The organism is Pseudomonas sp. X10, from assembly GCF_054889225.1.
The window spans coordinates 1,257,549-1,315,219 of record NZ_CM142677.1 but is presented as its reverse complement, the minus strand read 5'-3'; the positions used below and the strand labels follow the sequence as shown (position 1 = coordinate 1,315,219).

Annotated in this window: 49 protein-coding genes (2 of these 49 cut by a window edge); 28 read left to right on the top strand and 21 right to left on the bottom strand. The window is 63.3% G+C overall.

Features of this window, described 5'->3' with window-relative positions:
- A protein-coding gene (locus ACYU03_RS06115; RefSeq protein WP_461888887.1) for an ABC transporter ATP-binding protein crosses the window boundary here: on the top strand, positions 1-69 show its final stretch. Its footprint begins 1,041 nt before the window's first position; 69 of the gene's 1,110 nt are visible here — the last part of the coding sequence; the start codon falls outside the window, past its left edge; it ends in the stop codon at positions 67-69.
- Between the two features lie 153 nt (positions 70-222).
- On the opposite strand, the gene ybaK is transcribed toward ACYU03_RS06115, so the two are convergent.
- Complete coding sequence (ybaK, locus tag ACYU03_RS06110; RefSeq protein WP_461888885.1) at positions 223-693, bottom strand: Cys-tRNA(Pro) deacylase; 471 nt, start codon at positions 691-693, stop codon at positions 223-225.
- Positions 694-991: 298 nt separating this feature from the next.
- Between ybaK and ACYU03_RS06105 the strand changes: the two genes are divergently transcribed.
- The 11 genes from ACYU03_RS06105 to ACYU03_RS06055 all read left to right on the top strand — a co-directional run bounded on the left by ACYU03_RS06105 (position 992) and on the right by ACYU03_RS06055 (position 13,396).
- On the top strand, positions 992-1,843 hold the full coding sequence (locus ACYU03_RS06105) for an MIP/aquaporin family protein (RefSeq protein WP_461888883.1): 852 nt from the start codon (positions 992-994) through the stop codon (positions 1,841-1,843).
- Between the two features lie 68 nt (positions 1,844-1,911).
- Entirely contained in the window at positions 1,912-3,411 is a 1,500-nt protein-coding gene (glpK, locus tag ACYU03_RS06100; RefSeq protein ID WP_461888881.1) for a glycerol kinase GlpK, read from the top strand.
- A gap of 169 nt (positions 3,412-3,580) precedes the next feature.
- Positions 3,581-4,336, top strand: coding sequence for a DeoR/GlpR family transcriptional regulator (locus tag ACYU03_RS06095; RefSeq protein ID WP_461888879.1), 756 nt, complete (start codon positions 3,581-3,583; stop codon positions 4,334-4,336).
- Positions 4,337-4,520: 184 nt separating this feature from the next.
- Positions 4,521-6,059 carry a glycerol-3-phosphate dehydrogenase gene (gene glpD, locus ACYU03_RS06090; RefSeq protein WP_461888877.1) on the top strand — a complete coding sequence of 513 codons (1,539 nt, stop codon included), beginning with the start codon at positions 4,521-4,523 and terminating at the stop codon, positions 6,057-6,059.
- A gap of 466 nt (positions 6,060-6,525) precedes the next feature.
- Positions 6,526-7,440 (top strand): glutamate/aspartate ABC transporter substrate-binding protein, encoded by a 915-nt coding sequence (locus ACYU03_RS06085; protein ID WP_461888875.1) that lies wholly within the window; start codon positions 6,526-6,528, stop codon positions 7,438-7,440.
- 99 nt (positions 7,441-7,539) lie between these two features.
- On the top strand, positions 7,540-8,286 hold the full coding sequence (locus tag ACYU03_RS06080; protein WP_461888873.1) for an amino acid ABC transporter permease: 747 nt from the start codon (positions 7,540-7,542) through the stop codon (positions 8,284-8,286).
- Positions 8,286-8,957: an amino acid ABC transporter permease gene (locus ACYU03_RS06075; RefSeq protein WP_461888871.1), complete on the top strand. Its 672-nt coding sequence runs from the start codon at positions 8,286-8,288 to the stop codon at positions 8,955-8,957. Before ACYU03_RS06080 ends, ACYU03_RS06075 begins: the two co-directional genes overlap by 1 nt.
- Complete coding sequence (locus ACYU03_RS06070; protein ID WP_461888869.1) at positions 8,954-9,688, top strand: amino acid ABC transporter ATP-binding protein; 735 nt, start codon at positions 8,954-8,956, stop codon at positions 9,686-9,688. The genes ACYU03_RS06075 and ACYU03_RS06070 overlap by 4 nt, the downstream gene beginning before the upstream one ends.
- Positions 9,689-9,755: 67 nt before the next feature.
- The gene (aauS, locus tag ACYU03_RS06065; RefSeq protein ID WP_461888868.1) at positions 9,756-11,666 is read left to right on the top strand and encodes a two-component sensor histidine kinase AauS; all 1,911 of its coding nucleotides are present in this window, start codon (positions 9,756-9,758) and stop codon (positions 11,664-11,666) included.
- A 13-nt stretch (positions 11,667-11,679) separates the two neighbouring features.
- Positions 11,680-13,005: a two-component response regulator AauR gene (gene aauR / locus ACYU03_RS06060; RefSeq protein WP_461888867.1), complete on the top strand. Its 1,326-nt coding sequence runs from the start codon at positions 11,680-11,682 to the stop codon at positions 13,003-13,005.
- Between the two features lie 64 nt (positions 13,006-13,069).
- On the top strand, positions 13,070-13,396 hold the full coding sequence (locus ACYU03_RS06055; RefSeq protein WP_461891408.1) for a GlpM family protein: 327 nt from the start codon (positions 13,070-13,072) through the stop codon (positions 13,394-13,396).
- Here the strand turns inward: ACYU03_RS06055 and ACYU03_RS06050 are convergent.
- The gene (locus tag ACYU03_RS06050; protein WP_461888865.1) at positions 13,393-14,388 is read right to left on the bottom strand and encodes an alpha/beta fold hydrolase; all 996 of its coding nucleotides are present in this window, start codon (positions 14,386-14,388) and stop codon (positions 13,393-13,395) included. The genes ACYU03_RS06055 and ACYU03_RS06050 overlap by 4 nt on opposite strands.
- Positions 14,389-14,583: 195 nt before the next feature.
- Between ACYU03_RS06050 and metR the strand changes: the two genes are divergently transcribed.
- Complete coding sequence (gene metR / locus ACYU03_RS06045) at positions 14,584-15,501, top strand: transcriptional regulator MetR (protein ID WP_461891407.1); 918 nt, start codon at positions 14,584-14,586, stop codon at positions 15,499-15,501.
- Here metR and ACYU03_RS06040 read toward each other — a convergent pair.
- Positions 15,485-15,898 carry an NUDIX hydrolase gene (locus ACYU03_RS06040; protein WP_461888863.1) on the bottom strand — a complete coding sequence of 138 codons (414 nt, stop codon included), beginning with the start codon at positions 15,896-15,898 and terminating at the stop codon, positions 15,485-15,487. The two genes, metR and ACYU03_RS06040, sit on opposite strands and share 17 nt — an antisense overlap.
- Positions 15,899-16,035: 137 nt before the next feature.
- On the opposite strand from ACYU03_RS06040, the gene ACYU03_RS06035 reads away from it, so the two are divergent.
- Positions 16,036-20,331 carry a DNA glycosylase AlkZ-like family protein gene (locus ACYU03_RS06035; RefSeq protein WP_461888861.1) on the top strand — a complete coding sequence of 1,432 codons (4,296 nt, stop codon included), beginning with the start codon at positions 16,036-16,038 and terminating at the stop codon, positions 20,329-20,331.
- Here the strand turns inward: ACYU03_RS06035 and ACYU03_RS06030 are convergent.
- A complete protein-coding gene (locus ACYU03_RS06030) occupies positions 20,324-20,587 on the bottom strand; it encodes a type B 50S ribosomal protein L31 (protein ID WP_461888859.1) in 264 nt (87 codons plus the stop codon). The two genes, ACYU03_RS06035 and ACYU03_RS06030, sit on opposite strands and share 8 nt — an antisense overlap.
- A gap of 178 nt (positions 20,588-20,765) precedes the next feature.
- Here ACYU03_RS06030 and ACYU03_RS06025 point away from each other — a divergent pair, with 178 nt between their 5' ends.
- Positions 20,766-22,385 (top strand): FMN-binding glutamate synthase family protein, encoded by a 1,620-nt coding sequence (locus ACYU03_RS06025; protein ID WP_461888857.1) that lies wholly within the window; start codon positions 20,766-20,768, stop codon positions 22,383-22,385.
- 294 nt (positions 22,386-22,679) lie between these two features.
- Here ACYU03_RS06025 and ACYU03_RS06020 read toward each other — a convergent pair whose 3' ends face one another.
- Complete coding sequence (locus tag ACYU03_RS06020) at positions 22,680-24,098, bottom strand: amino acid permease (RefSeq protein WP_461888855.1); 1,419 nt, start codon at positions 24,096-24,098, stop codon at positions 22,680-22,682.
- Positions 24,099-24,524: 426 nt separating this feature from the next.
- Between ACYU03_RS06020 and ACYU03_RS06015 the strand changes: the two genes are divergently transcribed.
- From ACYU03_RS06015 to ACYU03_RS06005, 3 genes are all read left to right on the top strand, one after another.
- The gene (locus ACYU03_RS06015) at positions 24,525-27,638 is read left to right on the top strand and encodes a transglycosylase domain-containing protein (RefSeq protein WP_461888853.1); all 3,114 of its coding nucleotides are present in this window, start codon (positions 24,525-24,527) and stop codon (positions 27,636-27,638) included.
- 212 nt (positions 27,639-27,850) lie between these two features.
- Entirely contained in the window at positions 27,851-28,414 is a 564-nt protein-coding gene (locus tag ACYU03_RS06010) for a PadR family transcriptional regulator (RefSeq protein WP_461888851.1), read from the top strand.
- The gene (locus ACYU03_RS06005) at positions 28,411-29,184 is read left to right on the top strand and encodes a siderophore-interacting protein (protein ID WP_461888850.1); all 774 of its coding nucleotides are present in this window, start codon (positions 28,411-28,413) and stop codon (positions 29,182-29,184) included. Before ACYU03_RS06010 ends, ACYU03_RS06005 begins: the two co-directional genes overlap by 4 nt.
- 5 nt (positions 29,185-29,189) lie before the next feature.
- On the opposite strand, the gene ACYU03_RS06000 is transcribed toward ACYU03_RS06005, so the two are convergent.
- Both ACYU03_RS06000 and ACYU03_RS05995 read right to left on the bottom strand, forming a co-directional pair.
- Positions 29,190-29,840: a Pr6Pr family membrane protein gene (locus ACYU03_RS06000; protein ID WP_461888848.1), complete on the bottom strand. Its 651-nt coding sequence runs from the start codon at positions 29,838-29,840 to the stop codon at positions 29,190-29,192.
- Complete coding sequence (locus ACYU03_RS05995) at positions 29,841-30,062, bottom strand: VF530 family protein (RefSeq protein WP_461888846.1); 222 nt, start codon at positions 30,060-30,062, stop codon at positions 29,841-29,843. It lies immediately after the preceding gene.
- 307 nt (positions 30,063-30,369) lie between these two features.
- On the opposite strand from ACYU03_RS05995, the gene ACYU03_RS05990 reads away from it, so the two are divergent.
- The 7 genes from ACYU03_RS05990 to cmoB all read left to right on the top strand — a co-directional run bounded on the left by ACYU03_RS05990 (position 30,370) and on the right by cmoB (position 41,440).
- Positions 30,370-32,415, top strand: a complete 2,046-nt coding sequence (locus ACYU03_RS05990; protein WP_461888844.1) for a TonB-dependent receptor — start codon at positions 30,370-30,372, stop codon at positions 32,413-32,415.
- 337 nt (positions 32,416-32,752) lie between these two features.
- The gene (locus ACYU03_RS05985; protein WP_461888842.1) at positions 32,753-34,099 is read left to right on the top strand and encodes a carbohydrate porin; all 1,347 of its coding nucleotides are present in this window, start codon (positions 32,753-32,755) and stop codon (positions 34,097-34,099) included.
- Between the two features lie 31 nt (positions 34,100-34,130).
- The gene (locus tag ACYU03_RS05980; protein ID WP_461888840.1) at positions 34,131-36,539 is read left to right on the top strand and encodes a glucose/quinate/shikimate family membrane-bound PQQ-dependent dehydrogenase; all 2,409 of its coding nucleotides are present in this window, start codon (positions 34,131-34,133) and stop codon (positions 36,537-36,539) included.
- A gap of 174 nt (positions 36,540-36,713) precedes the next feature.
- Complete coding sequence (lon, locus tag ACYU03_RS05975) at positions 36,714-39,134, top strand: endopeptidase La (RefSeq protein WP_461888838.1); 2,421 nt, start codon at positions 36,714-36,716, stop codon at positions 39,132-39,134.
- Between the two features lie 127 nt (positions 39,135-39,261).
- Positions 39,262-39,654 carry a protease inhibitor I42 family protein gene (locus tag ACYU03_RS05970; RefSeq protein ID WP_461888837.1) on the top strand — a complete coding sequence of 131 codons (393 nt, stop codon included), beginning with the start codon at positions 39,262-39,264 and terminating at the stop codon, positions 39,652-39,654.
- 83 nt (positions 39,655-39,737) lie between these two features.
- The gene (gene cmoA / locus ACYU03_RS05965; RefSeq protein WP_461888835.1) at positions 39,738-40,487 is read left to right on the top strand and encodes a carboxy-S-adenosyl-L-methionine synthase CmoA; all 750 of its coding nucleotides are present in this window, start codon (positions 39,738-39,740) and stop codon (positions 40,485-40,487) included.
- Positions 40,484-41,440, top strand: a complete 957-nt coding sequence (cmoB, locus tag ACYU03_RS05960; protein WP_461888833.1) for a tRNA 5-methoxyuridine(34)/uridine 5-oxyacetic acid(34) synthase CmoB — start codon at positions 40,484-40,486, stop codon at positions 41,438-41,440. The genes cmoA and cmoB overlap by 4 nt, the downstream gene beginning before the upstream one ends.
- A gap of 89 nt (positions 41,441-41,529) precedes the next feature.
- Here the strand turns inward: cmoB and pdxJ are convergent, their stop codons facing one another.
- The 10 genes from pdxJ to rpoE form a co-directional block, all read right to left on the bottom strand.
- Positions 41,530-42,255, bottom strand: a complete 726-nt coding sequence (pdxJ, locus tag ACYU03_RS05955) for a pyridoxine 5'-phosphate synthase (RefSeq protein WP_461891406.1) — start codon at positions 42,253-42,255, stop codon at positions 41,530-41,532.
- A 62-nt stretch (positions 42,256-42,317) separates the two neighbouring features.
- Complete coding sequence (gene recO, locus ACYU03_RS05950) at positions 42,318-43,001, bottom strand: DNA repair protein RecO (protein ID WP_461888831.1); 684 nt, start codon at positions 42,999-43,001, stop codon at positions 42,318-42,320.
- A 51-nt stretch (positions 43,002-43,052) separates the two neighbouring features.
- On the bottom strand, positions 43,053-43,955 hold the full coding sequence (era, locus tag ACYU03_RS05945; protein ID WP_461888829.1) for a GTPase Era: 903 nt from the start codon (positions 43,953-43,955) through the stop codon (positions 43,053-43,055).
- Positions 43,948-44,637 (bottom strand): ribonuclease III, encoded by a 690-nt coding sequence (gene rnc, locus ACYU03_RS05940; protein ID WP_461888827.1) that lies wholly within the window; start codon positions 44,635-44,637, stop codon positions 43,948-43,950. The genes era and rnc overlap by 8 nt, the downstream gene beginning before the upstream one ends.
- 216 nt (positions 44,638-44,853) lie before the next feature.
- Positions 44,854-45,708, bottom strand: coding sequence for a signal peptidase I (lepB, locus tag ACYU03_RS05935; protein WP_461888825.1), 855 nt, complete (start codon positions 45,706-45,708; stop codon positions 44,854-44,856).
- Between the two features lie 5 nt (positions 45,709-45,713).
- Positions 45,714-47,513: a translation elongation factor 4 gene (gene lepA, locus ACYU03_RS05930; RefSeq protein ID WP_461888823.1), complete on the bottom strand. Its 1,800-nt coding sequence runs from the start codon at positions 47,511-47,513 to the stop codon at positions 45,714-45,716.
- A gap of 257 nt (positions 47,514-47,770) precedes the next feature.
- Positions 47,771-49,153: a DegQ family serine endoprotease gene (locus tag ACYU03_RS05925; RefSeq protein ID WP_461891405.1), complete on the bottom strand. Its 1,383-nt coding sequence runs from the start codon at positions 49,151-49,153 to the stop codon at positions 47,771-47,773.
- 219 nt (positions 49,154-49,372) lie between these two features.
- Positions 49,373-50,338, bottom strand: a complete 966-nt coding sequence (locus ACYU03_RS05920) for a MucB/RseB C-terminal domain-containing protein (protein ID WP_461888821.1) — start codon at positions 50,336-50,338, stop codon at positions 49,373-49,375.
- Positions 50,339-50,350: 12 nt separating this feature from the next.
- Positions 50,351-50,941 (bottom strand): sigma-E factor negative regulatory protein, encoded by a 591-nt coding sequence (locus tag ACYU03_RS05915; RefSeq protein ID WP_461888819.1) that lies wholly within the window; start codon positions 50,939-50,941, stop codon positions 50,351-50,353.
- A 31-nt stretch (positions 50,942-50,972) separates the two neighbouring features.
- Positions 50,973-51,554 carry an RNA polymerase sigma factor RpoE gene (gene rpoE / locus ACYU03_RS05910; RefSeq protein WP_003252049.1) on the bottom strand — a complete coding sequence of 194 codons (582 nt, stop codon included), beginning with the start codon at positions 51,552-51,554 and terminating at the stop codon, positions 50,973-50,975.
- A 433-nt stretch (positions 51,555-51,987) separates the two neighbouring features.
- Here rpoE and nadB point away from each other — a divergent pair, with 433 nt between their 5' ends.
- Positions 51,988-53,604, top strand: a complete 1,617-nt coding sequence (gene nadB / locus ACYU03_RS05905) for an L-aspartate oxidase (protein ID WP_461888816.1) — start codon at positions 51,988-51,990, stop codon at positions 53,602-53,604.
- Here nadB and ACYU03_RS05900 read toward each other — a convergent pair.
- Positions 53,573-54,025, bottom strand: coding sequence for a protein YgfX (locus ACYU03_RS05900; RefSeq protein WP_461888815.1), 453 nt, complete (start codon positions 54,023-54,025; stop codon positions 53,573-53,575). The two genes, nadB and ACYU03_RS05900, sit on opposite strands and share 32 nt — an antisense overlap.
- Complete coding sequence (locus tag ACYU03_RS05895; RefSeq protein WP_461888813.1) at positions 54,009-54,263, bottom strand: FAD assembly factor SdhE; 255 nt, start codon at positions 54,261-54,263, stop codon at positions 54,009-54,011. Before ACYU03_RS05895 ends, ACYU03_RS05900 begins: the two co-directional genes overlap by 17 nt.
- A gap of 185 nt (positions 54,264-54,448) precedes the next feature.
- On the opposite strand from ACYU03_RS05895, the gene ygfZ reads away from it, so the two are divergent.
- Positions 54,449-55,390 carry a CAF17-like 4Fe-4S cluster assembly/insertion protein YgfZ gene (gene ygfZ, locus ACYU03_RS05890; RefSeq protein WP_461888811.1) on the top strand — a complete coding sequence of 314 codons (942 nt, stop codon included), beginning with the start codon at positions 54,449-54,451 and terminating at the stop codon, positions 55,388-55,390.
- Positions 55,391-55,447: 57 nt separating this feature from the next.
- Positions 55,448-56,254, top strand: a complete 807-nt coding sequence (locus ACYU03_RS05885; protein ID WP_461888809.1) for an HDOD domain-containing protein — start codon at positions 55,448-55,450, stop codon at positions 56,252-56,254.
- Here ACYU03_RS05885 and ACYU03_RS05880 read toward each other — a convergent pair.
- Both ACYU03_RS05880 and ACYU03_RS05875 read right to left on the bottom strand, forming a co-directional pair.
- Positions 56,251-57,636, bottom strand: coding sequence for a sensor histidine kinase (locus ACYU03_RS05880; RefSeq protein ID WP_461888808.1), 1,386 nt, complete (start codon positions 57,634-57,636; stop codon positions 56,251-56,253). The two genes, ACYU03_RS05885 and ACYU03_RS05880, sit on opposite strands and share 4 nt — an antisense overlap.
- On the bottom strand, positions 57,629-57,671 hold the 3' end of the coding sequence (locus ACYU03_RS05875; protein ID WP_461888806.1) for a response regulator. 629 nt of this gene lie beyond the right edge of the window; only the last 43 of its 672 coding nucleotides appear in the window; its start codon lies beyond the right edge, outside the window; its stop codon occupies positions 57,629-57,631. Before ACYU03_RS05875 ends, ACYU03_RS05880 begins: the two co-directional genes overlap by 8 nt.

The window sequence follows — 57,671 nt, the reverse complement described above, 5'->3', positions numbered from 1 at the left end:
CCTGGCAGCGTCGCGGCGCAGTTGCCAGCCCAGGAAATCGGCGTGCGGCGCTACAGTTCGTCGACCTGACGACAGGCATCGCAACAGGACGGCGTCTAGGCTGCCCCGCCGTCCTGCCCCTGGCGAGGCTTTGCCTTGCACCGCCAGCTGACGCTGGCTCCTACCTCATCCCAGCGTCGCCCGTGAGATTTGCGGCAGAGTGGTTTTCAGCCAGTACAGCGATCAACCCCTGCCAATTCCAGCGAACTGTGCCTGAGTATGAGCAGCCAGCACGGCTGCAGCCAATTCCACTTCCAGGCCACGGCGGCCCGCGCTGACGTGAATGGTTTCGAACCCTTGCGCGGATTGGTCGATAAAGGTGCGCAGGCGCTTCTTCTGACCCAGTGGGCTGATGCCACCCACCAAGTAGCCGGTTGCGCGCTGAGCCGCCATTGGGTCGGCCATCTCGCACTTCTTCACGCCAGCGGCCTGTGCCAGGGCCTTGAGGTCCAGGCTACCCACCACGGGTACCACCGCCACCAGCAACTCCCCCTTCTCACTACTGGCCAACAGCGTTTTGAACACCCGCAAGGGGTCCAGCCCAAGCTTTTCTGCCGCTTCCAGACCATACGAAGCGACCTTGGGGTCATGTTCATAACTGTGCACGCGGTGTTCAGCGCGCGCCTTCTTCAGCAAGTCCAAAGCGGGGGTCATGCACTGCTCCAGTCAGAGGGGGCCAAGGGTGTCGGTACTTTAGGGCAAAAGCCAGCACCCAGCCAGCAGCACTCCGGAACGGATCTGGGCGCCATCGTCACCGGCAGTCAGAATATGGCCATCGGTTCATTTTCGACCTTTGACATAAGCGTTTCTTGTCTATATTTTTTCGTTTCTGAAGATATAGCGCTCCTTTAGGGTGCACTTCCTTTCATTCGCCCGGTATCAATGGGGATCGACGCCGGGCCTTGCTGTCGAGCGCCCACGCGCCTCACAACAACAAGAACCGAGGTCATACATGACGACTGCTCTACGACAACCGACGCTTTCTAGCCAATGCATGGCCGAATTTCTCGGCACTGCCCTACTCATCTTCTTCGGCACCGGCTGTGTCGCCGCGCTCAAGGTCGCTGGCGCCAGCTTCGGGCTCTGGGAAATCAGCATCATCTGGGGCATCGGCGTGAGCATGGCGATCTACCTGAGCGCCGGCGTCTCCGGCGCGCACCTGAACCCCGCCGTGAGTATCGCGCTGTGCCTGTTCGCCGGTTTCCAAAAACACAAATTGCCGTTCTACATACTCGCCCAGGTCGTCGGAGCGTTCTGTGGGGCGGCGCTGGTCTATACCTTGTACAGCAATCTATTTTTCGATTTCGAACAGGCCCATGCCATGGTCCGTGGCAGCCAAGCCAGCCTCGAACTGGCCTCGGTGTTCTCCACCTACCCGCACCCGGCCCTTTCCATCGGGCAGGCCTTCCTGGTCGAAATGATCATCACCGCGATCCTGATGGCGGTGATCATGGCACTGACCGATGACAACAATGGCCTGCCACGTGGCGCCCTGGCGCCTCTGCTGATTGGCCTGCTGATCGCCGTGATCGGCAGCGCCATGGGTCCGCTCACCGGCTTCGCCATGAACCCCGCACGGGACTTCGGGCCCAAGCTGATGACCTTTCTCGCCGGTTGGGGCGAGATGGCCTTTACCGGTGGCCGTGACATTCCTTATTTCCTGATTCCGGTGTTCGCGCCAATCACCGGGGCGTGCCTTGGCGCAGCCCTGTATCGCGGCGTGATTGCCCGCAACCTACCGGTTGTCGAGGCCGCAGGCGCCCAAACAGACGATAATCCTCAGGGCAAGACCCAGGTTTCCTGAAGCCGGCGCCCGCGAGCGCGGCACACCAAGCCCTGACTTACTCCCAAATTTTGCGCAAGGCCAACGACATGACAGACACCCAGAACAAGAACTACATCATTGCCCTTGACCAGGGCACGACCAGTTCGCGGGCCATCATTTTCGACCGTGACGCCAATGTGGTCGGCACCTCCCAGCGCGAGTTCGTCCAGCACTACCCGCAGGCCGGCTGGGTCGAGCACGACCCGATGGAGATCTTCGCCACCCAGAGTGCAACCATGGTCGAAGCCCTGGCCCAAGCCGGGTTGAGCCATGCCCAAGTGGCGGCCATCGGCATCACCAACCAGCGCGAAACCACCGTGGTCTGGGACAAGGAGACGGGCCGGCCGGTCTACAACGCCATTGTCTGGCAATGCCGGCGCAGCACCGAAATCTGCGAGCAGCTCAAGCGTGACGGCCACCAGGAGTACATTCGCCAGACCACCGGCCTGGTCACCGACCCGTACTTCTCCGGCACCAAACTGAAATGGATCCTCGACAATGTCGAAGGCGCCCGCGAGCGTGCCGAACGTGGCGACCTGTTGTTCGGCACCGTCGATACCTGGCTGATCTGGAAGTTCTCGGGCGGCAAGGTGCACGTCACCGACTACACCAACGCCTCGCGCACCATGCTCTTCAACATCCATACCCTGGAGTGGGACGAGAAGATGCTGCAGGTGTTGAACATTCCCCGGCAGATGCTGCCGCAAGTCCGTGCCTCGTCCGAAGTCTACGGCCATACCAAGAGCGGTATCGCCATCGCTGGTATCGCCGGTGACCAACAGGCCGCGCTATTCGGCCAGATGTGCGTGGCGCCGGGCCAGGCCAAGAACACCTATGGCACTGGCTGCTTCCTGCTGATGAACACCGGCGACAAGGCAGTGACCTCCTCCCACGGCCTGCTCACCACCATCGCCTGCGGTCCGCGCGGCGAAGTGGCCTACGCCTTGGAAGGCGCGGTGTTCAACGGTGGCTCCACTGTCCAGTGGCTGCGCGACGAGTTGAAGATCGTCAACGATGCTTTCGACACCGAGTACTTCGCCAGCAAGGTCAAGGACAGCAATGGCGTCTACCTGGTACCAGCCTTCACCGGCCTTGGTGCGCCTTACTGGGACCCTTACGCCCGTGGCGCCCTGTTCGGCCTGACCCGCGGTGTCAAGGTCGATCACATCATCCGTGCCGCGCTGGAATCCATCGCCTACCAAACCCGTGATGTCCTCGACGCCATGCAGCAGGATTGTGGCCAGCGCCTCAGCGAACTGCGCGTGGACGGTGGCGCGGTGGCCAACAATTTCCTCATGCAGTTCCAGGCCGACATCCTCGGCACCTGTGTCGAGCGCCCGAAGATGCGTGAGACCACCGCCCTCGGCGCAGCGTTCCTGGCGGGCCTGGCCTGCGGTTTCTGGAGCGGCCTGGACGAACTGCGCGACAAGGCGATCATAGAGCGCGAGTTCAGCCCACAGCTGGATGATGCGCAGAAGGAAAAACTCTACGCAGGCTGGCTGAAGGCGGTGGATCGGACCCGCGACTGGGAGCCGCACGAAGACTGAGATCATCGCGGAGCAGCCCCCGTATAGCTCCCATACAATCGACGCTGAACATGGAGCCAGATGACCTCTGGCTCCTGCTCCTGATTCAAGGGTAAGCCCCTCTACTGGCCGTCAGCCCATTCCTACGGCATCATTGCAGCATTTGTCCGGCAGCCCCAAAGGACCGCCCATGAATCTGCCTCCACGCCAACAACAAATCCTCGAACTGGTGCGCGAACGCGGTTACGTCAGTATCGAAGAAATGGCGCAGCTGTTCGCCGTAACCCCACAAACCATACGCCGTGATATCAACCAACTTGCCGAAGTCAACTTACTGCGTCGCTACCACGGGGGCGCGGCCTATGACTCCAGCATCGAGAACACCGCGTACGCCATGCGCGCCGACCAGATGCGCGACGAAAAGCAGCGTATCGCCGAAACCGTGGCCAAACAGATCCCCGATCATGCCTCGGTGTTCATCAACATCGGCACCACCACCGAGTCCATCGCCCGCGCGCTGCTCAACCACAATCACCTGAAGATCATCACCAACAACCTGCACGTGGCCTCGATCCTCAGCGCCAAGGATGATTTCGAGGTACTGCTGGCCGGTGGAACGGTGCGCCGCGACGGCGGCGTGGTCGGCCAGGCCAGCGTCGACTTCATCAACCAGTTCAAGGTCGATTTCGCCCTGGTCGGCATCAGCGGCATCGACGAAGACGGCAGCCTTCTGGACTTCGATTACCAAGAAGTACGGGTTTCACAAGCGATCATCGCCAACGCCCGCCAGGTGATCCTGGCCGCCGATTCGAGCAAGTTCGGCCGCAATGCCATGGTTCGCCTGGGCTCGATCAACCTGATCGACTGCCTGGTGACCGACCAGCCGCCCTCGCCAGCCCTCAGCCAATTGCTCGACCAATACAAGATTCGCCTGGACCTGGTCTGAGCCCTCTTCAGCTGCCCTCGCCACGAGGGTGGCTGCCCGATGTTCGCTATTGTTCACTTTATTTTCATCTGATCAGTTTTTTCTATGAGAACTGACTGGCGACAGCCTTCCCGTTGCGCTAGTATTTTCGAAAACGAACATTGATGTTCATATTCGATGTGAACAGCCTTCAGGAGGCCTTGCCGTGTCCCAGCCCACTCCGCCCTTGCCAGCCCTTGCCGATTGCTACGACCTCGCCGTGATCGGTGGCGGTATCAATGGCGTGGGCATTGCCGCTGACGCAGCCGGGCGCGGCCTCTCGGTCTTTCTATGCGAAAAGGACGACTTGGCCAGCCACACCTCCTCGGCCAGCAGCAAGCTGATCCACGGCGGGCTGCGCTATCTGGAACACTACGAGTTCCGCCTGGTGCGTGAAGCCCTCGCCGAGCGTGAAGTGCTCCTGGCCAAAGCACCGCACATCGTCAAGCCCATGCGCTTCGTCCTGCCCCATCGCGCCCACCTGCGCCCAGCTTGGATGATCCGTGCCGGCCTGTTCCTCTATGACCACCTGGGCAAACGCAAGCAGCTCGGCGCCTCTCGCAGCCTGCGCTTCGGCCCGGGCAATCCGCTCAAGCCCGCCATCACCCGCGGCTTCGAATATGCTGACTGCGCCGTCGATGACGCCCGCCTGGTGGTGCTCAACGCCATGGCCGCCCAGGAAAAAGGCGCGCATATCCGCACCCGTACCCGCTGCCTCAGCGCACAACGGGTCGATGGCCTGTGGCAGGTAGAGCTGGAGTCCGCCGACGGCAGCCGCCGGAGCATCCGCGCCCGCGCCCTGGTCAACGCCGCCGGTCCTTGGGTCGCCAGCTTCATCAAGGATGACCTGAAACTCGACGCCCCCTACGGCATCCGCCTGATCCAGGGCAGCCACCTGATCGTGCCGCGCCTGTACGAAGGCGAACATGCCTACATCTTGCAGAACGAAGACCAGCGCATCGTCTTCGCCATCCCCTACCTGGAGCGCTTCACCCTGATCGGCACCACCGATCGCGAATACGCCGGCGACCCAGCCAAGGTGGTGATCACCGAAACGGAAACCGACTACCTGCTCAAGGTGGTCAACGAGCATTTCAACCACCAACTCAGCCGTGCCGACATCCTGCACACCTACTCTGGTGTGCGTCCGCTGTGCAACGACGAATCGGACAACCCTTCGGCGGTGACCCGCGACTACACCCTGGCGTTGTCCGCCAGCGAAGGTCAGGCGCCGCTGTTGTCCGTGTTCGGCGGCAAGCTGACCACCTACCGCAAGCTGGCCGAATCGGCCATGGCAGAGCTCAAGCCCTTCTTCACCCAGATGCGTGAAAGTTGGACCGCCAGCGCGCCGTTGCCTGGCGGTGAGAACATGACCACCGCTCAAGCCCTGGCCGACAGCATCCTGGCCCGTTACGGCTGGTTGCCAGTGGACATCGCCCGGCGCTGGGCGCTGACCTACGGCAGCCGTGCCTGGCGCTTGCTGGAGGGTGTGGAAGGCCCAGAGGACCTGGGCCAGGCCATTGGCGGTGGACTGTTCACCCGCGAGGTCGACTACTTGCGCAACGAGGAGTGGGCTATCAGCAGCGACGATATCCTGTGGCGTCGCACCAAGCTTGGCCTGTTCACCAGCGAGGCAGAACAACAGGCGCTGCAGGATTACCTGCAACAGGCAAAGCTCAATCGGGGGCGTGTCCAGGCGGCCTGAGGTCGCCTTGAATCATCACGGCTCCGTCACACACTGTCTTGCATCAGCCCCTGCCGGGGTTGCAGTTGCAAGCGTCAGCGGGCGATGGGCCGCAGATGCGCACACCTACGCAGCCCCCTCTTCTGGCAAAGCTCCGTCAACTGACACTGGCTCCTACAGGGCCAGTGTCGATCGCGAGAAACTGGGAATGGGCTTATCCTGAGATGGTACCTAGCTATCAAACTCATTCGGATTTCCGAACGAGACAAAACCATCCGTTCGGCAACTCGGACAAAAACCTCCCTCCCGTATCCTTCAAAAAAGATTAATCCCCAGTCTTTTCGGGGCGTTATGATCAAAGCCGGGGCTTGGCACGAGTCATGCTCTACACTCAGTACCCGAATGCACACCCGCTTCATGCTGTATTCGCTGAACGAAAGAGTCCGCCAACGGCTCCATAAGAAAAACAAACGTCGAGGAAAATTTGATGCGTATCGTTCGTCACCTGTTGGGCGCCGCCATCGCGGCCGTTGTCATCAGTTCGCCCGCCATGGCCGCGGAACTGACCGGCACCCTGAAGAAGATCAAGGACTCAGGCACCATCACCCTGGGGCACCGTGACGCTTCCATCCCGTTCTCCTATATCGCCGACGCTTCGGGCAAACCCGTCGGTTACTCCCACGACATCCAACTGGCAATCGTCGAGCATCTGAAGCAAGAGCTCAGCGCTCCGGACCTGAAGGTTCGCTACAACCTGGTCACCTCGCAGACCCGTATCCCGCTGGTGCAGAACGGCACCGTCGACGTGGAGTGCGGCTCCACCACCAACAACCTCGAGCGCCAGCAGCAAGTCGACTTCTCGGTCGGCATCTTCGAGATCGGCACCCGCCTGCTGTCGAAGAAGGACTCCCAGTACAAGGACTTCCCAGACCTGGCCGGCAAGAACGTGGTGACCACCGCCGGCACCACCTCCGAACGCATCCTCAAGGCAATGAATGCCGACAAGCAGATGAAGATGAACGTCATCTCGGCCAAGGACCACGGCGAATCCTTCCAGATGCTCGAGTCCGGTCGCGCCGTGGCCTTCATGATGGACGACGCCCTGCTCGCCGGCGAAATGGCCAAGGCCAAGAAACCGACCGACTGGGAAGTCACCGGCACTCCACAGTCCTATGAAATCTACGGCTGCATGGTGCGCAAGGGCGATGCGCCGTTCAAGAAGGCCGTCGATGATGCCATCGTCGCGCTGTACAAGTCGGGCGAGATCAACAAGATCTACGACAAATGGTTCCAGCAGCCCATCCCACCAAAAGGCCTGAACCTGATGTTCCCGATGAGCGACGAGTTGAAGAAACTGATCGCCGAGCCGACCGACAAAGCGGCGGACGAAAAGAAGTCCTGACCCCCAGCTAGTTAGTGTCTAACCTTTCATCCGAGGGCGGCTACCGCCCTCGGATGCTCGAAGGTGCCCGTGAAACAACCGATCTGAGGGGAAATCCCGATGAATTACAACTGGGACTGGGGCGTGTTCTTCAAGTCCACCGGCGTGGGTAGTGAAACCTACCTGGACTGGTACATCACCGGCCTGGGCTGGACGATCGCCATTGCCATCTGTGCCTGGATCATCGCCCTGCTGCTGGGTTCGATCCTCGGCGTCATGCGGACCGTACCGAACCGCCTGGTATCGGGTATCGCCACGGCCTACGTGGAGGTCTTCCGCAACGTACCGCTGCTGGTGCAGCTGTTCATCTGGTACTTCCTGGTGCCCGACCTGCTGCCTGAAAACCTGCAGGAGTGGTACAAGCAAGACCTCAACCCGACTACCTCGGCACTGATCAGCGTGGTCGTCTGCCTGGGCCTGTTCACCGCCGCACGGGTTTGCGAACAGGTGCGCACCGGCATCCAGGCGTTACCCAGTGGCCAGGAAGCAGCCGCCCGCGCCATGGGCTTCAGCCTGCCGCAGATCTACACCAATGTGCTGCTGCCCCAGGCCTACCGGATCATCATTCCGCCGCTCACCTCGGAATTCCTGAACGTGTTCAAGAACTCCTCGGTGGCCTCGCTGATCGGTCTGATGGAGTTGCTGGCGCAGACCAAGCAGACCGCCGAGTTCTCCGCCAACCTGTTCGAGGCCTTCACCCTGGCCACCCTGATCTACTTCACCCTGAACATGGGCCTGATGCTGCTCATGCGCATGGTCGAGAAGAAAGTCCTGGTGCCTGGCCTGATCTCCGTGGGGGGTAAATAATGGACATGGACTTCACCGGTATCATCCCGGCCCTCCCCGGCCTGTGGAACGGCATGCTCATGACCCTGAAGCTGATGGTCATGGGGGTCATCGGTGGCATCGTCCTGGGCACCTTCCTGGCCCTGATGCGCCTGTCGTCGAACAAGCTGCTGTCGAACATCGCCGGCGCCTACGTCAACTACTTCCGCTCGATCCCGCTGCTGCTGGTGATCACCTGGTTCTACCTAGCGGTGCCTTTCGTGCTGCGCTGGATCACCGGCGAAGACACCCCGGTCGGGGCCTTCACCTCCTGCGTGGTGGCCTTCATGATGTTCGAGGCCGCGTATTTCTGCGAGATCGTCCGTGCCGGTGTGCAGTCGATCTCCAAAGGCCAGATGGGCGCGGCCCAGGCCCTGGGCATGACCTACGGCCAGACCATGAAACTGATCATCCTGCCCCAGGCGTTCCGCAAGATGACCCCGTTGCTGCTGCAGCAGAGCATCATCCTGTTCCAGGACACCTCGCTGGTCTACACCGTGGGATTGGTCGACTTCCTCAACTCGGCACGGGCCAGCGGCGACATCATCGGGCGCTCCAATGAGTTCCTGGTCTTCGCCGGGGTCGTGTACTTCGTCATCAGCTTCTCCGCTTCCTGGCTGGTCAAGCGTCTGCAGAAAAGGATAACCGTATGATTTCCATCAAGAACGTCAACAAGTGGTACGGGGACTTCCAAGTACTGACCGACTGCAACACCGAAGTCAAGAAAGGTGAAGTGGTGGTGGTCTGCGGCCCGTCCGGCTCGGGCAAGTCGACCCTGATCAAGTGCGTCAACGCCCTGGAGCCCTTCCAGAAGGGCGATATTGTGGTAGACGGCACCTCGATCGCCGACCCCAAGACCAACCTGCCCAAGCTGCGTTCGCGGGTCGGCATGGTGTTCCAGCACTTCGAGCTGTTCCCGCACCTGACCATCACCGAGAACCTGACCATCGCCCAACGCAAGGTCCTGGGCCGCAGCGAGGCAGAAGCGACCAAGAAGGGCCTGGCCCTGCTCGAGCGCGTCGGCCTGAGCAGCCAGGCGAAGAAACACCCTGGGCAGCTCTCCGGTGGCCAGCAGCAACGTGTGGCGATCGCCCGTGCCCTGTCGATGGACCCGATCGTCATGCTGTTCGACGAACCGACCTCGGCCCTGGACCCGGAGATGGTCAGCGAAGTACTGGACGTGATGGTGGAGCTGGCTCACGAAGGCATGACCATGATGTGCGTGACCCACGAGATGGGCTTTGCCCGCAAGGTCGCCAACCGGGTCATCTTCATGGACAAGGGCAACATCATCGAAGACTGCACCAAGGAAGAGTTCTTTGGTGACCAAAATGCCCGTGACCAACGCACCCAACATTTCCTCAGCAAGATCCTGCAACACTAAAACCCGGCCCCAGCCCCTGTCCGGCGCCAGCCGGGCAGAGGGCGCTGGTCGAGACAAGGCCACTGTGATGAAATGCGATCCCACGCTCTTTCGCCCAGCCCAGCCTGCCCTTGCCGTGAAACCCCGTCTGATCCGCCAACTACTGCTTCCGCCCCTGATCATCCTGCTGATGATCGGCCTGGGGCTGGCTGGCTACCTGATCAGCGAAAGCAACGGCATCCGCACCCTGAGCGAGACCGGCGAGCGCCAGCTCGAGCTGCACGCGCGCACGGTCGAGAGCGAGATCAGCAAGTACACCTACCTGCCGAGCGTGCTGGAGCTGGAAGACAGCGTCTCCCGCCTGCTCACCAGCGCCGATGGCGAACAACGCCAGACGGTCAACGAATACCTGGAGGGCCTGAACCGCCGCAGCCGCAGCCGGGCCATCTTCGTCCTGGACACCTCCGGACGGGTCCAGGCCAGCAGCAACTGGCGCGATGCAGACTCCTTCCTTGGTGAAGACCTGTCGTTCCGTGCCTACTTCCAGAACGCCGTACGTGGCGAGCCAGGGCGTTTCTATGGCATCGGCAGCACCACTGGCGAAGCCGGTTACTACCTCGCCCACGGCCTGGAGGAGCACGGCAAGATCATCGGCGTAGCGGTGATCAAGGTACGCCTGGACACCCTGGAAGAGCGCTGGCAGCGGGCCCGCCTGGAAGCCTTCGTCAGCGACGAGAACGGCATCATCATCCTCTCCAGCGACCCGGCGCGCCGCCTCAAGTCGGTACGGCCACTGACCCCGCAGACCAAGGAGCGCCTGGCACGCAGCCTGCAGTACTACTGGTGGCCGTTGAACGAACTGCAACCCCTGGCGCGCGAGACCCTGGCCGATGGCGTGGAGAAGCTGACCTTCCCGGCCAACAGCGAGACCGCCAAGGGCAAGGACCATGAAGTCGCCTACCTGGCGCAAACGCGTCGCCTGGCCGACACGCCGTGGCATTTCACCCTGCTTACCCCGCTGCAGGACCTACGCCGCGAATCCACGGTCCAGGGCATCCTGGTTGGCGTGGCCTTCGCCCTGCTGGCGATCCTGCTGATCGCCTGGAACGAACGGCGCAAGGTGATCGCCACGCGCCTGGCGGCCCGCGAAGCCCTGGAAGAAGCTAACAGCCAGCTGGAACGCAAGATCGCCGAACGCACCGCCGACCTGCGCGCCAGCAACGACCGCCTCAAGGGCCAGATCCGTGAGCGCCGACATGCCGAACAGACCTTGCGTCATGCTCAGGACGAACTGGTCCAGGCCGGCAAGCTGGCCGCCATCGGCCAGATGTCCACCAGCATCGCCCACGAGTTGAACCAGCCGCTGGCGGCCCTGCGCACGCTGTCCGGCAACACCGTGCGCTTCCTCGAGCGTGGCGCCCTGGAAACGGCCAGCACCAACCTGCGCACCATGAACGACCTGATCGATCGCATGGGCCGCATCACCGCCAGCCTGCGCTCCTTTGCCCGCCGCGGCGACGACAGCGGCCAGGCTTCGCTGGCCAAGGCGGTGGACGCCTGCCTGCAAGTGCTAGGAAATCGCATCGCCAACTGCCATCTGCAACTGCACAAACAGTTCGACGATCACCAACTGGCCATCGACCAGACCCGCCTGGAGCAGATCCTGGCCAACCTGATCGGCAACGCCCTGGATGCCATGGCGACCCAGCCCCTGCCCCAGCTCTGGCTGGAGGGCGAGCTGCAGGGCGACAAATACCGCCTGCGGGTGCGCGACAATGGCCACGGCATCGATACCGAGGCCCGCAAGCACCTGTTCGAACCCTTTTTCACCACCAAGCCGGGCGAGCACGGCCTGGGCCTCGGCCTGACCCTGTCAGCCAGCCTGGCTACCGCCGCCAAGGGCACGCTGAGCGTCGAGCACCCCGCCGCTGGCGGTACCGCCTTCGTCCTCTCCCTGCCCCTGGCCGTGCCCCCTACAGAATCGGCAGAGCTCCAATGAACCGAGAGCCCCTATGAACCAAGCCCCCCTCACAGTCCTGATCGTCGAAGACGACCCGCATGTGCTGCTCGGCTGCCAGCAGGCGCTGGCCCTGGAGGATATCGCCTGCGAAGGCGTCGGCAGCGCGGAACAAGCCTTGGAGCGCATCGGCGATGACTTCGCCGGCATCGTGGTCAGTGATATCCGGCTCCCAGGCATCGACGGCCTGGAACTGCTCAACCGCCTCAAGGCGCGTGACCGCAGCTTGCCGGTAGTGCTGATCACCGGCCATGGCGATATCGACATGGCGGTCGGTGCCATGCGCAACGGCGCCTATGACTTCATGGAGAAGCCCTTCTCGCCCGAGCGCCTGGTGGACGTGGTGCGCCGCGCCCTGGAGCAGCGCGGGCTATCCCGCGAAGTGTTCGCCCTGCGCCGCCAACTGGCCGGCCAGAGCACCCTGGAAGGACGCATCATCGGCCGCTCGCCCGCCATGCAGAACCTGCGCGAGCTGATTGCCAACGTTGCCGATACCTCGGCGAACGTGCTGATCGAAGGCGAAACCGGCACCGGCAAGGAGCTGGTCGCGCGCTGCCTGCACGACTTCAGCCGACGCCAGGGCCAGCCTTTCGTCGCACTGAACTGTGGCGGGCTACCGGAGAACCTGTTCGAGAGCGAGATCTTCGGCCACGAGGCCAATGCCTTCACCGGTGCCGGCAAACGGCGTATCGGCAAGATCGAGCATGCCAATGGCGGCACACTATTCCTCGACGAGGTCGAGAGCATGCCGATCAACCTGCAGATCAAACTGCTGCGCGTCCTGCAGGAGCGCACCCTGGAGCGCCTGGGCTCCAACCTGAGCATTCCGGTGGATTGCCGGGTGATCGCCGCGACCAAGTCCGATCTCGATGCCTTGGGCCAGAGCGGGCAGTTCCGCAGCGACCTCTACTACCGACTGAACGTGGTGACCCTCGAACTGCCGCCGCTGCGCGAACGCCGCGAAGACATCCTGCAGTTGTTCGAGCACTTCCTCCAGCAATCTGCCCTGCGCTTCGACCGCGAGGTTCCCGAACTGGACAGCCAGACCCTGTCGCGCCTGATGGCCCATGAATGGCCCGGAAACGTGCGCGAACTGCGCAACGTCGCCGAGCGCTATGCCCTGGGCCTGCCGGCCTTCAAGAAGAGCGGCGCCACCACCAGCCAGGGGCTGGGATTTGCCGAGGCGGTGGAGGCGTTCGAACGCAACCTGCTCAGCGACGCCCTGCAGCGCACCGGCGGCAACCTCAGCCAGGCCAGCCAAGAGCTGGGCATGGCCAAGACCACCCTGTTCGACAAAGTGAAAAAATACGGCCTCGGCTGACCCGAGATATCACGCACGAAACGAACGCGGACCTGGCCTCAACCTGGAAGACAATGTGGACCTGATACTCAAAGCCGGCCTGGGCGCCGCCGTCGTGGTGCTCCTCGCCCTCCTGGCTAAAACGCGCAACTACTACATCGCAGGCCTGGTGCCGTTGTTCCCCACCTTCGCCCTGATCGCCCACTACATCGTCGGCAAGGGCCGCTCACTGGCGGACCTGAAGACCACCATCCTCTTTGGCATGTGGTCGATCATCCCCTACTTCATCTACCTGGCGGCCCTGTACTTCCTGGTCGACCGCATGCGGCTGGAAGCGTCGCTGGCACTGGCCACCGTCGCCTGGCTGGTCGCGGCAACGATGCTGGTGACCTTATGGATGCGCTTTCACTAGATTCCGGCCACGTGCCGCAGGTCCTCGCGGTGGAACTTCAGGTACGGCAACACCGCCGCTAGCAGGGGCGCCTTGAAAGGTTCCTGGAAACGATGGGCCAGGCCAGGAATCAGCCGCAGTTGGCTGCCCTGGATGTGCGCGGCCAGGTGCACGCCATGCATCACCGGCAACAGCGGATCGGCAGTGCCATGCACGACCAAGGTCGGCACACGCAGTTGGTTGAGCAGCTCGACCCGGCTCGGTTCGGCCAGGATCGCCATGATCTGGCGCTCAACACCCTGTGGATTGAACGCCCGGTCATAGGCGGCAGCCGCCTGCTGCAACAGGGCGGCACGGTCATCGGCGATCCGGGGGCTGCCCAGGGCAGCCAGCAGGTCGGCCTGCTGCTCGATGGCCACGTCCCGGTTCGGTGCGTTGCGCCGTGCCAATAGCTGCACCAACGCCGGGCTCGGCGCCGGCAAGCCCTGCGCGCCGGAGCTGGACATGACCAGGGTCAGGCTGCGCACCCGCTCCGGGGCCATGGCGGCCAGGTGTTGGGCGATCATCCCGCCCATGCTCACGCCCAGCACGTGAAACTGCTCGACCTTCAGCTCGTCCATCAGGCGCAGGCCGTCCCCTGCCATGTCGGTCAGGGTATACGGCGCGACCACTGGCAAGCCGAGCTTGTAACGCAATAACTCGACAGTGAGACTGGCCGAAGCCGGCATCTGGTTCCAGCGCGACAGGCCCACATCACGGTTGTCATAGCGGATGACCCGGAAGCCTTGCCGGCATAGCGCCTCGACTACATCGTCAGGCCAGTGGATCAGTTGCCCGCCCAGCCCCATGACCAGCAACAACGTTGGGTCCGACGGCTCGCCAACGCTCTGGTACACCAGGCTCAGGTCACCCAGCTCAGCCCGTTGCACTGGCACGTGGGCGTCACACCGTGGCGCGGCGAAAGCCCCCGGTACGCTCAACAGAAAAAAGAAAACGATCAAAAAAGCCCGCATGAAAGAAACACCAGAATGCAGATCCCCAGTAGAGCGCGAGTCTGATGAAATTCGTTCGGACGCGCTGCCACAGTTGCGTGACAATTTGATGAAGGTCGCCCAATGGTCATACGACTGTCCAGTCGACAGCCGGACCTACATGAGAGAAACTCAACATCGCAAGATTTTTATCAAAAAATCCTCATGGAGCCCGTTGTGCTGGAAATCCGCCACCTGAAAACCCTGCATGCCCTGCGCGAAGCCGACAGCCTGGTCGAGGCCGCCGAGCGCCTGCACCTGACCCAATCGGCGCTGTCGCATCAGTTCAAGGAACTGGAAGAGCGCCTGGGCATGCAGCTTTTCATCCGCAAGACCAAGCCGATCCGCTTCACCAGCGCCGGCCTGCGTCTGCTGCAACTGGCCGACGCTACCCTGCCCCTGCTGCGCGGTGCCGAACGGGACATTGCCCGCCTGGCTGGCGGGACCGCCGGTCGCTTGCACATGGCCATCGAATGCCACAGCTGCTTCCAATGGCTGATGCCGACTATCGACCAATTCCGCGATGCCTGGCCGGAAGTCGAGCTGGACCTGGCCTCGGGCTTCGCCTTCGCCCCGCTGCCGGCCCTGGCCCGGGGCGACCTGGACCTGGTGGTGACCTCCGACCCCCTCGACCTGGCGGGCATCACCTATGTGCCGCTGTTCACTTATGAAGCCATGCTCGCCGTGGCCAACCAGCACCCACTGGCCAGCAAGCCCTACATCGTACCCCAGGACCTGGCCGACCAGACGCTGATCACCTACCCGGTCGAACGGGACCGCCTGGACATCTTCACCCGCTTTCTCGAACCGGCCGATATCGAGCCGGCCAGCGTGCGTACATCGGAGCTGACAGTGATGATGATGCAACTGGTGGCCAGTGGCCGTGGCGTATGCGGCATGCCTCACTGGGCCCTGCACGAGTACAGCTCACGCGGCTACGTGAAGGGCAAGCGCCTCGGTGAAAAGGGCCTGTTCGCCACCCTCTACGCGGCGGTGCGCACCGATATGCTCGATGCGCCCTACATGCGTGACTTCCTGCTGACGGCCAAGGACACCTCCTTCGCCACCCTCGACGGAGTCAGCGCGGTGCGTTGAGCGCCTGGCGGTACAGCGGCAGGATCAGGTCGCGGGTCAGGGGCGCCAACTCCAGGGCGGGCTGCTCGTCGGCGGTGAGCCAGACCACTTCCTCGATCTCGGCCGCGGGGGCGACGGTTTCAGCGCTTTCGACCTGAAAGAGTTCGGCCTTGACCTCGAACCCCGGTTCGTTGGCCGCGGGTGCGCTGAACTGGCCCAGGTAACGGGCCTGCTGCGGCTCGATGCGCAGCCCCAGCTCCTCGTGCAGCTCACGGGCCAGCGCGGCAAGCGCCGTTTCCCCTGCATCGATCTTGCCCCCTGGCTGCATGAAGGCCTCGGTCCCTCGTTTGCGCACCAGCAGGGTACGGCCTTGCGGATCGATCAGCAGGGCGGCGGCGATGTGGATGGTCCTGGTCATGGTGGGCTCGCTGTTGAGGCAAAGGGCGCAAGGATCACATGCAGGCCCTGCCCGTTCAACAGCTGCTGCGTCCCCCAGGCCCCGCCGGCTGACGAACGCCCCTTGCCATTCAAGGCACGCGGCCGCATAAACAGTGCATGAACCTCCCTGCCCGCCAGCACCCGGTGCTATCCGCCTTCCACCCCGCCGTCAGCGCATGGTTCCAACAGCGCTTCGCCACGGTCACAGCCGCCCAGGCGCAGGCCTGGCCGCTGATCCACGGCGGTCAATCGATGCTGCTTGCCGCGCCGACCGGTTCGGGCAAGACCTTGAGCGCCTTCCTCGCGGTGCTCGACGAGCTGTTCCGCGAGGGCCTGGAACACGGTGGCGAGCTGCCGGCGCAGACCCAGGTGGTGTACGTCTCGCCACTCAAGGCGCTGTCCAACGACATACGCCTCAACCTGCAAGCACCGCTGGAAGGCATCAGCCAAGCCTTGGAAGCCCGAGGCCTGAAACCTCCGCGGATCACCACCGCCGTGCGCAGCGGCGACACCCCGCAGAAAGAACGCGCGGCCATGCGCCGGCAGGCCCCGCATATTCTGGTGACCACGCCTGAATCGCTGTACGTGCTGCTCGGCTCAGCCTCCGGGCGCCAGGGTTTGGCCAGCGTGCACACGGTGATCGTCGACGAGATCCACGCCCTGGCGGGCAACAAGCGCGGCTGCCACCTGGCGCTGAGCCTGGAGCGTCTGCAAGCCCTATGTGGCAGGCCCTTGCGGCGCATCGGCCTGTCCGCCACCCAGCGCCCGGTGGAACAGGTAGCGCAGTTCCTCGTCGGCCACGGGCGACCTTGCGCCATCGTCGATGTCGGCCATGCGCGCCAGCGCGACCTGGCCATCGAGGTCCCCCCCGTGCCACTCGGCGCAGTGATGGCCACCGATGTCTGGGACCTGGTCTACGACCGCCTGGCCACGCTGGCCCGGGAACACCGCACCACCCTGGTGTTCGTCAACACCCGGCGCCTGGCCGAACGCCTGACCCGCCACCTGAGCGACCGCTTGGGCAAGGAGGCGGTCGCTGCGCACCACGGTAGCCTGGCCAAGGAACACCGCCTCGCCGCGGAGCAGCGCCTGAAAAGCGGCGCCTTGCAGGTCCTGGTGGCCACCGCTTCGCTGGAGCTGGGCATCGATATCGGCGAAGTCGACCTGGTCTGCCAGATCGGCTCGCCCGGCTCGATCGCCGCGTTCCTGCAACGGGTGGGACGCTCCGGGCACCAAGTCAGCGGCATACCAAAGGGGCGCTTGTTCGCCACCTCGCGCGACGACCTGATCGAATGCGTGGCCCTACTCGACTGCGTGCGCCAGGGCGAGCTCGACCTGTTGCATATTCCCAAGACCCCGTTGGACGTGCTGGCCCAGCAGATCGTCGCCGAAGTCAGCAACCAGCCCTGGCCGGAGCAGGCACTGTTCGACTGCCTGCGCCAGGCCGAGCCCTATGCCGGGCTCGATGAGCAGCACTACCAAGCCCTGCTGCACATGCTCGCCGAGGGCTACAACGGCCGCCAGGGCATACGCAGCGCCTACCTGCACCGTGACGCCGTCAGCGGCATCCTGCGCGGGCGCCGTGGCAGTCAGCTGACCGCGCTGACCAGCGGCGGCACCATCCCCGAGACAGCCGATTACGCCGTGCTGCTCGAACCCCAGGCGCTGAACATCGGCAGCGTCAACGAAGACTTCGCGGTGGAGAGCATCGCTGGCGATATCTTCCAGCTGGGCAACGCCTCCTACCGCATCCTGCGCGTGGAGCCAGGACGGGTGCGGGTCGAGGATGCCCATGGCCTGCCACCGACTATCCCGTTCTGGCTCGGCGAGGCACCGGGGCGCAGCGATGAACTCTCGAGCGCCGTGGCGCGCCTGCAGGCGCAGATCGACGAACAATTGCAAATCAGCGCTGGCGATTTCGGCCCGGCGCTACGCTGGCTGCGGGAGACGTTCGGACTCGCGGACGACAGTGCGGGCCAGTTGCTCGATTACCTGGGGCGGACCCGTGAGATTCTCGGCGCCCTGCCGTCGCAGCAGACGCTGGTCATGGAGCGCTTCTTCGACGAGTCAGGCGGTACCCAGTTGATCATCCATTCACCCTTCGGCAGCCGCATCAACCGTGCCTGGGGCCTGGCCCTGCGTAAACGCTTCTGCCGTACCTTCAACTTCGAACTGCAGGCCGCAGCCAGCGAAGACGCCATCGTGCTGTCGCTGTCGACCAGCCACAGCTTCGAACTGGAGGAAGTCTGGCGCTACCTGTCGAGCAAGACCGCCGAAGCGATCCTGGTCCAGGCCCTGCTGGACGCGCCGTTGTTCGGCGTGCGCTGGCGTTGGAACGCGGGTGTGGCGCTGGCCCTGCCGCGTTTCGTCGGCGGGCGCAAGGTGGCGCCGCAGATCCAGCGCATGAAGAGCGAGGACCTGATTGCAGCGGTCTTCCCCGACCAGATCGCCTGCCTGGAAAACATCGTCGGCGAACGGCAGATTCCCGATCACCCACTGGTCGAGCAGACCCTCGATGATTGCCTGCACGAAGCCATGGACAGCGAAGGTTGGCTAGCGCTGCTGCGGCGCATCGAGAATGGTGACATCCGCCTGATCAGCCGCGACCTGCCCGCGCCCTCTCCGCTGGCCTCAGCCATCCTCAACGCTCGCCCCTACACCTTCCTGGATGACGCGCCCCTGGAGGAACGCCGAACCCAGGCCGTGCTCAACCGGCGCTGGAACGAGGTACAAGGCAGCGATGAGCTGGGCGCGCTGGATGCCGACGCCATCCTCGCCGTGCAAACCGAAGCCTGGCCGGCACCAGCCAACTGCGACGAGATGCATGAAGCGCTGATGAGCCTGGGCGCAGTCAGCCAGGCCGAAGTGCTGGCCAACACAGCTTGGGACCGCTTGCTGGAACAGCTGGCCAAGGCCGGCCGTGCCTGTTGCCTGCAATGGCAGGACCACGCCTTATGGCTGGCACGTGAACGTCTCAAGCTGATGCAGGTTGTTTATCCACAAGCCAGCCTCAAACCTCGGCTCGAAGTGTTGCCTGGATTCGACCAACCCGTCGATCCCGACTCGGCACTGACTGAACTGCTGCGCGCCCGCCTGAGCGGTTTTGGCCCTTTGACCCTGGCACAGATCGCAATGCCGCTGGGCTTGCCCGACGGTGATGTCGAGCAGGCCCTGGCTCGCCTGGAAAGCGAAGGCTATGTAATGCGTGGCCATTTCAGCCCGGGCCAGGCGTCGCTGCAATGGTGCGAACGCCACCTGTTGGCCCGCATCCATCGCTACACGGTCAAGCGCCTGCGCCGGGAGATCGAACCAGTCAGCCTGCAGGACTTCATGCGCTTCCTGTTCGACTGGCAACACTTGGCCAACGCTGAACGCCTGCAAGGACCGCAGGCCGTGTCCGAAGTGCTGAACCAACTGCAAGGCTTCCCGACGGCCGCCAGTGCCTGGGAAGCGGACCTGCTGCCCACGCGGATCAAGGACTACAGCCCGCACTGGCTGGACGATGCCTGCCGCAGCGGCCATTGGACCTGGAGCCGCCTCGCCTCCACCGCCTCCAGCAGCACCTTGCCCAGCACACCCCTGGTGCTGTTGCCACGCGAGCATCTAGGGCTGTGGCGCAGCCTGGTCAGCTTGCCTTCCAGCGACTGCCTGGCTCCACGCGCCCAGCGGGTGCACAGCACCTTGCAGGAGCAAGGCGCGCTGTTCTTCGATGAACTGACACAGGAAGCTCACCTGCTGCCCAGCGAACTGGAAACGGCCTTGCAAGAACTGGTTGGTGCCGGGCTGGTCAGCGCCGACAGCTTCAGCGGACTGCGCAGCCTGATCACGCCGGCGGCCAAGCGTCCGTCACGTAACAGCCGCCGTGGCCACGCGCCGCTGTCCAGCAGCATGGCCCATGCCGGGCGCTGGGCACTGTTGCGCAAAGGCAGTGCGAACCAGGACAGCGACCAGCGCCTGGAGCATATCGCCCGCAGCCTGTTGCGCCGCTACGGAGTGATCTGTTGGCGATTACTGGAACGGGAAAGCGAGGTCCTGCCACCCTGGCGCGAGCTACTGCGCTGGTATCACCGCCTGGAAGCCCGGGGCGAGATTCGCGGCGGGCGCTTCATTGCCGGCCTGGCAGGCGAGCAATTCGCCCTGCCAGAGGCGGTCGGCCTGATGCGCCAGGTCCGGCGCCGGCCGCTGGACGGCAGCCTGGTGATGATCAGCGCCAGCGATCCGTTGAACCTGGTAGGTACTCTGCTGCCCGGCAGCAAAGTGCCTGCCGTCAGCGGCAACCGGTTGCTCTACCGCGACGGCGTACCGGTCGCCGCGCGTGTCGCCGGGCAATACCAGTTTTGGCTGGAGGCGCCGGCGGCCGAACAGGATGCCTGGCGCCAGCGGCTGCTGCGTGACACGCAAACGGTCATTTGAGCGCTTTGGTACCGAAGCCGGCGAAGCGCTTGTTGAACCCAGCCACACGGCCTTCTACCGTGGCCTTGCGTTGCTGGCCGGTGTACACCGGGTGCGAAGCGCTGGATACGTCCAGGGCGACATAAGGGTAGGTCTGACCGTCGCTGTGCAGTTGAGTACGGTCTGTCTCGACGGTCGACCCGATCAGGAAGAACACATCGGCAGCGGTGTCATGGAACAGCACAGGGCGGTAACGGGGATGGATATCGGACTTCATGGTTTGGCCTCCTTAAGACAATTGATACTGTATAACATAATAAACGAGAATGAATTTTGATACCCACCTTTTGTCATCTAAGTGATCGCCCATAGGGTGGCAAAACCTTGGCCAACCGGGCTAAGGTCGAGGTTTGCCCAGGCCCCGAGCCTGAACGAGCCTTCCGCAAGGACCCCGTATGAGCCTCTCACTTCTCAGCCGCTATGCCTTCTTTGCAGCCTGTGTACTGTTCACCTTGGCCAGCCTGCCCTTTCTCCATCACGAGTGGCTGTGGCCTTTCACCCTCGCCACCGCCGTGCTCAGCCTGATCGGCCTGTTCGACCTGCTGCAGAGCCGCCATGCGGTACGGCGCAACTACCCGATCCTCGGCAACATCCGCTACCTGGTCGAAGGCATCCGCCCGGAGATCCGCCAGTACCTGCTCGAAGCCGACAGCGAAGCCCTGCCCTTTTCCCGGGCACAGCGTTCGCTGGTGTACGCCCGGGCCAAGAACGAGGCCTCGGACAAGCCGTTCGGCACCTTGATCGATGTCTATGAGTCAGGTTTCGAGTTCATCGGCCACTCCATGCGCCCGGCGCCCCTGAGCGACCCGGCCAGCTTTCGCGTGGTGATCGGCGGACCGCAGTGCGGCCAGCCCTATTCAGCCTCGATCTTCAACATCTCGGCCATGAGCTTCGGCTCTCTCAGCGCCAACGCCATCCGTGCCCTGAACAAGGGTGCCAAGCTCGGCAACTTCGCCCACGACACCGGCGAGGGCAGCATCAGCCCCTACCACCGCGAACATGGCGGCGACCTGATCTGGGAGCTGGGCAGCGGCTATTTTGGCTGCCGTACCGCCGATGGTCGCTTCGACCCCAAGCGCTTTGCCGAACAAGCGAGCAATCCACAGGTGCGGATGATCGAGATCAAGATGAGCCAGGGCGCCAAGCCCGGCCATGGCGGCATCCTGCCCAAGCACAAGGTGACCCAGGAGATCGCCGAAACCCGCGGCATATTGATGGGCGAGGACTGCATCTCACCGTCACGCCACAGCGCCTTCAACACGCCCATCGAGATGATGCAGTTCATCGCCCAACTGCGCGAACTGTCCGGTGGCAAACCGGTAGGCTTCAAGTTCTGCCTGGGCCACCCGTGGGAGTTCATGGGTATTGCCAAGGCCATGCTGGAGACCGGTATCCTGCCGGACTTCATCGTCGTCGATGGCAAGGAAGGCGGCACCGGCGCCGCGCCGGTGGAGTTCACCGACCATATCGGCGTGCCCCTGCGCGAAGGCCTGCTGTTCGTACACAACACCCTGGTCGGCCTGAACCTGCGCGACAAGATCAAGCTCGGCGCCAGCGGCAAGATCGTCAGCGCCTTCGACATCGCCAGCGTGCTGGCCATCGGTGCCGACTGGGCCAACTCGGCGCGCGGCTTCATGTTCGCCATCGGCTGCATCCAGTCGCAGAGCTGCCATACCAACAAGTGCCCGACCGGAGTGGCCACCCAGGACACCCTGCGCCAGCGCGCCCTCGTAGTGCCGGACAAGGCCAACCGCGTGCTCAACTTCCACCACAACACCCTACGGGCACTGGCCGAAATGCTCGCCGCCGCCGGCCTGGAGCATCCGTCGCAACTGGAGGCCAAGCATTTGGTGCGGCGCATGTCGGCCACCGAGATCAAACTGTTCTCGCAGATGCACGTATTCCTCAAGCCAGGTGAACTGCTCACCGGCGAGGTCAATGGCCAGTTCTACTCGCGCATGTGGCAAATGGCGCGGGCCGACAGTTTCGAACCACACAGCGAAGTGGCAGCCTGAGGCCCATTGCCTGGCAAGGCTGCGCCTGCCGGTTTTGCCCGGCCCCAAACGAAAAGCCCCGGCCAGTGGCTGCAATGCTGTTCACTTAAGCTGGAGTGCCTTCAGGTGGGGCTGCTACGCAGCCCATCGCGACACAAGGCCGCTCCCACAGAGGGCTTGCAAGCCACGCGTTTACGTATCGGCAAGCCTCTTGTGGGAGCGGCCTTGTGTCGCGATGGGCGCGCAGCGGCCCCAAACCATACGACAGATGTCTTAAGTGAACAGCATTGCAGCCACTAGCTGGGGCTTTTCACATCAGGATGCGGTCCGTACCGCGCCTGTCGCCTCCTTGGGCGCCAAGCGGAACACGAAGTACAGCACCGTTAGCATGACCAGGAAGGCTGGGCCGATATACAGGGCCACACGGGTGTCTTCGAAATACGCCATCAGGCCGACCACCAAGATCAGGAACGCCAGCGCCAGGTAGGAGCTCAGCGGCCACAGCCACATGCGGTACTTCAGCGCGCCACGTTCGGCAACGCTCAGGCCGGCGCGAAACTTCAGCTGCGCCAGCAGGATCATCACCCAGGTCCAGATCGCGCCGAAGGTAGCGATCGAAGTCACCCAGACGAACACCTTCTCCGGCACCAGGTAGTTGGCCAACACGCCCAGCAGCAAGGCGGCAATCGACAGCAGCAGCGCGTTGCGCGGCACGCCGTTGCGCGAAGTACGGGCGAAGGTGGCCGGAGCCTGGCCGTTCTGCGCCAGGCTGTAGAGCATGCGCCCGGTGCTGAAGATACCGCCGTTGCAGGACGACAGCGCAGCGGTGATCACTACGAAGTTGATGATGCCGGCGGCAGTCTTGATGCCCAGGCGTTCAAAGGTCATGACGAAGGGGCTGCCCTGGCTGCCAATCTCGTTCCATGGGTAGATCGACAGGATCACGAACAAGGCGCCGACATAGAACAGCAGGATGCGCCAGAACACCGAGCCGATGGCCTGCGGGATGGTCTTTTGCGGGTTGCGGGCCTCGCCGGCGGTCAGGCCGATCATTTCCACGCCCAGGTAAGCGAACATCACCATCTGCAGCGACATCAGCACACCAGTGACGCCATTGGGCATGAAACCGCCGTTGCTCCAGAGGTTGGAGATGCCCACCGCCACCCCATCGTTGCCGAAACCGAAGGCGATGATGCCGATGCCGCCCAGGACCATGGCGATGATGGTGACGATCTTGATCAGAGCGAACCAGAACTCGAACTCACCGAAGGCCTTGACCGCGATCAGGTTGATCGCGCCCATGCTGCCCAGGGCCGCCAGGGCCCAGATCCAGCGCGGCACGTCAGGGAACCAGATGCCCATGTAGATGGCCACCGCGGTGATTTCCGCAACGCAGGTCACCAGCCACAGGAACCAGTAGTTCCAGCCGGTCAAGAAGCCCGCTAACGGGCCAAGATAATCCTGGGCATAGCGGCTGAAGGAGCCGGCGACCGGGTTGTGCACCGCCATCTCGCCCAAGGCGCGCATGATCACCAGGATCGCCAGGCCACCGATGATGTAGGAGAACATGATGGCCGGCCCGGCCATTTCGATAGCCTTGGCCGAGCCGAGGAACAGGCCGACACCGATACAGGCGCCCAGTGCCATCAGGCGAATGTGCCGTTCGCCGAGTTCGCGCTTGAGTGGGCCGCCTTGGGCGGTCTCACCGTGAGCTGGGTGATTGCCGACTGGCATAGGAAAACAACCTCATTTTGTTATTGGATATGACCTTCGTGCAGATCCGGCAGCGCCGATAGGCGCAGGCGTCGTCTTGCCGGGCTGGCCTTGTGGGCCAACCCGTCTGCCGGCAAGCAAGGGGCCGGCAGGGCGAAGGGGGCGAGCAGTATAGAAAGCCAACTGTAGGGTTTTTCACTATATAACGCAGGATATTTGGCGAGAACTCTCGGCAAAATCCCCTGTCACGGAGGGACATTCCCCAGGCCGCGCCCCGCTGGTGAAAACGGGGGCCTACCATATCAATAACGCCGCAGAATGGAAGCACCACCAAAGCCGAATGTTCCTACCAAGCTTAAGGGCGCTTCTTACAATTTTTTCACCAAATCCGGCCACCGTCTAAGCTTCAGACAAGCAAGACGAAAATACATAGCCAGGCTGAAGACTATGGGCGCACTGTGGCAATCGGAACCAACCAGAACGGAAGCACCCGAAACAAACCTGGCTGAGGCTCCGCTGCCGAAAACTCCACGTCAGCGCCATCTGTGGTGGCGCCTGATCGCCCTGATCCTGCTGCTGGCCATCGTCGCCATCGGCTTCGCGGTCTATGACGAGGTACAGACCTCGAAACTGCAATCGCGGGAATTCAGCCGCCTGGCCAGTACCCTCACCTACTCCCTGGAACCGGGCCCCAGTGACGCCATCGTCTACCCAGGCGATGGTCCCTTCGACAAGCGCCTGGGCTACAGCGCGCTGGGTGAATTCCTGCCCCGTCTGCTCAAGCGCGACTACCTGATCAGTGAGCAGGTGCGCTTTTCTCCGGCGCTGATGAACTACGTCGACCATGACCTGTTCGTCCCTTTCGTGGAGAAGAGCCAAGCAGGCCTGTCGATCACCGATTGCCGCGGTGACAGCCTCTACCAGTACAACTACCCCCAGCACGTATACCCGGACTTCGCAGCGATTCCTCCGGTGATCGTCAACAGCCTGTTGTTCATCGAGAACCGCGACTTGCTCGCCCCTGGCGACCCTCGCAACAACCCGGCAGTGGATTGGCCGCGCTTCGCCAAGGCCGCCTACAGCCAGGTGGCCAAGCACCTGGCCCTGCCTGGCCAATCCGCTGGCGGTAGCACCCTCGCCACTCAGTTGGAGAAATACCGCCACTCCCCGGACGGCCTGACCGTCTCGGGTACCGAAAAGATCCGCCAGATGATTTCCGCCAGCGTCCGTGCCTATCAAGGTGGGCCGGACACCACAGTGGCGCGCCAACGCATCGTGCGCGACTACCTCAACAGCGTGCCGCTCTCGGCAGTGCCTGGCCACGGCGAGGTGCACGGCATGGCAGAGGGCCTGCGGGTCTGGTACGGCGCGGACTTCGACCAGGTCAACCGGGCCCTGTTGTCCACCGCCAGCGACCCGCAAGGCATGGCTGAGCGCGGCTTGGCCCTGCGCCAGGTGCTGTCGCTGATGATCGCCCAACGCCGGCCCTCCCATTACCTGTCCAGAGGCCGCGTCGAGTTGGCCGCCCTTACCGACGCGCACATCCGCGTGCTCGCCGCCAACGGCATCATCGAGCGGCCGTTAGCGGACGCGGCGCTGGCCAGCAAGGCGGTGTACCGCGACTGGGTGGCCCAGCCGACCATCGTGCCGATCATCACTAACAAGGGCATCAGCCTGGCGCGCAATCGCATGGCCGCCATGCTCAACCGCCCCCTGTACGACCTCGACCGCCTGGACCTGTCCGCCACCAGTACCCTGCAGGCCGACCTGCAAATGCAGGTCAGCCAATACCTGAAGAACCTCTCCGACCCTGAGTTCGCGGCCCAGGTCGGGCTGATCGGCGAACGCCTGCTCACCCCCAAGACCACCGACCAGGTGCGCTACAGCTTCACTCTGTTCGAACGCACCGCCGACGGCTCCAGGGTGCGGGTGCAGACCGACAGCACCGACCAACCCTTCGACATCAATGAAGGCAGCAAACTGGAACTCGGCTCCACGGCCAAGCTGCGGGTGCTGACCACCTACCTGGAGATCATCGCAGAACTGCACGACAAGTACGCCGGCCAGCCGGCGGCCGAACTGAAGAAGGTCGAAGTAGCGGAACTGGACTTCATCAGCCGCTGGTCACTCGACTGGCTGATGCGCAACAAGGACCAGAGCCTGGCCGCCATGCTCGACGCGGCCCTGGAACGCAAGTATTCGGCCAGCCCCGGAGAATCGTTCTTCACCGGCGGCGGCATGCACGTGTTCAACAACTTCCGCAAAGAAGACAACCGGCGCAACCCGACCCTCAAGGAAGCCCTGCGGGAGTCGATCAACCTGCCCTTCATCCGCCTGATGCGCGACGTGGTGCGCTATGTCACCTACCAGGCGCCCTACAATCGCGAACCGCTGCTCAAGGACGACGCCGACCCGCGCCGCCAGGAGTACCTGGCCCGCTTCGCCGACCGGGAAGGCACCCACTACCTGATGCGGTTCTGGAGGAAGTACCAGCGCAAGACTTCGCAACAACGCCTGGAAACCTTCCTCGACAGCATGCGGGTCACGCCACAGCGTCTGGCGGCGGTGCACCGCTACCTGTTCCCCGAAGCAGGCCAGGAGACTTTCAACGCCTTTGTCCGCGCCCACGGGCAGAAAGACAAGGCTGCGCTGGCCAGGTTGACCGACACACGCCTGGTGGACATGTACGATGCCTACGGCCCCGGCAAGTACGACTTGCCCGACCAAGGCTACATCGCCAAGGTCCACCCCCTGGACCTGTGGCTGCTCGGCTACCTGCTGAAAAACCCCAGTGCCCAGTTCCAGGACGCCGTCAATGCCAGTCGCTTCGAGCGCCAGGAGGTCTACAGTTGGCTGTTCAAGAGCCGCCACAAAGGCGCGCGCGACAGCCGCATCCGCACCATGGTCGAGATCGAAGCCTTCCTCGACATCCATCAGCGCTGGAAACACGTGGGCTACCCCTTCAATCACCTGGTGCCCTCGCTGGCCACCGCCATCGGCAGTTCCGGCGACCGCCCCGCCGCCCTCGCCGAGTTGATCGGGATCATCCAGAACGATGGTGTGCGCCTGCCGACCCTGCGCCTCGACACCCTGCACTTCGCCGCCGACACCCCCTATGAAACCAAGCTGATCAGCGACCCGGACCGTGGTCAGAGGATCCTCCCGGTGGAAGTCGCCCAAGCCTTGCGCGGCGCCCTGTCGCAGGTGGTCGATGCCGGGACCGCACGACGGGTATCCGGCAGCTTCAAATTGCAAGATGGCACATCGCTGGTCATGGGCGGCAAGACTGGTACCGGTGACAACCGCATCGAAAGCTTTGGCGCCGGCGGCCGCCTGATCAGTTCACGCTCGCTGAACCGCACCGCCACCTTCGTGTTCTTCCTCGGCGACAACCACTTCGGCACCCTCACCGCCTTCGTCCCGGGGCGCGCCGCTGAAACCTTCAAGTTCACCTCGGCCTTGCCGGTGCAAGTGCTCAAGGGCATGGCGCCGATCCTCATGCCATACCTGGAGCCAGGCAGCGCCACCCAATGCAAAGCGCCGCAGTTGGCGGCACATTGACGGGACGAACAGTGCGCAAACTGACGCCCACGGTCGCTGGACCTACAGGAACAGGTCCAGCGTCAGGCTTCAAGACAGTTACTCCCAGAGAATGCGCGCAATCGCGTAATCCCATCGAACTCTTCGATGATAATTATTATCATTTCAGGGCTTGTCTTAAGATATATCTTGAGTAATATCTAGCGATATATCGAAACAGACGGAGCCACTCCATGCGCGACCACCATTCCCCTCACGCGCCCGGCGAACGCCACGACCCGTTCGAGCGCCGTTCCGGCCGTGGCGAGCGCGGCCCCCGTGTCTTCGCCCCCGGCGACCTGAAACTGCTCTTGCTGTCGATGCTGGCCGAGCAACCCGGTCACGGCTACGACCTGATCCGCCAGATCGAGAACCTGTTCGACGGCAATTACAGCCCCAGCCCCGGTGTGATCTATCCGACCCTGAACTTCCTCGAGGAGGCCGAACTGATCAGCGGTCAGGTCCAAGGCAGCAAACGCCTCTACGTCATCACTGACGCCGGACGCACCTCTCTTGCCGACCAAGCCATCGCCCTGGACGGCGTGCGCATGCGCATCGAGGTCAGCAAACGCGCCTTGCGCGGCCATGACCGGCCAGCGGAGATCCACGAGGCCGTTGGCAACCTGCGCCATGCCCTGCACATGCACAGCGGGCGCTGGAGCCGTGAAGAAATCGAACGGGTCCGCGACCTGCTCAACAGCACTGCCAAAGCCATCGCGTCAGGACCGGCCGCGGCAACCCAGGAGAAAGACCAATGAGTGAGACTGCAAAGCCCACTATCCACCGCGTCAACCACGAGATCAGGCAGCGCCGCCTGCAGGTGCTGCGGGTCACCGAACTGACCCCGCGCATGCGCCGCGTCACCCTGGGCGGCCCGGAGCTGCAAGGCTTCATCAGCGTCGGCAGCGACGACCATGTCAAGCTGCTGTTCGCCTGCTCGCCAGAAGAGCAACAGGCCATCGACAACCGCAACCTCGGTCGCGACAGTACCGTGCGCCCGACCATGCGCGAGTACACGCCGCGGCGCATCGACCTGACAGCGGGTGAGCTGGACATCGATTTCGTCCTGCACGGCGACGGCCCTGCCTCGACCTGGGCCGCCCAGGCTACCCCGGGCCAGGTGCTGGATATCGCCGGCCCACGCGCCTCGATGGTGGTGCCGGACATTTTCGACAGCTACCTGCTGGTCGGCGACGAAACCGCTATCCCGGCCATCGCCCGGCGTCTCGAGGAACTGCCGACCGGCCGCAAAGTGCTGGCCGTGATCGAGGTCGAGGATGAACAGGAGCGCCAGCCGCTGGAAAGCCGCGCGCAGGTGGAAGTGATCTGGGTGCAACGTCACCGCCAGGCACTGCTGGCCGTGCTCAAGGACCTCGCTCTACCAGACGGTTCGCTCTACAGCTGGATCGCCCTGGAAAAAACGCTGACCCGTCAGGCCAAGGCGCTGCTGCTGGAGAAGGGCGCGAAGGAGGATGCGCTCAAAGCTGCCGCCTACTGGCGCCTGGACACCAGCGACGAAGACGAGTGAGCTCCTCAGGGTTGCGCCTTGGCACTGGCCAGGCGCCGTCCCTGCCAGCGGCCCAGGCCCAACAACAGCAGACCAATGCCCAGGAACCCTGCCAACACGGCCAGGGCATTGAGCATCACCCGCGCATAGCCCAGGCTGGCCACATCGATGAACGGATAGGCATACACCCCGATCACCTCCCCCCGCCACAACGCGTACATGAAATACCCCACCGGATACAAGGCCCAGGCCAGCACATGCCAAAGACGCAGGCCACTCTTATCCACACAACGCCACCAGTACCCAGCGAACAGCAGCGGCATCACATCGTGCAGCAACTCATCCGCCAGCCATTGCCAACCCTGTGGCTGCCACAAGTGGCGCAACAGCAGGCTGTAGGCCACCGCCACCAGCAGGATACTGGCGGCAACCCCCGAACTGACCGCCGCTGAAAGAAAGAATCGCCGCCCGGGCGACTCACGGCCGAACGCGGCATAGCTGAATACCGTAGCGACCAGTGTATTGCTCAATACCGTGAAATAACTGAAGACGTTCACTAGGCCGCCGACCAGGCTGGCCTGTTCCTGCCAGCGCACCAGCAGCACCAGGTACAGCTGCACGGCCAGCCCGGTCCAGCCGAGTACTGCGGCCAAGGACAACCAAGGATGGCGCAGCACTCAACCGGCCCGCTGCAGCTTCACATAAAGCTGCTCGACCTTCTCCCGCGCCCAGGGCGTCTTGCGCAGGAAGGTCAGGCTCGACTTGATGCTTGGATTGCTCTTGAAGCAGCGGATATCGATACGCTCGGCCAGTCCCTGCCATTGGTAGTGCGCGACCAGCGCGGTGAGGATCTGCTCCAGGGTCACGCCATGCAGCGCGTTGTGTTGAGTGGTGCTCATGCCAGTACTCCACGGATGAAAGGGCCGCACCCTACACGGTTCACTCAAGAAAATCGCTCAAATGCGGAACGCCATTGTGCGAGGGCGACCTCCCCAATCGCGGCCCATGCCCCTCATGGAGCCTGAGCAGCAGATCCGTAGAAACAGGCCAGGCAGCAAAACACCCCCATGACTCCTGCAATGCCCCTCCCCTCCAAGACAAGTCTAGTGCGTGCATCCGCTCTAGTCAGGGCGCTTGGCTTTATGCTGAAATAGTGATGTTATATTGTAACCAAACTAGAAAATCTGCCAAGGAAGTACACCCCTCATGCGCCCCATTCCCTTACACCTCTCGCCCCTAGCCGTCGCCCTCTGGCTGGCCTCCTCGCCCAGCCAAGCGGTGGAGCTGGAGCCTCAGGTCATCACCGCCAACCCCTTGGGCAACAGCCAACTGGCCGCCCCCAGCACCATCCTCGAAGGTGATGATCTGTTGCACAGCCAGCAGTCGAGCCTCGGCGAAACCCTGAACAAACAACCCGGCGTTGCTTCGACCTGGTTCGGCCCAGGTGCCAGCCGCCCGGTAATCCGCGGCCTGGACGGCGACCGTATCCGCATCCTGCGCAACGGTGTCGGCGCCCTGGATGCCTCGTCGCTGTCCTACGACCACGCCGTGCCGCTGGACCCAGCCACTGTCGAACGTATCGAGATCGTCCGCGGCCCGGCCGCCCTGCTCTATGGCGGCAATGCCATCGGTGGCGTGGTCAACAGCTTCGACAACCGCATACCGACCTCGCCCATCGAGGGTATCCATGGCGCGGGCGAACTGCGCTATGGCGGCGCCGACACCACCCGCAGCAGCGCCGGCAAGCTGGAGGCCGGCGACGGCAACTTCGCCCTGCACCTGGACGCTAACAGCCGTCAGTTCAACGACCTGCGCATCCCCGGCTATGCGCGCAGTTCGAAGGTCCGCGATGCTGACGAGCCCGGTAAGCGCCATCGCCTGGAGAACAGCGACGGCCGCCAGGACGGCGGCGCTGTCGGCGGTTCCTACCATTGGGACCACGGCTACGCCGGGCTGTCCTACAGCCGCTACGACAGTAACTACGGCTCGGTGGCCGAACCGGACGTGCGCCTGGACATGGAGCAGGACCACTACGGTTTCGCCTCGGAATTGCGGGACCTGGACGGCCCGTTCAGCTCGGTCAAGGTCGACGCCGGATACACCGACTACAAGCACCGCGAGATCGAAGACGGTGAAGTGCACACCACCTTCAAGAACAAGGGATACGAGGCCCGCGTCGAGGCCCGCCACCAACCCTTGGGGCCTGTGGAGGGGGTGATCGGTGCGCAGGTCAGCCGCAACGAATTCTCCGCGCTTGGCGAAGAAGCCTTCGTGCCGCAAACCGATACCGACAGCGTGGCGCTGTTCATGCTCGAGCAGTGGCAAGCCACCGAGCGCCTGAACCTGAGCCTAGGCGCACGCCTGGAACACACCCGCATCGACCCGGACGCCAAGGGTGACGAGCGCTTCGCCGCTGCCGACAGCTCCAGCAGCTTCACAGCCACCAGCCTGTCGTCAGGCGCTGTGTACCAGCTCACCCCGGTCTGGTCGCTGGCCGCCAGCCTCGGCTACACGGAGCGTGCGCCAACGTTCTACGAGCTGTACGCCAACGGTGCCCACGTGGCCACCGGCGCTTATGAAGTCGGCGATCCAAACCTGAACAAGGAAAAGGCCATCTCCGGCGACCTGGCCCTGCGCTTCGACAATGGCACGCACAAGGGCAGTGTCGGGGTGTTCTACAGCCACTTCCGCAACTACATCGGCTTGATCGGCAGCGGCAACCTGCGCGAAGGCCACGACCACGACCACGATCATGAAGACGACGATCATGACCATGACCACGGCGATATCCCCGAATACCTGTACCAAGGCGTGCGCGCGCGGTTCTACGGCATCGAGGCCCAGGACCGCTGGCAACTGGCAGAGAACCGCTACGGCAGCTTCGCCCTGGAGCTCTCCGGCGACTATACCCGGGCCAAGAACCTGGACACTGGCGAAGACCTGCCACGCATCGCCCCGCTACGCCTGAACAGCGGCCTGCTGTGGGAACTGGACCGCTGGCAAGCACGCGTCGATGTGCAACACGCCGCCTCCCAGCACCGCAAGCCGTCCAATGAAAGCGGCACCAGCGGCTACACCACCCTGGGCGCCAGCCTGGGTTACCGCTTCGACATCGGCCAGAGCCAGTGGCTGGCCTTCGTCCGTGGCGAAAACCTGACCGACCAGACCGTGCGTTACGCCAGCTCGATCCTGCGCGATATCGCGCCAGCACCGGGCCGCAGCGTCGAGGTCGGCCTGCGCACCTCGTTCTGAGCGCAGGCGCTGCATCTGTAGGACCTAGCATCAGTTGGCGTGATGAGGCCACTCACCGGCCCCTCGCCAGCTGACGCAGGCTCCTACCTCGACTGCCCCAGCATCCTGGGGCCACTCCCCCAAGCAAGGACACTGACAGCAGGTTGGCGCATGACTATTACGGTCAAAGCAACAATGCGCTGCGACAATTTGTCTTTTTTTCTTACAACTTCCCCTATATCCTCCTGCTCGCAAGCTGAATCGCTTCATTCAATCAATCCAGTGGTCATTTCCATTGAAGAGCCCGCTCTTCGATGCGCTTGCCGTTTTTTCAATAACCAAAAGATAGCGCTATCTCATGCTCCAGCTGCCTCAAAATCGTTTTTCCGGCCTTGCCCTGGCCGCCCTCCTTGGTGGCGTGTCGCCCAGCACCGTCGCCGCCGAAATGTTCGCCAGCGATTCGCCGTGGATGCTCGGCGACTGGGGCGGCAAGCGCAGTGAGCTGCTGGAAAAGGGCTATGACTTCACCCTCGGCTATACCGGCGAGATGGGCAGCAACCTGCATGGCGGCTTCGACCACGACCGTACCGCGCGCTACAGCGATCAATTCACCTTTGGCAGCCACCTGGACCTGGAGAAGATCCTTGGCTGGCAAGACACCGAATTTCAACTGACCGTCACCGAACGCCATGGCAACAACATCAGCAACGATCGGATCAACGACCCACGCGTCGGTGGTTTCACCTCCGCCCAGGAAGTCTGGGGCCGGGGCCAGACCTGGCGGCTGACGCAACTGTGGATCAAGCAGAAATACTTCGATGGCGCCCTCGACGTGAAATTCGGCCGCTTCGGTGAAGGCGAGGATTTCAACAGCTTCCCCTGCGATTTCCAGAACCTGGCGTTCTGCGGCTCCCAGGTGGGCAACTGGGTCGGTGGCATCTGGTACAACTGGCCGGTCAGCCAGTGGGCCTTGCGTGTCAGGTACAACCTGAGCGACGAGCTCTACGCCCAGGTCGGCGTCTTCGAACAGAACCCCTCCAACCTGGAGTCCGGCAATGGCTTCAAGCTCAGCGGCAGCGGCACCCAAGGCGCGCTCATGCCAGTCGAACTGGTCTGGAGCCCAACGGTCAATGGCCTGAAAGGGGAATATCGCGCCGGGTACTACTACAGTAATGCCAAGGCACAAGATGTTTACAAGGACAGCAACGGCCAACCGGCAGCGCTCAGTGGCCAGGCGTATCGGAGCAGTTCCAGCAAGCACGGCTTCTGGCTCGGAGCCCAGCAGCAAGTGACTTCGCAGGCATCCGATCACTCCCGTGGCCTGAGCCTGTTCGCCAACGCCACGTTGCATGACAAGAAGACCAATGCCATCGACAACTATGTTCAGGCAGGTGTGGTGTACAAAGGGCCCTTCGATGCCCGCGCCAAGGACGACATCGGTTTCGCCCTCGCACGCGTGCACGTCAATCCCGCCTATCGCAAGAATGCCCGCTTGGCCAACCAGGCCGCCGGCCTCGACGACTACGACAACCCCGCTTTCCTGCCGGTCCAGGACACCGAGTACAGCGCCGAGCTGTACTACGGCATCCACCTGGCCGACTGGCTCACCGTGCGCCCGAACCTGCAGTACATCCGCCATCCAGGCGGGGTGTCGCGGGTCGATGACGCCGTGATCGGCGGATTGAAGATCCAGAGCAGTTTCTAACCCACCCTAATGACCCTACGGAGAACATACGATGAGCACTGAAGGTGCCAAGAATGGAACCCGCTGGCTGCCGCGCCTGATCGGCGTGCTGCTGTTGCTGATGGGCCTGGCCCTGCTGGCCGGCGGTATCAAGCTGAGCCAGCTCGGTGGTTCCCTGTACTACTTGATCGCCGGTATCGGCTTTGCGCTGTCCGGTATCCTGCTGCTGGCCCAGCGACGCATCGGCCTGGGCCTGTATGGCCTGGTGCTGATCGGCAGCACGATTTGGGCATTGTGGGAAGTGGGCTTGGACTGGTGGCAACTGGTGCCGCGCCTGGCCATCTGGTTCGCCATCGGCGTGGTCCTGCTGCTGCCCTGGGCGACCCGCCCGCTGACCGGCCCCTCCTCACGCGCCAACCTCGGTCTGCTGGGTCTGGGTGTGGTGCTGTCGGGCGCCACCGCGATCGCCAGCCAGTTCACCACCCCAGGCGAAATCCAGGGCGAACTGGGCCGTGACAGCAGCGAAATGGCCAGCGCCGCCCCGTCGATGCCCGACGGCGAATGGCAAGCTTATGGCCGCACCGAGCACGGTGACCGCTACTCGCCGCTACGCCAGATCACTGCGCAGAACGTCTACCGCCTGGAAGAAGCCTGGCGCATCCGCACCGGTGACCTGCCGACAGCCGACGACCCGGTGGAACTGACCAACCAGAACACGCCGCTGAAGGTCAACGGCATGCTCTACGCCTGCACCGCGCATAGCAAGGTACTGGCCCTGGACCCAGACACCGGCAAGGAAATCTGGCGCTTCGACCCGCAGATCAAGAGCCCGGTGGGCTTCAAGGGCTTCGCCCACATGACCTGCCGTGGCGTCTCGTACTATGACGAGAACAACTACGTCAGCCGTGACGGCAGTCCGGCGCCGAAGATCTCCGAGGCCGGCCAAGCCGTGGCCCAGGAGTGCCCACGCCGCCTCTACCTGCCCACTGCCGATGCCCGCCTGATCGCCCTCAATGCCGACACCGGCAAGGTCTGCGAAGGCTTCGCCAACCAGGGTGTGATCGACCTCACCACCGGCATCGGCCCATTCACCGCCGGTGGCTACTACTCCACCTCGCCGGCGGCGATCACCCGTGACCTGGTGATCATCGGCGGCCATGTCACCGACAACGAGTCGATCGACGAGCCGTCCGGCGTGATCCGCGCCTACGACGTGCACGATGGCCGCCTGGTGTGGAACTGGGACAGCAACAACCCGGACGACACCGCGCCACTGGCTCCCGGCAAGACCTACAGCCGCAATTCGGCGAACATGTGGTCGCTGGCCAGCGTCGACGAAACCCTGGGCATGGTCTACTTGCCACTGGGCAACCAGACCCCTGACCAGTGGGGCGCCGACCGTACCCCCGGTGCCGAGAAGTTCAGCGCCGGCATCGTCGCCCTCGACCTGGCCACCGGCAAGGTGCGCTGGAACTACCAGTTCACCCACCACGACCTGTGGGACATGGACGTCGGCAGCCAGCCGACCCTGGTACACCTGAAGACCGACGACGGCATCAAGCCGGCGGTCATCGTGCCGACCAAGCAGGGCAGCCTGTACGTCCTCGACCGCCGTGATGGCACACCGATCGTACCGATCCGCGAGATCCCGGCGCCACAAGGTGCCGTGAAAGGTGATTGGACCGCGCCGACCCAGGCCCGCTCCGACCTCAACCTGCTCGGCCCGGACCTGACCGAACAAGCCATGTGGGGCGCCACGCCGTTCGACCAGATGCTGTGCCGCATCCAGTTCCGCGAACTGCGCTACGAAGGCCAGTACACCCCGCCTTCGGAGCAGGGCAGCCTGGTCTATCCAGGTAACGTCGGCGTGTTCAACTGGGGCAGCGTCTCGGTCGACCCGGTCCGCCAGTTGCTGTTCACTTCGCCGAACTACATGGCCTTCGTCTCGAAGATGGTACCGCGTGAAAAAGTCGCCGCTGGTAGCAAGCGCGAGAGTGAAACCAGCGGCGTGCAGCCGAACACCGGAGCGCCTTACGCCGTGATCATGCACCCGTTCATGTCGCCGCTGGGCGTACCGTGCCAGGCCCCGGCCTGGGGCTACGTGGCCGGTATCGACCTGTTCACCAACAAGGTGGTGTGGAAGCACAAAAACGGCACCACCCGCGACAGCACCCCAGTGCCGATCGGTCTGCCGGTGGGCGTGCCGAGCATGGGCGGCTCCATCGTCACCGCCGGTGGCGTGGGCTTCCTCAGCGGCACCCTGGACCAGTACCTGCGCGCCTATGACACCAACAACGGCAAGGAACTGTGGAAATCCCGCCTGCCGGCTGGCGGCCAAGCCACGCCAATGACCTACACCGGCAAGGATGGCAAGCAGTACGTGCTGGTCACCGCCGGCGGCCATGGCTCGCTGGGCACCAAGATGGGTGACTACATCATTGCTTACAAGCTCGCCGAGTAACTCATATGTGGCCTCATCCTTGATGATGAGGCCACAAGACCTGTAGGAGCGGGGTGCCCGCGATGGCGTCGGCACCCCCACCGCCGCTATCGCGGGCACGCCCGCTCCTACTACCATTGAAACCTGTCCCTCCCCGCCCCATCTAAGCACCATAGTCATTTGCGCAGGTGCCCCATGAGCGACCAGCAGGATCTTCCGGAACATCCCGACGAACACAGCGAAGTCGAACACCTCGAAGCCGCCTCCACCACCGGCCATCACCTGGCCCTGCCCGGCCAGCAGTTGCCGGACAAGGTCTACGTGATCCCGATCCACAACCGCCCCTTCTTCCCGGCCCAGGTACTGCCTGTGATCGTCAACGAAGAGCCCTGGGCAGAAACCCTGGACTTGGTGGCCAAGACACCACACCACTCCCTGGCCTTGTTCTTCATGGACACTCCGCCGGAGGACCACCGCCACTTCGACACCTCGGCCCTGCCGCTGTACGGCACCCTGGTCAAGGTGCACCATGCCAGCCGCGAGAACGGCAAGCTGCAGTTCGTCGCCCAGGGCCTGACCCGAGTGCGCATCCGCACCTGGCTCAAGCACCACCGCCCGCCTTACCTGGTCGAAGTCGAATACCCGCGCCAGCCTGCCGAGCCGACCGACGAGGTCAAGGCCTACGGCATGGCCTTGATCAATGCGATCAAGGAGCTGCTGCCGCTCAACCCCTTGTACAGCGAAGAGCTGAAGAACTACCTCAACCGCTTCAGCCCCAACGACCCGTCGCCGCTGACCGACTTCGCTGCCGCCCTGACCTCGGCCACCGGCAACCAGTTGCAGGAAGTCCTGGACTGCGTGCCCATGCTCAAGCGCATGGAAAAGGTCCTGCCGATGCTGCGCAAGGAGGTAGAAGTCGCGCGGCTGCAGAACGAGATCTCGGCGGAAGTGAACCGACAGATCGGCGAGCATCAACGCGAGTTCTTCCTCAAGGAGCAGCTCAAGGTCATCCAGCAGGAGCTGGGGCTGACCAAGGACGATCGCAGCGCCGACCTCGAACAATTCGAGCAGCGCTTGCAGGGCAAGACCCTGCCCGCCGCCGCGCAGAAGCGTATCGACGAGGAAATGGGCAAGCTGGCGATCCTCGAAACCGGCTCGCCCGAATACGCCGTCACCCGCAACTACCTGGAATGGGCCACCGCCCTGCCCTGGGGGCTGTATGGCGAAGACAAGCTCGACCTCAAGCACGCGCGCAAGATCCTCGACCAGCATCATGCCGGGCTCGACGACATCAAGGACCGCATCCTCGAATTCCTCGCCATCGGCGCCTGGAAAGGTGAGATCAGCGGCTCCATCGTCCTGCTGGTTGGCCCACCCGGGGTAGGCAAGACCAGCATCGGTAGGTCCATCGCCGAATCCCTGGGGCGGCCGTTCTATCGCTTCAGCGTCGGCGGCATGCGCGATGAGGCCGAGATCAAGGGTCACCGCCGCACCTACATCGGCGCCCAGCCAGGCAAACTGGTGCAGGCGTTGAAGGAGGTCGAGGTGATGAACCCGGTGATCATGCTCGACGAGATCGACAAGATGGGCCAGAGCTACCAAGGCGACCCGGCCTCGGCGTTGCTGGAAACCCTCGACCCGGAGCAGAACGTCGACTTCCTCGACCATTACCTGGACCTGCGCCTGGACCTGTCCAAGGTGCTGTTCGTCTGCACCGCCAATACCCTGGACTCGATCCCCGGCCCCTTGCTCGACCGCATGGAAGTGATCCGCCTGTCCGGCTACATCACCGAAGAGAAGCTGGCCATCGCCAAGCGCCACCTGTGGCCCAAGCAGTTGCAAAAGGCCGGCGTGGCCAAGACCAGCCTGAGCATCAGCGACAGTGCGCTGCGCATGGTGATCGAGGGATATGCCCGTGAAGCCGGTGTGCGCCAGTTGGAGAAGCAACTGGGCAAGCTGGTACGCAAGTCGGTGGTCAAGCTGCTGGAAGACCCAGACGCGAAGATCAAGATCGGCACCAAGGACCTCGAACCAGCCCTGGGCATGCCGGTATTCCGCAGCGAGCAGGTGCTGGCCGGCAAGGGCGTGATCACGGGCCTGGCCTGGACCAGCATGGGCGGCGCGACGTTGCCGATCGAAGCCACGCGTATCCACACCCTCAACCGTGGCTTCAAACTGACCGGCAAGCTGGGCGACGTGATGAAGGAGTCCGCCGAAATCGCCTACAGCTACGTCAGCGCCAACCTCAAGCAGTATGGCGGCGACCCGAGCTTCTTCAACGAGGCTTTCATCCACCTGCATGTCCCGGAAGGCGCCACACCCAAGGACGGCCCCAGCGCCGGTGTGACCATGGCCAGCGCCCTGCTGTCGCTGGCCCGTGACCAAGCGCCGAAGAGAGGCGTGGCCATGACCGGCGAGCTGACCCTCACCGGCCAGGTCCTGCCGATTGGCGGGGTGCGCGAGAAAGTGATCGCCGCGCGACGGCAGAAGATCTTCGAACTGATCCTGCCGGAGGCTAACCGGGGCGATTTCGAAGAGCTGCCCGACTACCTGCGCGAAGGCCTGACGGTGCATTTCGCCAAGCGCTTTGCCGACGTAGCGAAAGTCTTGTTCTGACCGGCTCATCGCTGGGTCAGCCCTACTGCCGACGATTGCATGATCGAGGCACTGTGGGCTTGCCCAGCGATGGAGCCACCCCGCCGCTTCGGTTATTCTCAAGCATCGCCAGCCCCCCGGAGCCAACATGACTGCTGCCCGTCTGCTCGTTCCCTTGAGCCTTGCCTTTCTCGCCGCCTGCGCCCAGCAACCGCGACACAACATCGATCTGGACGCCCAGAATGACTGCCCTGCGCAACTGCAGGTCGGCCAGACGGTGACCCTGACCCTGCCCAGCAACCCCAGCACCGGCTACCGCTGGTTGCTGCAAAATCCGGCGTCGAACATCTTGCGCAGCCTGGGCCCCGAGGTCTACAGCCACCCGGAAGACGTGGGTGTCGTCGGCAGTGCCGGACAATCGACCTGGCGCTTCCAGGCGGAGCAGGCCGGCGAAGGCCACCTGATCCTGACCTACCAACAGCCCTGGGCACCGGAAGTACGGCCCGTGAAGACCTTCGACTGCGAGATCACAGTGAAATAAAGGCGCTTCGCTGGTCAGCCGGCCATGCATCCTCGGCGCGGTTTGGCTAAAATGCCGGCCCTTTTCATCGCCAGCCGTCTGGAATGCCCGTGAGCAAAGACCCCGATCGCCTATTCGCCCAGCCTCTGGACCAGGTGCCTGATTTCGTCTTCAACGAAGACGTGGTGCGGGTGTTCCCGGACATGATCAAGCGCTCAGTCCCCGGCTACCCGACCATCGTCGAGAATGTCGGGGTGCTGGCAGCGCAATTCGCCCAGCCAGGCACAGCCCTGTACGACCTGGGCAGCTCGCTGGGCGCGGTCACCCAGGCCTTGCGCCGCCATGTGCGCACCGACGGCTGCCATGTGGTTGCGGTGGACAATTCCGCGGCCATGGTCGAGCGCTGCCGCCAGTATCTCACCGCCCAGGACTCGATGTTCCAGGAGTTGCTGCCGGTGCAGGTGATCGAGGCCGACATCGTCGCCCTGCCCTTGCAACCGGCTTCGGTGGTGGCGATGAACTTCACCCTGCAGTTCATCGCCCCCGAGCAGCGCCAGGCCCTGCTCACCCGTATCCACCGAGCCCTGCTGCCCGGCGGCGCACTGATCCTCTCGGAGAAACTGCGCTTCGAGGATGAGCGAGAACAGGACCTGCTTACCGAACTGCACCTGGGCTTCAAGCGCGCCAATGGCTACAGCGAACTGGAAATCGCCCAGAAGCGCAGCGCCATCGAGAACGTGATGAAACCCGACAGCCTCGAGACCCACCGCGAACGCCTTCATGCCGCGGGCTTCTCCAAGGTCGTGCCCTGGTTCCAATGCCTCAACTTCGCCTCGCTGATAGCCCTGCCATGATCGATCTGTCTCCTCTGGTCCGCCGCCTGGCGGGTACTCCCCTGGCCTCCTGGTCGCAGGGTCTGCAAGCGCAACTCGAAGCCAAGCTGGAGAAAGGCCACGGCGACCTGCAGCGCTGGCAGAGCGCCCTCGACGCCCTGCCAGCGCTGCAGCCCAGCGAAATCGACCTGGTCGATGGCCTGCGCCTGGATTGCCCATGCGACGACACCACTCGCGCCCAGATGCGCCAGGCCCTGATGGGCCTCTCGCCTTGGCGCAAGGGGCCGTTCGACCTGTTCGGCGTGCATGTGGACACCGAGTGGCGCTCGGACTGGAAGTGGTCGCGAGTCGGCCCGCACCTGGACCTTAGGGGCAAGCGCGTGCTGGATGTCGGCTGCGGCAATGGCTACTACCAGTGGCGCATGCTCGGAGCCGGGGCCGACATGGTCGTGGGCGTCGACCCGAACTGGCTGTTCTTCTGCCAGTTCCAGGCCGTGCAGCGCTACCTGCCGGAATTACCGGCCTGGCACCTGCCCTTCGCCCTGGAAGACCTACCGCCGAACCTGGAAGGCTTCGACACCGTATTCTCCATGGGCGTGTTCTACCACCGCCGCTCCCCCATCGAGCACCTGTTGGCGCTCAAGGACTGCCTGGTCAAGGGTGGCGAACTGGTGCTGGAGACCTTGGTCATCGAGGGTGACGAACACCAGGTGCTGGTGCCCGAAGACCGCTACGCGCAGATGCGCAATGTCTGGTTCCTGCCGTCTGTCCCGGCTCTGGAGCGCTGGCTGCGCCGTGCCGGCTTCAGCGATGTGCACTGTGTCGATGTCAGCGTCACCAGCATCGAGGAACAGCGCAGCACCGAATGGATGCGCTACCAGTCGCTGAGCGACTTCCTTGACCCGCAGGACCACAGCCGCACGGTCGAAGGCCTGCCGGCACCGCGCCGGGCGACGCTGGTAGCACGCAAGTAAGCCACGCCCGCGACGCTGTGCTTGCAGGAGCCAGCGTCAGTTGGCGATGCAAGGCAGGCAGGGCCGCGCGGCCCTCCTCCGAAAAAGCCTCAGCGCGAACTGGCCGCCACGATCAGCGCCTTCATCTCCGCCACTGCCGCCTTGAAACCGACGAACAGCGCATGAGCCACCAACGCATGGCCGATGTTCAGTTCGTTGATGCCTTTGATCGCCGCTACCGCCTCGACGTTGTGGTAATGCAGGCCATGGCCGGCGTTGACGATCAGGCCCTGGCCAACCCCCAAGGCCACGCCATCGACGATGCGCTTGAGTTCGTCAGCCATCTCGGCCGGGGTTTCGGCATCGGCATAGCGGCCCGTGTGCAGTTCGATGGCCGGGGCGCCAACGCGGCGCGAGGCCTCGATCTGGCGCTCATCAGCATCGATGAACAGCGAAACCTCGGCCCCGCTGCGAGCCAGGCGCTCGACCGCGGCTTTGATCCGCGCCTCCTGGCCAGCCACGTCCAAGCCGCCTTCGGTAGTCAGCTCCTGACGGGTCTCCGGGACCAGGCAGATATGCGCCGGACGGATGCGCTCGGCAAAAGCCATCATCTCTTCGGTGACGCCCATCTCGAAGTTCATGCGGGTCTGCAGCACGTCCTTGAGCAGCAGCACATCACGCTCCTGAATATGCCGGCGGTCTTCGCGAAGGTGCACGGTGATGCCATCGGCACCCGCCTCCTCGGCGTCCAGCGCCGCCTTGACCGGGTCCGGGTAACGCGTCCCCCGGGCTTGGCGCAGGGTCGCCACGTGGTCGATGTTGACGCCGAGAAGCATGCGGTTGCTGTGAGTCACGAAAGGGCTCTCCTGAAGATTGAGCCACACAGCATACGACGTGCTCAGCGCTTGCGAAACAGTTCCCGGCTGACCAGCGGTTTTCCCCCCAGGTGCACGGCCAGGGCTTGGCGCATCAAGCGCTTGGCGGCCATGAGAGCCCCCGGCGCCTGCCAGTCAGCCTCGGCCAGCGCCAACAACTCGGTGCCATTGAACAGCCCTGGTTGAACCAGGTAGACGCGCTCCAAGCCCGCATCCACCTGCAAGCGATAAAGGCCATCGGCGACCACCGGGTCGTCATTGATGTCGTGGTCCAAGGCGAAGGCGTAGCCCAACTCGTCCAGTAGCCGCCACTCGAAGGCCCGCAACAGCGGCTCCAGCGGACGGCCGGCGGCCAGCGCCTGCAAGGTCAGGGTGTAGTGCTCGAACAGCGCAGGATGAGGGTCTTCGGCAGGCAGCAGGCGCATCAGCACTTCATTGAGATAGAGGCCGCTGAACAACGCATCGCCATGCAGCCAGGCCGCCACGCCGACGCTGTCCAGGCGCCCGACGTTCTTCAGCTCGCCACGCCCGCGCAGTTCCACTTCCAACAGCACGAACGGCCGTACCAAGCTGCCGCCTTTGCCCCGGGCACGACGCAGCACGGCACGGAAGCGGCCTTGCGGGGTGAGAAAGTCCACCAAGGCACTGGTTTCACGGTAAGCGCGACTGTGCAGCACGTACGCCGGCTGGCCGACGGGTTGTTCCATGGGGATGGCCTGGTGGGGTAAGCGGCCCGGAGCCAACCGGGCCGCAAGGGATTACAGGTCGCCGTAGCCCAGCGAACGCAGGGCACGTTCGTCGTCGGACCAGCCGCCCTTGACCTTGACCCAGAGGTTGAGCATGACCTTGGCGTCGAACAGCAGCTCCATGTCCTTGCGCGCCTCGGAACCGATGCGTTTGATGCGCTCGCCCTTGTCGCCGATGATGATCTTCTTCTGGCCGTCACGCTCGACCAGGATCAGCGCATGGATGTGCAGCACATGCCCCTGCTGCTTGAACTCCTCGATCTCCACGGTGATCTGGTACGGTAGCTCCGCACCGAGCTGGCGCATGATCTTCTCGCGCACCAGTTCAGCGGCAAGGAAACGACTGCTGCGGTCGGTGATCTGGTCTTCCGGGAAGAAGTGCTCGTTTTCCGGCAGGTGCTTGGCGATCAGCCCTTCCAGCGCTTCGAGGTTATGCCCCTGCTGGGCGGAGATCGGCACGATCTCGGCGTTCGGCAGTTGCTCCTGCAACCACTTGAGGTGGGGGATCAGCTCGGCCTTCTCCTCGACCCGATCGGTCTTGTTGACCGCCAGGATCACCGGGCCCTGGACATACTGCACACGCTCCAGCACCAGTTGGTCCTCGTCGGTCCAACGGGTACGGTCGACCACGAAGATGACCACGTCGACATCCTTGAGGGCCGCCGAAGCCGTGCGGTTCATGTAGCGGTTCAGGGCCTTCTCGTTGCCCTTGTGCATGCCCGGGGTATCGACGTAGATCGCCTGGACATCACCTTCGGTCTTGATACCGAGCATGTTGTGACGGGTGGTCTGCGGCTTGCGCGAAGTGATCGCCAGCTTCTGGCCGAGGATGTGGTTGAGCAGAGTCGACTTGCCCACATTCGGGCGGCCAACGATGGCGACATAGCCGCAGCGGGTTGGGTTGCTATCAGTCATTGCCATTCTCCACGCCCAGGGCGATCAATGCAGCGGCAGCGGCGACCTGCTCGGCGATACGTCGGCTGACGCCCTGGCCACGGCTTTTCTTGTTCAGCAGGGTCACTTCGCACTCGACGAAGAAGGTCCGGCAATGGGGTTCGCCCTGGATATCCACCACTTCATAGCGCGGCAGTTCACAGGCCCGCGACTGCAAGAACTCCTGCAGGCGGGTCTTGGGGTCCTTGTTGGTGTCGACCAGGGTCAGGCTTTCGAACTCTCCTGCCAGCCAAGCGAGAATGCGCTCGCGGGCGGTCGGCATGTCGGCATCCAGGTAGATCGCACCGATCAAGGCTTCGAGGGCATCGGCAAGGATGGATTCACGACGGAAACCACCGCTCTTCAGCTCGCCAGAGCCTAAGCGCAGGTACTCGCCCAAATCGAAGCCCCGCGCCAGCACGGCCAGGGTCTCACCCTTGACCAGCCGGGCACGCAGGCGCGACAACTGGCCTTCGCGGGCCTGCGGGAAACGCTCGAACAGCGCTTCGCCGACCACGAAATTGAGGATGGCATCACCGAGGAACTCCAACCGCTCGTTGTTGCGGCCAGCATAGCTGCGGTGGGTCAGGGCCAGCAGCATCAGGTCCTGGTTCTTGAAGGTATAGCCGAGCTTACGCTCCAGGCGGCTCAGGGGAACGTTCACTGTGCACCCACCTGATCGTCACTCTTGGCCATTCGGTGCGGCACCTCGCTGAGGACCGCCATCGGAATCAACGCTTTATTCAAATCAACATCCTGAAAGACTGTTTGGCTGCGGTCCGTCGCCCGGAAGGCGCGGCGGAATCACTCGATCCCTGAATACACAGCCTATGTCAGAAACGCATTCGGCGCTGTCTGGAAGACAGCGCCGTTGAGGGTATTACTGGATCAGACCGACCCGCGACAGGTTCGGGAAGTGGCTGAGCTTGGGCTCTGGCCAGCTCATCCAGACCGCGAAGGCCTTGCCGACGATGTTCTGGTCAGGAACCATGCCATGCAGCTCCTTGGGAATCTTGGGGTCATCCCAATAGCGGCTGTCGTTGGAGTTGTCGCGGTTGTCGCCCATCATGAAGTAATGGCCGGCCGGGACGGTCCATTGCTGGTCCGGCGGCATGCGGTAGCGGCTCATTTCCTTACGGATCAGGTGCTCGGCCTCACCGAGTTTCTCCTTGTACAGCTCCGCGCTGCCCAAGGTGCCCGGCTCGGTACCGACCAGTTGCTCGGCAATCGGCTGGCCATTGACGAACAGGCGCTTGTCGCTGGTATACCTGACCTGGTCGCCCGGCAGGCCAACCACACGCTTGATGTAGTTGACGTTCGGGTCGCTCGGGTAGCGGAACACCATGACGTCGCCACGCTGCGGATCACCGACCTCGATGACCTTCTTGTCGATCACCGGCAGGCGGATGCCATAGGAGAACTTGTTCACCAGGATGAAATCGCCCACCTCCAGGGTCGGCTTCATCGACCCCGAAGGGATCTGGAACGGCTCGACCAGGAAGGAACGCAACACCAGCACGATGAACAGCACCGGGAAGAACGACTTGCCGTACTCGACCAGCAACGGCTCCTTGTTCAGGCGCTCGACCACTGCCACCTCGGGCTGGCTGACGCTGCCCTGGTAGTTAGCAATCGCCGCCCGACGGCGCGGGGCCAGGAACAGCAGATCGATCAAGGCCAGCAGACCGCAGACAGCAACGGCGATGACAAGCAACAGCGGGAAATTTAGCGACATAGGACCTAGCTATCCAACCTGAGCACGGCGAGGAAGGCTTCCTGCGGAATCTCCACATTGCCCACCTGTTTCATGCGTTTCTTACCGGCCTTCTGCTTCTCCAACAGCTTGCGCTTACGACTCACGTCACCGCCGTAGCATTTGGCCAGTACGTTCTTTCTGAGCGCCTTGACAGTGGTACGCGCGACAATCTGACCACCAATGGCGGCCTGGATTGCCACATCGAACATCTGCCGAGGAATCAGTTCCTTCATCTTCTCAGTCAACGCGCGTCCTTTGTAGTGCGCGTTGTCGCGATGCACGATCAGTGCCAGGGCATCAACCTTGTCGCCGTTGATCAACACATCGAGCTTGACCAGGTTGGCCGACTGATAGCGGTCGAAATGATAGTCCAGCGAAGCATAGCCACGGCTGGTCGACTTCAAGCGGTCGAAGAAGTCCAGTACCACCTCGTTCATCGGCAGGTCATAGCGCACCTGCACCTGCGAACCGAGGAACTGCATGTCGCGCTGGACGCCGCGCTTCTCGATGCACAGGGTGATGACGTTGCCCAGATGCTCCTGCGGCACGAGGATGGTCGCGGCGACGATCGGCTCGCGGAAATCCTCGACCGACGAGACATCCGGCAGCTTGGACGGGTTGTCGACGTAGATGGTTTCGCCGTTCTTGAGCTTGACCTCGAAAATAACGCTTGGCGCGGTGGTGATCAGGTCCAGGTCGTATTCGCGCTCCAGGCGCTCCTGGATGATCTCCATGTGCAGCATACCGAGGAAGCCGCAACGGAAGCCGAAGCCCAGGGCGTCGGAGCTTTCTGGCAGGTACTGCAGCGACGAGTCGTTCAGGGTCAGTTTCTGCAACGCATCGCGAAAGTCTTCGAAATCATCGGAACTGACCGGGAACAGGCCTGCATAGACCTGTGGCTGGATTTTTTTGAAGCCTGGCAGCATCTCGACCTCAGGGGTCGAGCTCAGGGTCAGGGTGTCACCGACCGGCGCGCCATGGATGTCCTTGATGCTGGCGATGATGAAGCCCACCTCGCCCGCCTTCAGGTCCGCCGTCTGAGTGTGCTTGGGCGTGAATACACCCACGCTGTCGACCAAGTGCACCTTGCCGGTGGACTTGACCAGGATCTTGTCGCCTTTCTTGACACGGCCCTGGCGCACACGCACCAGGGAGACCACGCCCAGGTAGTTGTCGAACCAGGAGTCGATGATCAGGGCCTGAAGCGGCGCGTCGATCTCGCCTTCCGGCGCGGGAATGGTCTGCACCAAGCGCTCGAGCACCTCGTCGACCCCCATGCCGCTCTTGGCACTGCAGGCCACGGCGTCTTCGGCATCGATGCCGATGATCTTCTCGATCTCTTCCTTCACCCGGTCAGGATCGGCCTGGGGCAGGTCCATCTTGTTCAGGACCGGCATCACCTCCAGGCCCTGCTCGATGGCGGTGTAGCAGTTGGCCACGGACTGGGCCTCGACACCCTGGCCGGCGTCGACCACCAGCAAGGCACCTTCACACGCCGCCAGGGAACGGCTGACTTCATAGGTGAAGTCGACGTGGCCCGGGGTATCGATGAAGTTCAGCTGGTAGGTCTTGCCGTCCTGGGCCTTGTAATGCAGCGTGACGCTGTGGGCCTTGATGGTGATCCCGCGCTCGCGCTCCAAGTCCATGGAGTCGAGGACCTGGGCCTCCATTTCACGCGCAGTCAGGCCACCGCACATCTGGATGAAACGGTCGGCCAGGGTCGACTTGCCATGGTCGATGTGGGCGATGATGGAGAAATTGCGGATATGACTCAAATCACTCACGGGTCAACACTCGAAAAGGCTGCGAGCCGGACGCCCGCCGAAAAATAGCCGGGAATTGTACCTTAAGCCGCGGGGTTATGGGAGATTCCTGAACAAGCGGTAGAAGTGCCCCTGTAGGATCGGGCTCGCCTGCGATTGCGCCAGGCCGGGCAACACCACTGCTCCTGCTGGCGCAATCGCAGGCAAGCCCGATCTACATCCACCGTGATCGTACAAAAAGGGCAGCCGAAGCTGCCCTTTCCTACCCTAATAACCGCTTATTCAGCCAGTTTGAAGGTGATGAAGCTGGCACGCCCCTGACGCAGTACGCGCATGGACACCGAACGGTTCTTCGGCAGGTCCTTGGCAATCTCGGTGAATTGCTTGGCCGAGGTGATCGCCTGATTGTTCAGGTGGCTGATGACATCGCCCGGACGCAGGCCGATCATTGCCGCAGGGCCATCCTGGATATCCTTGATGACCACACCGCCCTTGAGCTCCAGGCTCTTCTTCTGCTCGGCAGTCAGGTCGGCCACGGAAACGCCCAGGCGGTTGCTGCTGCGCTCGACTCCACCATCGGTGCCGACGCCAACGCCCTGGTCATCATCCGGCAGCGCGCCGATGGTGACATCCAGATTCTGGCGCTTGCCGTTGCGGATAATCTCAAGCTTGGCCTTGTCGCCGTCCTTGAGGCTGCCCACCAGGTGCGGCAGGTCGGCCGACATGACGATCGGCTGGCCGTTCATGGTCAGGATCACATCGCCCACCTGCAGGCCGCCCTTGGCAGCAGGGCCGTCTTCCAGTACCTGGGCCACCAGGGCGCCAGCCGGCTTGTCCAGGCCGAAGGATTCAGCCAGGTCCTTGTTGACCTCCTGGATCACCACCCCCAGCCAGCCACGGCTGACTTTGCCGTCTTTCTTCAACTGGTTGGAGACGTCCAGGGCCACATCGATCGGAATGGCGAAGGACAGGCCCATGAAGCCACCGGAACGGGTGAAGATCTGCGAGTTGATACCCACCACCTCGCCCTTCATGTTGAACAGCGGACCGCCGGAGTTGCCCGGGTTGATGGCCACATCCGTCTGGATGAACGGTACATAGGTGTCGTTGGGCAGGGTCCGCCCCTTGGCACTGACGATACCCTTGGTCACCGAGTGATCGAAGCCGAACGGCGAGCCGATGGCCAGCACCCACTCACCGACCTTGAGCTTCTCGGAATCGCCCAGCTTGACGATCGGCAGGTTCTTGCCTTCGACCTTGAGCAGGGCCACATCGGTGCGCGGGTCGGTGCCGACCAGCTTGGCTTGCAGTTCGCTGCGGTCGGACAAGCGGACGATGATCTCGTCGGCATCGGCGACCACATGGTTGTTGGTCAGCACATAGCCATCGCTGGAGATGATGAAGCCCGAGCCCAGGGACTGCGCTTCACGCTGTCGGTCGCCACGCGGCGAGCGCGGCACCTGCGGCATGTTGCGCTCGAAGAACTCGCGGAACATCGGCGGCAGGCCTTCGAGGTCCGGCATCTGCCCAGCGGCGATGCGGCGCTCCGGCAGCTTCTGCTTGGTGCTGATGTTCACCACCGCAGGCGAGGCCTGCTCGACCAGGGTCGTGAAGTCCGGAAGAGACTCCTCGGCCTGGGCGGTCAGCACCTGACCGAGCATGAGCACGGCGGCGAACAGCGATAGGTAGGATTTCAAGCGTGGTATTGACATACGGCTCCCGTCACAACGAGCGTGGTTAGCAGTAGGGCCCTGCAAACGCAGGAAGGCCAGACCCCGAAAGGTCTGACCTATAAGAAATTTCCAAGTATTTTGCAAATGACAAAGCTTTAATTTCATTTCAGCCGCACGATCTCCGGGCCGATCTGACAGACAGCCCCGTCACTGCTGCGTCTGGGCCTCCTGGGCCCGCATCGATAACGCCACCCGCTCGGCGGTGCCCAGCGGAATTTCTCCGACAACCGTGACCATGACCTTGCCCTTGGGCGTGGTCAAGTGCCGAGAGACGGCGACAGTCGGGCCCAACTGGGCGCGGGTGTCGGTTCCGGAGTCGTCCTTGATGGGTTCGAGGAACACAGAGAAGCGTGCCAGGCCGTCATCATACATCAGGCTGCTGACCGTGCTGTGGCGGACCGGATCGCGACGCACCGAACTGTTGATCAGTTCGAAGCCCGGCGGCAGCCAGTCGGAACGCCAGCCGCCGACAGCCTCGGCGGTACCAGCCGCGACCCGCTCGACCGGCTTGCAAGCAGCGCTGGCCTGGAGGTCAGCATCGCTTGGCAGGTCGTCGGTATCCAGCCGGGTCATCTGGAAGCGCTCGAGCAACTGGCCCTTGTCGTTGAGCATCAACGACCTCAACGGCAGGCCGGTACGGCGGTCCAGGTGCAGCTCGAAGGCATAACGGTGCTGGTCACGGGGATTGAGCGTCACGACCACTGCATCGCGGCCGGCAACACGCGACTTGCCCGCCACGCTCAGGTCATACCAGCTCATCAGTTTCAGGGGATCAAGCACTCGCGGCGCCGAATCAGGAGGAGTACCCACCCCGCTCACCAGGGAGCCACTGACGCATTGCACCTTGCCATCAACGCGCACGACTTCCTGGGCCGCCCCATCGAGCTGCAATAACCGCTCGCTGAGCTTGCCATCCTGGACGCGGTGCCAGATGTCGTGGGTGGAGAAGCTGCCGTTACGCTCGTAGACGAAGGAACCCTGATAGCTTTGCTCTTGCTCCGCGCGGGCCAGCTTGTTCAACCACTCGGTCGCCTCGGGCGATGAGTTGGCTGCCAATGCCGGCACCGTCAACCAGCTGCCGAGCAGCAGCGGTAGGAGAGGTAGCGCGCGCATGATCCTCCTTACTTAGCGATTTTCCAGGCTGGCCGCACGGGCATAGGGCAGAGCGCTTTCGGTACCCTTGAGAGCGGACTCCTGAGCGTGCTGGCGCAGGTAGCCTGGCAGGCGCTGGTCCCAACCAGCCTGGTTTTGCAGCACGCCATTGGCCATCGGGCCGGTCGGTTGCTCACCACCTTCACTATAGCCTGCCAATACGGCTGGGCCTTGGACCTGCGGCATGCTCAGACCCTGCTGGGCTGGCTGCTGTGCAGCGAGCTCGACGCCACTGATCTCGTCTTGGTTGTAGAACCGTACGCCAGCGAGCACGGCCACGGTAACCGAGGCGGCGACCGCCAGGCGGCCCAGGCTGCGCCATGGCCCGCTCTTGACCTTGGCCGGTACGGCCTCATCGGCCAGCGCGGCGGAAACCGCCGAGGCGATATCCAGCTTCGGCAGCAGCAATTCCTTGTGCATGGCTGCGCGAGCGACTTGGTAACGCGACCAGGTGGCACGGGTTTCAGCATCGTCGACGGCGTTCAATACCCGACGTAATTCCAGTTCGTCCGCTTCGTTATCCATCACCGCGGACAGCGATTCCTGCAAAGCTTCACGACTCATGGCGGTTCCTCTCTTGGCTGTCGCCGCTGTCTCAGGTTTCCTGCAACAAGGGCTGCAGGGCTTTGTCTATGGCCTCCCGAGCGCGGAAGATTCGAGAGCGCACGGTACCCACCGGACACTGCATGACGCTCGCAATGTCCTCGTAACTCAGACCATCGAATTCGCGCAAAGTTAAAGCTGTGCGCAGATCCTCTGGCAGTTGCTGGATGGTTCGATGGACGGTGCCTTCGATTTCATCCCGCAACAACGAGCGCTCTGGGGACTCGAGATCCTTGAGACCATGATCGCCGTCGTAGAATTCCGCGTCCTCGGAACTCACATCGCTGTCTGGGGGCCGCCGACCGCGGGACACCAGATAGTTTTTCGCCGTATTGATGGCAATACGGTACAGCCAGGTGTAGAACGCACTGTCACCGCGAAAATTTCCCAGCGCCCGGTACGCCTTGATAAAGGCTTCCTGCGCCACATCCTGGGCTTCATGGGTGTCGTGTACGAACCGCACGATCAACCCGAGAATCTTGTGCTGATACTTCAGCACCAACAGATCGAACGCTCGCCTGTCGCCACGCTGCACGCGTTCGACAAGCTGCTGATCCTCTTCCTGGGTTAGCATGAACACTCCTCAGTGGACTCGAAGGAGCGTTGCAACAGCCATCGTTCCGGCTTGCAACCATAGACTCGGGCTTTGCGCAAAAGTTCTCCCCTCCAAGCAAGTTTCCTGCGGCCCTTGGTCGGCTCGCACGAAAAACGCAGCGCGGTATTGGCCGGCTGCGTCGATAATCTGGTCTCGAATACACAGGGACAGCCCGGATAGAGCCAACTCCCTGCGTCGCCGCGGCAATTGTGGCGTGCGGGCAGCCTACTATGGATATCCATCCAAGACGGAAAGTTCCCACAAAGATTGTCGACACACAGCAAGCGCCATTGGAAATCAGGTACCTGGGACTGCTATAAAGGCAGCCGGTCAAGATTCACGATAGTTTCACAATGCCATACGCGCCTGACTATTGTGCCGCTCACCCCCTCAAGATTACTAGTGTCCCGACATGAGCCAACAATTCCAACATGATGTCCTGGTGATCGGCAGCGGCGCCGCCGGTCTCAGCCTGGCACTGAACCTCCCTGGCCACCTGCGCATCGCCGTGTTGAGCAAGGGTGACCTGGCCAACGGTTCGACCTTTTGGGCCCAGGGCGGTGTCGCCGCCGTGCTGGACGACACCGACACAGTGCAGTCCCACGTCGAGGACACCCTCAATGCTGGCGGTGGCCTGTGCCACGAAGACGCTGTGCGCTTCACCGTCGAGCATAGCCGCGAAGCCATCCAGTGGCTGATCGACCAAGGGGTGCCCTTCACCCGTGACGAGCACCACGGCGATGACGACGGCGGCTTCGAGTTCCACCTGACCCGCGAGGGCGGCCACAGCCACCGGCGCATCATCCATGCCGCCGATGCCACTGGCGCCGCCATCTTCACCACGCTCCTGAACCAGACGCGCCAGCGCCCGAACATCGAGCTGCTGGAGCAGCGGGTGGCGGTGGACCTGATCACCGAACGCCGCCTGGGCCTCGAAGGCGAGCGCTGCCTGGGCGCCTACGTACTCAACCGCGCCACCGGCGAGGTCGACACCTACGGCGCGCGTTTCACCGTGCTGGCCACCGGCGGTGCGGCGAAGGTCTACCTCTATACCAGCAACCCCGATGGCGCCTGTGGCGACGGCATCGCCATGGCCTGGCGCGCGGGTTGTCGGGTGGCCAACCTGGAGTTCAACCAGTTCCACCCCACCTGCCTGTACCATCCCCAGGCCAAGAGTTTCCTGATCACCGAAGCCCTGCGCGGCGAGGGCGCCCTGCTGCGCCTGCCCAATGGCGAGCGCTTCATGCCACGCTTCGACCCACGCGAAGAACTGGCGCCACGCGACATCGTGGCCCGGGCCATCGACCACGAGATGAAACGCCTGGGCGTGGACTGCGTGTACCTTGATATCAGTCACAAGCCGGCCGATTTCATCAAGAGCCACTTCCCCACCGTGCATGAACGCTGCCTGGCCTTCGGCATCGATATCACCCGCCAGCCGATCCCGGTGGTGCCCGCCGCCCACTACACCTGCGGCGGGGTCATGGTCGACGATCGCGGCCATACCGATGTGCCCGGCCTCTATGCCATTGGAGAAACCAGTTTCACCGGGCTACATGGCGCCAACCGCATGGCCAGCAACTCGCTGCTCGAATGCTTCGTCTATGGCCGCGCCGCGGCCGCCGACATCGAGGCGCACCTGGACCAAGTGGCGATACCCAGGGGCCTGCCTGGCTGGGACGCCAGCCAGGTCACCGACTCGGACGAGGACGTGATCATCGCGCACAACTGGGACGAACTACGGCGCTTCATGTGGGACTACGTGGGCATCGTGCGCACCAGCAAGCGCCTGCAGCGTGCCGAACACCGGGTGCGCTTGCTGCTGGACGAGATCGACGAGTTCTATAGCAACTACAAGGTCAGCCGTGACCTGATCGAACTGCGCAACCTGGCCCAGGTGGCCGAACTGATGATCCGCTCGGCCATGCAGCGCAAGGAAAGCCGAGGCCTGCACTACACCCTCGACTACCCGGGCATGCTGCCCGAGGCCCGCGACACTATTCTGCAGCCGCCCACCTACGCCGACTGAACTTCAGGCGCAGACGCAAGCGCCGGTGCTGCTCCGCTGCCAGTGCATCCCTGGGGATGCACTGGCTTTCCCCAAACCATCGCCCCTGGCGCACGAAGCGCAAGACCACCAGCCCCGGCAGCGCCAGGCTGTCGCGGCACAGGCGCGCTGACTGCCAGCCCCGGGCATGACTGAACAACTGCCAGCCACGCGGGTCGCGGCGCAGGCCTGTGATGGCTTCAGGGTCGGTCAGCAGGATACGACGGGGAATGGCCCAGACGGCGTGGGCCAGGCATGCCAGGAGGATGGACAGGCACAGCCACCAGGGCAGCGCACATAACCACAACGCCAGCAGGGCTAGCGCCTGACAGGCCAGGTAGGCCGTCAGCAGCTGGCGCGAGCCCTGCCAACGGCATTCGAAATGCTCACTTGGGCTGGACACGGTCCAGGATGATGCGGACCATGCGCTGCAGCTCCGGGTCTTCGGACTCGGTACGCTCCATGAACCAGCCGAACATGTCCTGGTCCTCGCAGGTCAGCAGGCGACGGTACAACTCGCGGTCCGCATCACTCAGATTGGGGTAGACCTCCTGGGTGAAAGGCACCAGCAGCACGTCCAGTTCCAGCATGCCACGGCGGCTGTGCCAGAAAAGCCGGTTGAGTTCAGATTGTTCGACCATGGGGCCCTCCTCGAATGGCCCGCCAGTATACAGCGCCGCGCCAGAGGCGGCACTGGGCATTGGTCCAAGGTCTGTTGCCATTTCATTCGCAACGGCGAATGACGCGGCAACCGTTCCAGGTCACCTACCTATTTTGTTACCAGCGTTCTATGATGGTGCCCAGTCTTTACCACCTGCGATGACCCATGGCCGATTCCGCTTTTTTCTGCCCCCTGTCCCACGAGGGCATCCTCGCCGTCCGCGGCTCCGACGCCGGCAAGTTCCTGCAGGGTCAACTGACCTGCAACATCAGCTACCTCAGCCAGGACCAATCGAGCCTGGGCGCCCGTTGCATGGTCAAGGGCCGCATGCAGTCCAGCTTCCGCATTCTGCCGGAAGGCAATGGCTACCTGCTGGCCATGGCCAGCGAACTGCTCGAGCCACAGCTGGCCGACCTGAAGAAATACGCCGTGTTCTCCAAGGCTACCCTGACCGATGAAAGCCAGGCCTGGGCCCGCTTCGGCCTGCAGCAAGGCAGTGCCGCCCTGCAAGCACTTGGGCTGGACACGCCTGCTGAAGCAGGCGCCACCCAGCGCCAGGACGGGTTGATCGCCGTTAGCGTGTCCGAAGACCGCGTGGAGCTCTGGGTCACGGCTGAGCAGGCCGAGGCTGTCCGGGCGACACTTGCCAACCGGCTACCGGAAGGCACCCTGAACGACTGGCTGCTGGGTCAGGTCCGCGCCGGCATCGGCCAAGTCATGGGGCCAACCCGCGAGCTGTTCATCCCGCAGATGATCAACCTGCAGGCCGTTGGCGGAGTCAGCTTCAAGAAAGGCTGCTACACCGGCCAGGAAATCGTCGCGCGCATGCAGTACCTGGGCAAGCTCAAGCGCCGCCAGTACCGCCTGGCACTACAAGGCGACGATGTGCCCGCGCCAGGCAGCGGGATCTTCTCACCGACCCACAGCTCTTCCGTGGGTGAGGTGGTGATCGCCGCCCACGCTGAGCAAGGCTGCGAACTGCTCGCCGTGCTCAGCGCCGATGCCGTCGAAGACAACAACCTGCACCTGGGCAGCCTCGAGGGCCCTCGCCTGGAACTGCTGTCCCTGCCTTATGAACTGGACCGCGACCGGGAAATCCAGCGCTGACCAGCCTGCCCCGCCAGCGCGGCGGGGCCGCCACACCACTGCGGTAGAGACCCCCCCATGAACAAGCTGGCCGAAATGGTCCAAGCGCAGCTGCTCGACGCCATCGACAATGATGACCTGGTCCTGCCGACCCTCCCGGAAGTAGCCCTGAGCATCCGCGAAGCCGCCGAAGACAGCGAGATCAGCGTCACCGCACTGAGCAAGGTCATCGGCCGCGACGCAGCCCTGTCGGCACGGTTGATCAAGGTGGTCAACAGCCCGCTGCTACGCTCTACGGTCGAAGTCACCGACCTGCACACCGCGATCACCCGGTTGGGCATCAACTACAGTTGCAATCTGGCCATCGGCCTGGTGATCGAACAGATCTTCCATGCCCGCTCACCGGTGGTCGAACAGAAGCTACGGGATATCTGGGCCAACAGCCTGGAAGTAGCAGGTATCAGCTATGAACTGAGCCGACGCTACACCCAGCTGAAGCCCGACCAGGCGACCCTGGGCGGACTGGTCCACCAGATCGGCGCACTGCCGGTGCTGATCTATGCCGAGGAACACAACGAGTTGCTCTCAGACCCGGTCTGCCTGCACTACGTGATCGAACAGATCCAGCCGACCTTGGGTGACAAGATCCTCGATGCCTGGGAGTTCCCCGAACAACTGGCGCACCTGCCAAGCCTGGTCCAGGACCTGGAGCGGCGTACCGAACGAGTCGACTACATCGACATCGTGCAGATCGCCCGCAGCCTCAGCAGCCACGGACGCTCCCGCCCATTGACCACCCTTCCCGCCTACCGCCACCTGGGCCTGCCCTACGGCACCGAGCTGCAAGCCACCGACCTGCTCATCGCCCGCGGCATGCTGCGCTAGGTCTGATCGGAGATAAAGCTGACACGCACCTTCAACCCGCCACCTTCGCCATCGTGCAGGCTGATCTGCGCCAAATGCGCCCGACAGATCTCGCCGACGATGGCCAGGCCCAGGCCGGTGCCTTGTACGCTGCGCCGGTAGAAGCGCTCGAATACCCGCTCACGCTCGCCCTCGGGAATTCCCGGGCCGTCGTCCTCGACTTCGAGGATGGCCGGTGCCAGCACCCGCAGGATCACGTTGCCACCAGGCGGCGTGTGGGCCAGGGCATTGTCCACCAGGTTGCTCAGCAGTTCGTTGAGCAGGGTCGGCTCCCCTTTCAACCACACCGGCGCCTCGGCCTCCAGGGCCAGGGCGACACCCCGGGCATGGGCCAGCGGCGCCATGGCCATGCCCAGTTCACGCGCCAACTGGCTGAGATCCAGGCGCTGAGCACCGCCCTCGGCGATAGCCCGCGCGCCGTTCTCCACTCGAGCCAGCGATAACAACTGGTTGGCCAGGTGAGTCAGGCGGTCGGTACCCTGGGCAGCGGACTCCAGGGTCTCGCGCCATTGCTGGGGCTCGCTGGAGCGCAAACCCAGCTCGACCCTGGCCTTCAGCGCCGCCAGCGGTGTACGCAGCTCATGGGCGGCATCGGCGATGAACTGGGCCTGGCGCTCGAACTGCCCACGCAGACGCTCGGTGAAATGGTTCAAAGCCCGCACCAGCGGCACCAGCTCACGCTGCACCTGTACTACCGGCAAGGCGCGTAGGTCATCCGGCTGGCGCTCCTCCACGGCAGTGCGCAGGCGCTCCAAGGGGCGCAGGGCACCACTGACCGCAAACCACACCAACAGCAACGCGCCCAGAGCAAGCATGCCCAGGCGCAGCAAGGTGTCGGCCATCAAGCCCCGCGCCATGCGCACCCGCGCCTCTTCAGTCTCGGCCACCCGGATCTCGGCCATACCGTTCATATTCGGTTCGCTGACCGCCTTGAGCAGGCTGACCACACGCACATCCTGGCCCAGGTAGGTGGCATTGTAGAAAGTCGCCAAGGCCGGATAGTCATCGGTACGCGGCGTGCCGGGCGGTGGTGGCGGCAGGTTTTCATAGCCGGAGATCAGGCGCTGGTGGATGTCGTTGACCTGATAGTAGATACGCCCGGCGCTGTCGTAGGCGAAGGTGTCCAAGGCCACGTAGGGCACGTCCGCACTGAGGGTGCCGTCGCGCTGGGACAGACCAGCGGCGATGGTCCGCGCCGACGCCAGCAGAGTGCGGTCATAGGCGGTGTCGGCGGCTTCACGGCCGTTCCAGTAGGCACTCAGGCCACTGGCCAGCATCAACATCACTAGCAACAGCGCCAGGTTCCACAGCAGCCGCCCGCGCAGGCTGTCGTTTTCACGCATCACGGTGCTCGAGCAGGTAACCGAGCCCCCTGAAG

Coding starts and splice junctions, on each gene's coding strand:
- ybaK (WP_461888885.1), bottom strand. CDS start 693: ATGACCCCCGCTTTGGACTTGCTGAAGAAGGCGCGCGCTGAACACCGC.
- ACYU03_RS06105 (WP_461888883.1), top strand. CDS start 992: ATGACGACTGCTCTACGACAACCGACGCTTTCTAGCCAATGCATGGCC.
- glpK (WP_461888881.1), top strand. CDS start 1,912: ATGACAGACACCCAGAACAAGAACTACATCATTGCCCTTGACCAGGGC.
- ACYU03_RS06095 (WP_461888879.1), top strand. CDS start 3,581: ATGAATCTGCCTCCACGCCAACAACAAATCCTCGAACTGGTGCGCGAA.
- ACYU03_RS06085 (WP_461888875.1), top strand. CDS start 6,526: ATGCGTATCGTTCGTCACCTGTTGGGCGCCGCCATCGCGGCCGTTGTC.
- ACYU03_RS06080 (WP_461888873.1), top strand. CDS start 7,540: ATGAATTACAACTGGGACTGGGGCGTGTTCTTCAAGTCCACCGGCGTG.
- ACYU03_RS06075 (WP_461888871.1), top strand. CDS start 8,286: ATGGACATGGACTTCACCGGTATCATCCCGGCCCTCCCCGGCCTGTGG.
- ACYU03_RS06070 (WP_461888869.1), top strand. CDS start 8,954: ATGATTTCCATCAAGAACGTCAACAAGTGGTACGGGGACTTCCAAGTA.
- aauS (WP_461888868.1), top strand. CDS start 9,756: ATGAAATGCGATCCCACGCTCTTTCGCCCAGCCCAGCCTGCCCTTGCC.
- aauR (WP_461888867.1), top strand. CDS start 11,680: ATGAACCAAGCCCCCCTCACAGTCCTGATCGTCGAAGACGACCCGCAT.
- ACYU03_RS06050 (WP_461888865.1), bottom strand. CDS start 14,388: ATGCGGGCTTTTTTGATCGTTTTCTTTTTTCTGTTGAGCGTACCGGGG.
- ACYU03_RS06040 (WP_461888863.1), bottom strand. CDS start 15,898: ATGACCAGGACCATCCACATCGCCGCCGCCCTGCTGATCGATCCGCAA.
- ACYU03_RS06035 (WP_461888861.1), top strand. CDS start 16,036: ATGAACCTCCCTGCCCGCCAGCACCCGGTGCTATCCGCCTTCCACCCC.
- ACYU03_RS06030 (WP_461888859.1), bottom strand. CDS start 20,587: ATGAAGTCCGATATCCATCCCCGTTACCGCCCTGTGCTGTTCCATGAC.
- ACYU03_RS06025 (WP_461888857.1), top strand. CDS start 20,766: ATGAGCCTCTCACTTCTCAGCCGCTATGCCTTCTTTGCAGCCTGTGTA.
- ACYU03_RS06020 (WP_461888855.1), bottom strand. CDS start 24,098: ATGCCAGTCGGCAATCACCCAGCTCACGGTGAGACCGCCCAAGGCGGC.
- ACYU03_RS06015 (WP_461888853.1), top strand. CDS start 24,525: ATGGGCGCACTGTGGCAATCGGAACCAACCAGAACGGAAGCACCCGAA.
- ACYU03_RS06010 (WP_461888851.1), top strand. CDS start 27,851: ATGCGCGACCACCATTCCCCTCACGCGCCCGGCGAACGCCACGACCCG.
- ACYU03_RS06005 (WP_461888850.1), top strand. CDS start 28,411: ATGAGTGAGACTGCAAAGCCCACTATCCACCGCGTCAACCACGAGATC.
- ACYU03_RS05995 (WP_461888846.1), bottom strand. CDS start 30,062: ATGAGCACCACTCAACACAACGCGCTGCATGGCGTGACCCTGGAGCAG.
- ACYU03_RS05990 (WP_461888844.1), top strand. CDS start 30,370: ATGCGCCCCATTCCCTTACACCTCTCGCCCCTAGCCGTCGCCCTCTGG.
- ACYU03_RS05985 (WP_461888842.1), top strand. CDS start 32,753: ATGCTCCAGCTGCCTCAAAATCGTTTTTCCGGCCTTGCCCTGGCCGCC.
- ACYU03_RS05980 (WP_461888840.1), top strand. CDS start 34,131: ATGAGCACTGAAGGTGCCAAGAATGGAACCCGCTGGCTGCCGCGCCTG.
- lon (WP_461888838.1), top strand. CDS start 36,714: ATGAGCGACCAGCAGGATCTTCCGGAACATCCCGACGAACACAGCGAA.
- ACYU03_RS05970 (WP_461888837.1), top strand. CDS start 39,262: ATGACTGCTGCCCGTCTGCTCGTTCCCTTGAGCCTTGCCTTTCTCGCC.
- cmoA (WP_461888835.1), top strand. CDS start 39,738: ATGCCCGTGAGCAAAGACCCCGATCGCCTATTCGCCCAGCCTCTGGAC.
- cmoB (WP_461888833.1), top strand. CDS start 40,484: ATGATCGATCTGTCTCCTCTGGTCCGCCGCCTGGCGGGTACTCCCCTG.
- pdxJ (WP_461891406.1), bottom strand. CDS start 42,255: ATGCTTCTCGGCGTCAACATCGACCACGTGGCGACCCTGCGCCAAGCC.
- recO (WP_461888831.1), bottom strand. CDS start 43,001: ATGGAACAACCCGTCGGCCAGCCGGCGTACGTGCTGCACAGTCGCGCT.
- era (WP_461888829.1), bottom strand. CDS start 43,955: ATGACTGATAGCAACCCAACCCGCTGCGGCTATGTCGCCATCGTTGGC.
- lepB (WP_461888825.1), bottom strand. CDS start 45,708: ATGTCGCTAAATTTCCCGCTGTTGCTTGTCATCGCCGTTGCTGTCTGC.
- ACYU03_RS05925 (WP_461891405.1), bottom strand. CDS start 49,153: ATGCTCGGTCAGGTGCTGACCGCCCAGGCCGAGGAGTCTCTTCCGGAC.
- ACYU03_RS05920 (WP_461888821.1), bottom strand. CDS start 50,338: ATGCGCGCGCTACCTCTCCTACCGCTGCTGCTCGGCAGCTGGTTGACG.
- ACYU03_RS05915 (WP_461888819.1), bottom strand. CDS start 50,941: ATGAGTCGTGAAGCTTTGCAGGAATCGCTGTCCGCGGTGATGGATAAC.
- rpoE (WP_003252049.1), bottom strand. CDS start 51,554: ATGCTAACCCAGGAAGAGGATCAGCAGCTTGTCGAACGCGTGCAGCGT.
- nadB (WP_461888816.1), top strand. CDS start 51,988: ATGAGCCAACAATTCCAACATGATGTCCTGGTGATCGGCAGCGGCGCC.
- ACYU03_RS05895 (WP_461888813.1), bottom strand. CDS start 54,263: ATGGTCGAACAATCTGAACTCAACCGGCTTTTCTGGCACAGCCGCCGT.
- ygfZ (WP_461888811.1), top strand. CDS start 54,449: ATGGCCGATTCCGCTTTTTTCTGCCCCCTGTCCCACGAGGGCATCCTC.
- ACYU03_RS05885 (WP_461888809.1), top strand. CDS start 55,448: ATGAACAAGCTGGCCGAAATGGTCCAAGCGCAGCTGCTCGACGCCATC.
- ACYU03_RS05880 (WP_461888808.1), bottom strand. CDS start 57,636: ATGCGTGAAAACGACAGCCTGCGCGGGCGGCTGCTGTGGAACCTGGCG.